The sequence below is a fragment of the Halomicrococcus gelatinilyticus genome (genome assembly GCA_024227995.1).
GTDB classification, from domain to species: domain Archaea; phylum Halobacteriota; class Halobacteria; order Halobacteriales; family Haladaptataceae; genus Halomicrococcus; species Halomicrococcus gelatinilyticus.
The window spans coordinates 2,802,477-2,855,878 of record CP100465.1; the positions used below are offsets into that span (position 1 = coordinate 2,802,477).

The 53,402-nt window shown below is 68.5% G+C and carries 61 protein-coding genes (2 of these 61 cut by a window edge); 26 read left to right on the forward strand and 35 right to left on the reverse strand.

Going from position 1 to position 53,402, the window contains the following annotated elements; all coding sequences use genetic code 11:
- The 3 genes from NKT36_RS14795 to NKT36_RS14805 all read right to left on the reverse strand — a co-directional run.
- Positions 1-463, reverse strand: the 5' end (the start) of a protein-coding gene (locus tag NKT36_RS14795) for a hypothetical protein (protein WP_327051829.1). It extends 1,406 nt beyond the left edge of the window; only the first 463 of its 1,869 coding nucleotides appear in the window; it begins with the start codon at positions 461-463; its stop codon lies beyond the left edge, outside the window.
- The gene (locus NKT36_RS14800) at positions 460-1,731 is read right to left on the reverse strand and encodes a Single-stranded DNA binding protein (protein ID WP_327051830.1); all 1,272 of its coding nucleotides are present in this window, start codon (positions 1,729-1,731) and stop codon (positions 460-462) included. The genes NKT36_RS14795 and NKT36_RS14800 overlap by 4 nt, the downstream gene beginning before the upstream one ends.
- A gap of 103 nt (positions 1,732-1,834) precedes the next feature.
- On the reverse strand, positions 1,835-3,181 hold the full coding sequence (locus NKT36_RS14805; RefSeq protein WP_327051831.1) for an aryl-sulfate sulfotransferase: 1,347 nt from the start codon (positions 3,179-3,181) through the stop codon (positions 1,835-1,837).
- A gap of 125 nt (positions 3,182-3,306) precedes the next feature.
- Between NKT36_RS14805 and NKT36_RS14810 the strand changes: the two genes are divergently transcribed.
- Positions 3,307-4,407: a pyridoxal phosphate-dependent aminotransferase gene (locus tag NKT36_RS14810; protein WP_327051832.1), complete on the forward strand. Its 1,101-nt coding sequence runs from the start codon at positions 3,307-3,309 to the stop codon at positions 4,405-4,407.
- Here NKT36_RS14810 and NKT36_RS14815 read toward each other — a convergent pair whose 3' ends face one another.
- The 9 genes from NKT36_RS14815 to NKT36_RS14855 all read right to left on the reverse strand — a co-directional run bounded on the left by NKT36_RS14815 (position 4,408) and on the right by NKT36_RS14855 (position 10,997).
- On the reverse strand, positions 4,408-4,755 hold the full coding sequence (locus tag NKT36_RS14815; RefSeq protein WP_327051833.1) for a hypothetical protein: 348 nt from the start codon (positions 4,753-4,755) through the stop codon (positions 4,408-4,410). It lies immediately after the preceding gene.
- The gene (locus tag NKT36_RS14820) at positions 4,752-7,118 is read right to left on the reverse strand and encodes a penicillin acylase family protein (protein WP_327051834.1); all 2,367 of its coding nucleotides are present in this window, start codon (positions 7,116-7,118) and stop codon (positions 4,752-4,754) included. The genes NKT36_RS14815 and NKT36_RS14820 overlap by 4 nt, the downstream gene beginning before the upstream one ends.
- A 118-nt stretch (positions 7,119-7,236) precedes the next feature.
- A complete protein-coding gene (locus NKT36_RS14825) occupies positions 7,237-7,596 on the reverse strand; it encodes a 2Fe-2S iron-sulfur cluster-binding protein (protein WP_407652220.1) in 360 nt (119 codons plus the stop codon).
- Positions 7,587-8,996: a selenium-binding family protein gene (locus tag NKT36_RS14830; protein WP_327051836.1), complete on the reverse strand. Its 1,410-nt coding sequence runs from the start codon at positions 8,994-8,996 to the stop codon at positions 7,587-7,589. Before NKT36_RS14830 ends, NKT36_RS14825 begins: the two co-directional genes overlap by 10 nt.
- Positions 8,997-9,171: 175 nt before the next feature.
- Positions 9,172-9,636, reverse strand: coding sequence for a nucleoside-diphosphate kinase (ndk, locus tag NKT36_RS14835; protein WP_327051837.1), 465 nt, complete (start codon positions 9,634-9,636; stop codon positions 9,172-9,174).
- The gene (locus NKT36_RS14840; protein ID WP_327051838.1) at positions 9,636-9,827 is read right to left on the reverse strand and encodes a 50S ribosomal protein L24e; all 192 of its coding nucleotides are present in this window, start codon (positions 9,825-9,827) and stop codon (positions 9,636-9,638) included. The genes ndk and NKT36_RS14840 overlap by 1 nt, the downstream gene beginning before the upstream one ends.
- Complete coding sequence (locus NKT36_RS14845; protein WP_327051839.1) at positions 9,827-10,054, reverse strand: 30S ribosomal protein S28e; 228 nt, start codon at positions 10,052-10,054, stop codon at positions 9,827-9,829. Before NKT36_RS14845 ends, NKT36_RS14840 begins: the two co-directional genes overlap by 1 nt.
- A gap of 11 nt (positions 10,055-10,065) precedes the next feature.
- On the reverse strand, positions 10,066-10,428 hold the full coding sequence (gene rpl7ae, locus NKT36_RS14850; RefSeq protein WP_327051840.1) for a 50S ribosomal protein L7Ae: 363 nt from the start codon (positions 10,426-10,428) through the stop codon (positions 10,066-10,068).
- A 365-nt stretch (positions 10,429-10,793) separates the two neighbouring features.
- Positions 10,794-10,997, reverse strand: a complete 204-nt coding sequence (locus NKT36_RS14855) for a hypothetical protein (protein ID WP_327051841.1) — start codon at positions 10,995-10,997, stop codon at positions 10,794-10,796.
- Between the two features lie 263 nt (positions 10,998-11,260).
- On the opposite strand from NKT36_RS14855, the gene tmcA reads away from it, so the two are divergent.
- From tmcA to NKT36_RS14870, 3 genes are read left to right on the forward strand one after another with little or no spacing between them, the layout of a single operon-like run.
- Complete coding sequence (gene tmcA, locus NKT36_RS14860) at positions 11,261-13,528, forward strand: tRNA(Met) cytidine acetyltransferase TmcA (RefSeq protein WP_327051842.1); 2,268 nt, start codon at positions 11,261-11,263, stop codon at positions 13,526-13,528.
- Positions 13,529-13,572: 44 nt separating this feature from the next.
- The gene (locus tag NKT36_RS14865; RefSeq protein ID WP_327051843.1) at positions 13,573-13,731 is read left to right on the forward strand and encodes a hypothetical protein; all 159 of its coding nucleotides are present in this window, start codon (positions 13,573-13,575) and stop codon (positions 13,729-13,731) included.
- Positions 13,732-13,771: 40 nt separating this feature from the next.
- Complete coding sequence (locus tag NKT36_RS14870; RefSeq protein WP_327051844.1) at positions 13,772-14,095, forward strand: DMT family transporter; 324 nt, start codon at positions 13,772-13,774, stop codon at positions 14,093-14,095.
- A 24-nt stretch (positions 14,096-14,119) separates the two neighbouring features.
- Here NKT36_RS14870 and NKT36_RS14875 read toward each other — a convergent pair whose 3' ends face one another.
- The 14 genes from NKT36_RS14875 to NKT36_RS14940 all read right to left on the reverse strand — a co-directional run bounded on the left by NKT36_RS14875 (position 14,120) and on the right by NKT36_RS14940 (position 28,281).
- Entirely contained in the window at positions 14,120-15,838 is a 1,719-nt protein-coding gene (locus tag NKT36_RS14875) for a glutamate--tRNA ligase (protein WP_327051845.1), read from the reverse strand.
- Positions 15,839-15,980: 142 nt separating this feature from the next.
- Positions 15,981-17,036, reverse strand: a complete 1,056-nt coding sequence (gene idsA3, locus NKT36_RS14880) for a geranylfarnesyl diphosphate synthase (RefSeq protein WP_327051846.1) — start codon at positions 17,034-17,036, stop codon at positions 15,981-15,983.
- A gap of 1 nt (position 17,037) precedes the next feature.
- Positions 17,038-18,384 carry a ribonuclease J gene (locus NKT36_RS14885; RefSeq protein WP_327051847.1) on the reverse strand — a complete coding sequence of 449 codons (1,347 nt, stop codon included), beginning with the start codon at positions 18,382-18,384 and terminating at the stop codon, positions 17,038-17,040.
- A gap of 722 nt (positions 18,385-19,106) precedes the next feature.
- Positions 19,107-20,186 carry a methionine synthase gene (locus NKT36_RS14890; RefSeq protein WP_327051848.1) on the reverse strand — a complete coding sequence of 360 codons (1,080 nt, stop codon included), beginning with the start codon at positions 20,184-20,186 and terminating at the stop codon, positions 19,107-19,109.
- Positions 20,183-21,178, reverse strand: coding sequence for a 5-methyltetrahydropteroyltriglutamate--homocysteine methyltransferase (locus NKT36_RS14895; RefSeq protein WP_327051849.1), 996 nt, complete (start codon positions 21,176-21,178; stop codon positions 20,183-20,185). The genes NKT36_RS14890 and NKT36_RS14895 overlap by 4 nt, the downstream gene beginning before the upstream one ends.
- Positions 21,179-21,343: 165 nt before the next feature.
- Positions 21,344-21,946, reverse strand: a complete 603-nt coding sequence (locus tag NKT36_RS14900) for a HemK2/MTQ2 family protein methyltransferase (RefSeq protein ID WP_327051850.1) — start codon at positions 21,944-21,946, stop codon at positions 21,344-21,346.
- Positions 21,943-23,136: a mechanosensitive ion channel family protein gene (locus NKT36_RS14905; RefSeq protein WP_327051851.1), complete on the reverse strand. Its 1,194-nt coding sequence runs from the start codon at positions 23,134-23,136 to the stop codon at positions 21,943-21,945. The genes NKT36_RS14900 and NKT36_RS14905 overlap by 4 nt, the downstream gene beginning before the upstream one ends.
- Entirely contained in the window at positions 23,133-24,032 is a 900-nt protein-coding gene (locus NKT36_RS14910; RefSeq protein ID WP_327051852.1) for a 16S ribosomal RNA methyltransferase A, read from the reverse strand. Before NKT36_RS14910 ends, NKT36_RS14905 begins: the two co-directional genes overlap by 4 nt.
- 101 nt (positions 24,033-24,133) lie before the next feature.
- Complete coding sequence (locus NKT36_RS14915) at positions 24,134-24,703, reverse strand: DUF655 domain-containing protein (RefSeq protein WP_327051853.1); 570 nt, start codon at positions 24,701-24,703, stop codon at positions 24,134-24,136.
- 66 nt (positions 24,704-24,769) lie between these two features.
- Positions 24,770-25,126: an RNA polymerase Rpb4 family protein gene (locus tag NKT36_RS14920; RefSeq protein ID WP_327051854.1), complete on the reverse strand. Its 357-nt coding sequence runs from the start codon at positions 25,124-25,126 to the stop codon at positions 24,770-24,772.
- A 4-nt stretch (positions 25,127-25,130) separates the two neighbouring features.
- The gene (locus tag NKT36_RS14925) at positions 25,131-25,421 is read right to left on the reverse strand and encodes a 50S ribosomal protein L21e (protein ID WP_327051855.1); all 291 of its coding nucleotides are present in this window, start codon (positions 25,419-25,421) and stop codon (positions 25,131-25,133) included.
- 54 nt (positions 25,422-25,475) lie between these two features.
- Positions 25,476-26,459: an aldo/keto reductase gene (locus NKT36_RS14930; RefSeq protein ID WP_327051856.1), complete on the reverse strand. Its 984-nt coding sequence runs from the start codon at positions 26,457-26,459 to the stop codon at positions 25,476-25,478.
- An 86-nt stretch (positions 26,460-26,545) separates the two neighbouring features.
- On the reverse strand, positions 26,546-27,547 hold the full coding sequence (locus tag NKT36_RS14935; protein WP_327051857.1) for a TIGR04024 family LLM class F420-dependent oxidoreductase: 1,002 nt from the start codon (positions 27,545-27,547) through the stop codon (positions 26,546-26,548).
- 101 nt (positions 27,548-27,648) lie between these two features.
- Positions 27,649-28,281, reverse strand: a complete 633-nt coding sequence (locus tag NKT36_RS14940) for a 2,5-diamino-6-(ribosylamino)-4(3H)-pyrimidinone 5'-phosphate reductase (RefSeq protein ID WP_327051858.1) — start codon at positions 28,279-28,281, stop codon at positions 27,649-27,651.
- A 293-nt stretch (positions 28,282-28,574) separates the two neighbouring features.
- Between NKT36_RS14940 and NKT36_RS14945 the strand changes: the two genes are divergently transcribed.
- Both NKT36_RS14945 and NKT36_RS14950 read left to right on the forward strand, forming a co-directional pair.
- A complete protein-coding gene (locus NKT36_RS14945) occupies positions 28,575-29,438 on the forward strand; it encodes a hypothetical protein (RefSeq protein WP_407652183.1) in 864 nt (287 codons plus the stop codon).
- A gap of 60 nt (positions 29,439-29,498) precedes the next feature.
- Positions 29,499-30,008, forward strand: a complete 510-nt coding sequence (locus tag NKT36_RS14950; protein WP_327051860.1) for a CinA family protein — start codon at positions 29,499-29,501, stop codon at positions 30,006-30,008.
- A gap of 19 nt (positions 30,009-30,027) precedes the next feature.
- Here NKT36_RS14950 and NKT36_RS14955 read toward each other — a convergent pair whose 3' ends face one another.
- Complete coding sequence (locus tag NKT36_RS14955) at positions 30,028-30,768, reverse strand: hypothetical protein (RefSeq protein ID WP_327051861.1); 741 nt, start codon at positions 30,766-30,768, stop codon at positions 30,028-30,030.
- Between the two features lie 168 nt (positions 30,769-30,936).
- Here NKT36_RS14955 and NKT36_RS14960 point away from each other — a divergent pair, with 168 nt between their 5' ends.
- The 4 genes from NKT36_RS14960 to NKT36_RS14975 all read left to right on the forward strand — a co-directional run bounded on the left by NKT36_RS14960 (position 30,937) and on the right by NKT36_RS14975 (position 34,423).
- Complete coding sequence (locus NKT36_RS14960) at positions 30,937-31,575, forward strand: 50S ribosomal protein L1 (protein WP_327051862.1); 639 nt, start codon at positions 30,937-30,939, stop codon at positions 31,573-31,575.
- 1 nt (position 31,576) lies between these two features.
- Entirely contained in the window at positions 31,577-32,614 is a 1,038-nt protein-coding gene (locus NKT36_RS14965; RefSeq protein WP_327051863.1) for a 50S ribosomal protein L10, read from the forward strand.
- A 15-nt stretch (positions 32,615-32,629) separates the two neighbouring features.
- Positions 32,630-32,968 carry a 50S ribosomal protein P1 gene (gene rpl12p, locus NKT36_RS14970; RefSeq protein ID WP_327051864.1) on the forward strand — a complete coding sequence of 113 codons (339 nt, stop codon included), beginning with the start codon at positions 32,630-32,632 and terminating at the stop codon, positions 32,966-32,968.
- Between the two features lie 213 nt (positions 32,969-33,181).
- Positions 33,182-34,423: a tripartite tricarboxylate transporter permease gene (locus tag NKT36_RS14975; RefSeq protein ID WP_327051865.1), complete on the forward strand. Its 1,242-nt coding sequence runs from the start codon at positions 33,182-33,184 to the stop codon at positions 34,421-34,423.
- An 18-nt stretch (positions 34,424-34,441) separates the two neighbouring features.
- On the opposite strand, the gene nreA is transcribed toward NKT36_RS14975, so the two are convergent.
- Positions 34,442-35,752: a DNA repair protein NreA gene (nreA, locus tag NKT36_RS14980; protein WP_327051866.1), complete on the reverse strand. Its 1,311-nt coding sequence runs from the start codon at positions 35,750-35,752 to the stop codon at positions 34,442-34,444.
- A 147-nt stretch (positions 35,753-35,899) separates the two neighbouring features.
- Here nreA and NKT36_RS14985 point away from each other — a divergent pair, with 147 nt between their 5' ends.
- From NKT36_RS14985 to NKT36_RS14995, 3 genes are all read left to right on the forward strand, one after another.
- Positions 35,900-36,292 (forward strand): OsmC family protein, encoded by a 393-nt coding sequence (locus NKT36_RS14985; RefSeq protein WP_327051867.1) that lies wholly within the window; start codon positions 35,900-35,902, stop codon positions 36,290-36,292.
- 102 nt (positions 36,293-36,394) lie between these two features.
- On the forward strand, positions 36,395-36,571 hold the full coding sequence (locus NKT36_RS14990) for an HVO_2753 family zinc finger protein (RefSeq protein WP_327051868.1): 177 nt from the start codon (positions 36,395-36,397) through the stop codon (positions 36,569-36,571).
- 2 nt (positions 36,572-36,573) lie between these two features.
- Positions 36,574-36,840, forward strand: a complete 267-nt coding sequence (locus NKT36_RS14995; RefSeq protein ID WP_327051869.1) for an elongation factor 1-beta — start codon at positions 36,574-36,576, stop codon at positions 36,838-36,840.
- A 149-nt stretch (positions 36,841-36,989) separates the two neighbouring features.
- On the opposite strand, the gene NKT36_RS15000 is transcribed toward NKT36_RS14995, so the two are convergent.
- Positions 36,990-38,159 carry a cystathionine gamma-synthase gene (locus NKT36_RS15000; protein ID WP_327051870.1) on the reverse strand — a complete coding sequence of 390 codons (1,170 nt, stop codon included), beginning with the start codon at positions 38,157-38,159 and terminating at the stop codon, positions 36,990-36,992.
- 90 nt (positions 38,160-38,249) lie between these two features.
- On the opposite strand from NKT36_RS15000, the gene NKT36_RS15005 reads away from it, so the two are divergent.
- Together NKT36_RS15005 and NKT36_RS15010 are read left to right on the forward strand one after the other, a co-directional pair.
- Positions 38,250-39,404 (forward strand): metal-dependent hydrolase family protein, encoded by a 1,155-nt coding sequence (locus NKT36_RS15005; RefSeq protein ID WP_327051871.1) that lies wholly within the window; start codon positions 38,250-38,252, stop codon positions 39,402-39,404.
- Between the two features lie 51 nt (positions 39,405-39,455).
- Entirely contained in the window at positions 39,456-40,640 is a 1,185-nt protein-coding gene (locus NKT36_RS15010; RefSeq protein WP_327051872.1) for a helix-turn-helix transcriptional regulator, read from the forward strand.
- A 445-nt stretch (positions 40,641-41,085) separates the two neighbouring features.
- Here NKT36_RS15010 and NKT36_RS15015 read toward each other — a convergent pair whose 3' ends face one another.
- Positions 41,086-41,766, reverse strand: coding sequence for an MBL fold metallo-hydrolase (locus tag NKT36_RS15015; protein ID WP_327051873.1), 681 nt, complete (start codon positions 41,764-41,766; stop codon positions 41,086-41,088).
- Between the two features lie 151 nt (positions 41,767-41,917).
- Here NKT36_RS15015 and NKT36_RS15020 point away from each other — a divergent pair, with 151 nt between their 5' ends.
- Together NKT36_RS15020 and NKT36_RS15025 are read left to right on the forward strand one after the other, a co-directional pair.
- Entirely contained in the window at positions 41,918-42,763 is an 846-nt protein-coding gene (locus NKT36_RS15020) for an aldo/keto reductase (RefSeq protein ID WP_327051874.1), read from the forward strand.
- A 345-nt stretch (positions 42,764-43,108) separates the two neighbouring features.
- Entirely contained in the window at positions 43,109-43,660 is a 552-nt protein-coding gene (locus NKT36_RS15025; protein WP_327051875.1) for a hypothetical protein, read from the forward strand.
- A gap of 57 nt (positions 43,661-43,717) precedes the next feature.
- Here NKT36_RS15025 and NKT36_RS15030 read toward each other — a convergent pair whose 3' ends face one another.
- A complete protein-coding gene (locus NKT36_RS15030) occupies positions 43,718-44,242 on the reverse strand; it encodes a GbsR/MarR family transcriptional regulator (protein ID WP_327051876.1) in 525 nt (174 codons plus the stop codon).
- 370 nt (positions 44,243-44,612) lie between these two features.
- Here NKT36_RS15030 and NKT36_RS15035 point away from each other — a divergent pair, with 370 nt between their 5' ends.
- The 3 genes from NKT36_RS15035 (at position 44,613) to NKT36_RS15045 (ending at position 45,624) form a co-directional block, all read left to right on the forward strand.
- Positions 44,613-44,747 carry a hypothetical protein gene (locus NKT36_RS15035; RefSeq protein ID WP_327051877.1) on the forward strand — a complete coding sequence of 45 codons (135 nt, stop codon included), beginning with the start codon at positions 44,613-44,615 and terminating at the stop codon, positions 44,745-44,747.
- Positions 44,744-44,980, forward strand: coding sequence for a hypothetical protein (locus tag NKT36_RS15040; RefSeq protein ID WP_327051878.1), 237 nt, complete (start codon positions 44,744-44,746; stop codon positions 44,978-44,980). Before NKT36_RS15035 ends, NKT36_RS15040 begins: the two co-directional genes overlap by 4 nt.
- A gap of 137 nt (positions 44,981-45,117) precedes the next feature.
- Complete coding sequence (locus NKT36_RS15045) at positions 45,118-45,624, forward strand: hypothetical protein (protein ID WP_327051879.1); 507 nt, start codon at positions 45,118-45,120, stop codon at positions 45,622-45,624.
- 235 nt (positions 45,625-45,859) lie between these two features.
- Here NKT36_RS15045 and NKT36_RS15050 read toward each other — a convergent pair whose 3' ends face one another.
- The gene (locus tag NKT36_RS15050; RefSeq protein ID WP_327051880.1) at positions 45,860-46,387 is read right to left on the reverse strand and encodes a GNAT family N-acetyltransferase; all 528 of its coding nucleotides are present in this window, start codon (positions 46,385-46,387) and stop codon (positions 45,860-45,862) included.
- 169 nt (positions 46,388-46,556) lie between these two features.
- Here NKT36_RS15050 and NKT36_RS15055 point away from each other — a divergent pair, with 169 nt between their 5' ends.
- The 3 genes from NKT36_RS15055 (at position 46,557) to NKT36_RS15065 (ending at position 48,222) form a co-directional block, all read left to right on the forward strand.
- Positions 46,557-46,931 (forward strand): hypothetical protein, encoded by a 375-nt coding sequence (locus NKT36_RS15055; RefSeq protein ID WP_327051881.1) that lies wholly within the window; start codon positions 46,557-46,559, stop codon positions 46,929-46,931.
- 3 nt (positions 46,932-46,934) lie between these two features.
- Positions 46,935-47,807 (forward strand): class I SAM-dependent methyltransferase, encoded by an 873-nt coding sequence (locus NKT36_RS15060; RefSeq protein ID WP_327051882.1) that lies wholly within the window; start codon positions 46,935-46,937, stop codon positions 47,805-47,807.
- 202 nt (positions 47,808-48,009) lie between these two features.
- Entirely contained in the window at positions 48,010-48,222 is a 213-nt protein-coding gene (locus NKT36_RS15065) for a hypothetical protein (protein WP_327051883.1), read from the forward strand.
- Between the two features lie 52 nt (positions 48,223-48,274).
- Here the strand turns inward: NKT36_RS15065 and NKT36_RS15070 are convergent, their stop codons facing one another.
- A complete protein-coding gene (locus tag NKT36_RS15070; RefSeq protein ID WP_327051884.1) occupies positions 48,275-48,859 on the reverse strand; it encodes a GNAT family N-acetyltransferase in 585 nt (194 codons plus the stop codon).
- Between the two features lie 260 nt (positions 48,860-49,119).
- Entirely contained in the window at positions 49,120-49,704 is a 585-nt protein-coding gene (locus NKT36_RS15075) for a methyl-accepting chemotaxis protein (protein WP_327051885.1), read from the reverse strand.
- 194 nt (positions 49,705-49,898) lie between these two features.
- Here NKT36_RS15075 and NKT36_RS15080 point away from each other — a divergent pair, with 194 nt between their 5' ends.
- Positions 49,899-50,978: a 2,3-butanediol dehydrogenase gene (locus tag NKT36_RS15080; protein WP_327051886.1), complete on the forward strand. Its 1,080-nt coding sequence runs from the start codon at positions 49,899-49,901 to the stop codon at positions 50,976-50,978.
- Between the two features lie 54 nt (positions 50,979-51,032).
- Here NKT36_RS15080 and NKT36_RS15085 read toward each other — a convergent pair whose 3' ends face one another.
- Positions 51,033-51,332, reverse strand: coding sequence for a hypothetical protein (locus tag NKT36_RS15085; protein ID WP_327051887.1), 300 nt, complete (start codon positions 51,330-51,332; stop codon positions 51,033-51,035).
- A 4-nt stretch (positions 51,333-51,336) separates the two neighbouring features.
- On the opposite strand from NKT36_RS15085, the gene NKT36_RS15090 reads away from it, so the two are divergent.
- Both NKT36_RS15090 and NKT36_RS15095 read left to right on the forward strand, forming a co-directional pair.
- Positions 51,337-52,332: an LLM class flavin-dependent oxidoreductase gene (locus NKT36_RS15090; protein ID WP_327051888.1), complete on the forward strand. Its 996-nt coding sequence runs from the start codon at positions 51,337-51,339 to the stop codon at positions 52,330-52,332.
- Positions 52,333-52,700: 368 nt separating this feature from the next.
- On the forward strand, positions 52,701-53,402 hold the 5' portion of the coding sequence (locus tag NKT36_RS15095; protein ID WP_327051889.1) for an ATP-grasp domain-containing protein. Its footprint extends 39 nt past the window's final position; 702 of the gene's 741 nt are visible here — the first part of the coding sequence; the start codon lies at positions 52,701-52,703; its stop codon lies beyond the right edge, outside the window.

Here is a 53,402-nt window from a genome sequence, read left to right on the forward strand (position 1 = left end):
TGCCGACGCGGGCGAGCGTCTGCTCGGCCGTCTGGACCGTCCACCGGTCGCGCGTCTCCGCGTCGACGGCGTTGATGCTCTCCGGCCGGATGGAGGTGTAGACGACGTCGGAGTCGTCGGGCTGGAACGTGCGCGCCTTGCCCGTCACGGCGACGAACGCCGGCGGGTCGGCGCGTTCGAGGAACGCCATCGCGTCGGGCTGGTACTGGCCGGCGTAGACGACGAACCCGCCGGTCGGGTCGACGACGCGGCCGCGCAGCACCTCGTCGCTCACCTGTTCCACCTCCGTGAGGACGCCGACGACGAACAGGCGGTTGATGCGCGCCCCGGTCGGCGTGACGACGTAGTTCGGGGCGCGCTCCTCGTCGCTGTCGGAGTGTTCGAGCGTGGCGTCGTCGTACTCCGCGGCGAAGACGCGCCACGCGACCTCGCGCCGGCCCGCGCCGCCCTGGTTGCTGCTCATGCGTCCACCTCCGAGAGGAGGGCGGTCGCACGGTCGGCCGGGTCGTCGTTTGTCGCCGCGAACTCGGTGGTCTCCAGGTTCGCGCCGTAGTCGTCGACCGAGAGGTTACCGCGGACGCGGTACTCGCGGCCGACGATGGACTCGCGGATGGTGTCGGCGACGACCTCCTGGTCCATCGCGTCGCGGGCCTGTTCGCGGGCCTTCTCCAGGCCGCCGCCGTACACCTCGGCGGTGAGTTCGTCGTCGAGGATGGCGGTGACGGTGCCCGTGCCGTCGTCGACGATGGCCTTCACGCGCAGGTCGTCCTGGCCGTCGACCGCGCCGTGACTGCGGCACTGGCCCTTCTGGATGACGCGCCCGCACTCGGGGCAGCGCTGGATGAGGCCGGAGCCGTCGCGGACGGCGACGACGCTGCCGACGACCTCCACGTCGAACATGCCGCCGGTCTCGACGGCCTCGCGGACGTCCATCCGCGTCGCCGTGTCGCTGACGTCCACCTCGCGGTCGAGCGGCGAGACGGTGGTGAACTCCGAGAAGTTGACCGACGGGACGCCGCGGAACTCGCGGACGTAGACGTTCTCGGCGTGGACCGTCGCGCCCTCGACGAGTTCGTCGCGGGCCTGCCAGTCGGTGAACGGCAGGCGCGCCGTCTCGTCGGCGACGACGCCGCTCTTGATCTCCGTCTCGCCGTCGCGGCCGTCGATGGTCTTCTCCTCCAGTTCGGCGACGACGACGTCGAGCGCGACGCCGCGGTCGCCTGGCCGGAGCTCCGAGAGGTCGGCGTCGCCGCCGACGTCGTACGGCACGTCGAGCGTCTCGTCCTCGCGGGCGACGTTCGTGCTCTCGCCGAGGTTGAGCTCCGGTTCGCCCTCCCACTCGCGGACGCCCGCGTTGCCGGCGGTGATGACCTCGCCGGCCTCCAGGCCGAAGTCGTTCCAGGCGGTGTAGGATATCTTCCCGGTCTCGTCGGCGAGTTCGCCCTCGAAGATGACCTGGTCGTCACCCTGGTAGCGGATGGAGCGCTTGCCGACCGTGAGCACCGTCGCGGTGACGGTGACGTTGCTCGACTCGGGCGTGACGTCGGCCACGTCGACGGTCGACGGTTCGCTGCCGCCGCCACCGCCGCTGCCGTACTTCCGCCGGAGGCTCTGTTTGGCCTCGTCCATCGGGACGCTGTACTCTACGAGGTTCTTCAGGTCGGATTTGACCTCCTCTTTGTCGACGCCGAGGTCGGAGGCGAGTGCCTCGGCATGGTCGTCGAGACTCATCACCCGGAGTTGGGATGGGATGGAATAAAAGTGTTCGTCGTTTCCCGAACGAAACCTGAAGGAGTCGAACTGCGCAGGTGTCCCGCTATCGTGCGGCGTCCCCTCAGCGTTCGATCCGTACCGGCCAGTCGAGGTCGACGCTCACCGACGACCACCGGAACTCGAGGACGACCCAGACGAGGACGGTGAGGACGGCGACGATGGCCGCGAGCAGTTCGCCGAACCCGGCCCACATCGGGACGACGAACGCGACGCCGCTCACCGTCTTGCGCGGGAGGACCGCGTTGGCCGCCCGCTTGTAGAGCCCCGGCTTGCCGACCGTGTCGGTGTCCGACGTGAGATTCGCCGCCACCGCGCTCGGACCGCCGGCGCTCTCGTCGCCCGTGCCGAGGCGTTCGGCCTCGTAGGAGGAGTAGAACGGGATGGACCAGACGACGTCGCCCTGCCTGTCCAGTTCGAACACGCGGTTCCCGTTCGAGTCGGAGACCAGCGTGTGGCCGTTCGGCAGGCGGTCGGCGTCGCGGGGCCACAGCATCTCCCGGTCGCTGTAGGCCCACGTTTTCACCCACTCGCCGTCCTCGCGCTGGTACTCGACGAGGCGGTCGTTCAGCGAGTCGGCGACGATGACCGCAGGACCGCCCTCGTCTGCCGGGATGTAGTCCGGGTTGTGCTGTTCGTAGAGGACGTCGTGGTTGCCCTCTGCGCCGAGCGTCCAGTCTTCCATCAGGCCGCTCTCGTTCAGGAAGACGACCTGGTCCTGGTTGCGCAGGCTGGTCATGTACCGGCCGTCGGGGAGGCGCTCGACGTCGTTCAGGTGCGCCCAGTCGACGGGATAGGGGCCGCCCTCGGTGATGGGGTAGTCGTCGAGGGCGTCCCAGCGCCACGTCGTCACGTCCGTCGTGGTGTTGACGACGTAGACGCCGTCGCGGTGGATGTCCGCGACGAGCAGACGGTCCTCGGAGAGGCGGTCGACGTCGTGCCAGTTCGCGCCGCGGTCCTGCGGGATGATGCGGGAGTGGAACCGGGTCAACTCGCCCGTCGTGAGGTTCACTCGCTCGACGAGCGAGAGGGTGCAGTCGGCGTCACAGGCACTCCCGCGCGCCCCCGTGAGCGCTCGCTCGGCGACGTACTCGACCGTCGCCGAGGTGTTCGGGACGGGGTCGACGTCCATGTACCCGCTGTGCGTGTCGTTGTAGTACAGCACCCGGCCGTCGGGCGAGAACGCGACGAGCGCGGCCGCGTCGCCGTTCATGCCGTGCCCCGCGACGACGGTGACGTTGTCACGCGGCGGGACGACCTGCTCGCGTTCGGAGAACGGGACGTCGGCCTGCTGGCGGTACGTGTCCATCTTCGACGCCGTCTCGGAGGTCGCGTACGCGTACCCCACCACCCCGGCACAGAGCAGCAGGACGGCGACGAAGAGACCGCGGTAGAGTCTGCGGGAGACCATCGTTCGCTGGAACAGAGGGGTGGCGCATAAAAGTCACTCATCCGTGACGCCTTCGGGTGCGAACGCGTCGGCGAGGGTCGCCTGCCGTGCGAAAGAAAGACTTGCCAGCGCCCGAAGGGACGGGTATGGACTACGAGACGCCGCTGTTCTTCCGCGTGATGGGCTACGCGAACGAGGCGGACCGCGACGTCGTCGACATGGTGAGCGGGAACCCCGACTGGGGGTCGCCGCCGGGCATCGCCGAGGGACTGCACGAGTACGCCGACCTCGGCGGGGCGGACTTCCAGTACGCGCCGAGCGAGGGCCTGGCCGAACTCCGGGTCGAGATCGCCGACCGCCGTGACGTCGACCCCGAGCAGGTGGTCGTGACCAACGGCGGCGGCGAGGCCAACTACCTCGCGATGGCCCGCGCGCTGGAGCGGGAGGCAGGCGACGAATTCGTGCTCACCGACCCCGTCTACCCCTACTACCCCGGCAAGACGAAGATGCTCGGCGGGACGGCGCGGTACGTCGCCGCCGAGCACGACGGGTCGCTCGACCCGGCGGCGGTGCGCGAGCAGGCGAGCGACGACACGGCAGCCATCGTCGTCAACACGCCGAACAACCCGACCGGCGCGGTGTACGACGAGGCGACGATGCGCGAACTCGTCGCCATCGCCGAGGAGCACGACGCGCTACTGGTCAGCGACGAGGTGTACGACCACTTCGACTTCTCCGGCGAGTTCACCTCCGCGCTGGCGTTCGACTCCGACCACCGCGTCGTCACCAACGCCTTCTCGAAGTCGCTGGCCATCACCGGGTTCCGCGTCGGCTACGCCGTCTTCCCGCCGGGCCTCGTCGACGTCGCCAAGACCCGCCACATGCTGACGAACGTCGCCACCACGCGACCGGGCCAGTACGCCGTCCTGCACGCGCTCCGCGAGACCGACCCCGACTACTACGTCGCCAACCGCGAGTTGCTCGAATCGCGCGTGGAGACGTTCACCGACGCGCTCGACGCGGCGGGCGCGGACTACACCAGCCCCGACGGCGCCTTCTACGTCATGGCACGGTTCGAGGGCTACCCGGGGACCCTGGCAAACGTCGAGAAACTCATCGACGAGGCCGGCGTCGCCGGCATGCCTGGCGAGGCGTTCGGCACCTCGCGCGAGGACTGGTTCCGGTTCGCGCTCGTGTCGCCGCGCGTCGAGGAGGCCGCCGAGCGCCTGGCCGTCTTCTTCGACTAGCTACTCGCCTGCCGGCGAATCCAGCGCCCGCGCCAGGCCGCCGAGCAGTCCGGCGACGACGGGGATTGCGACGCTCAGCGCGAGGATGCGTCCCATCGCGAGATAGCGCCCGAGGGTCCCGTTCGCGGCCAGCAGTCCCGCGAACGCCAGCCAGCCGAGGACGCCGAAGGCGAGACCGGCGAGGAGCCCCCGCCGCCAGTTCGCCGTCGGGAGGCTGACGAGCGCACCGCCGACGAGGAAGCCGAGCGGGTGGACGGTCGCGAGCGCGAGTCCAGCGACGGCGGCGACCGCGAACGCCGCCGCCCGCCGCCGCGGGTCCGCGCGGACGGCGTCCAGTCGCCCCGTCATCGCGTCCCCTCCTCGAAGGTGACGGTCGTCTCGCCCTGCAACTCCAGCGGCATCGGTCTGTACTCCACGTCGGCCCAGGCGCGCAACTGGTCGCGGTAGTGGTCGGAGAAGTAGTCGCCGGAGTTGCCGCCCGGCAGGACGGCCGCCGACTCGCCGTCCATCGGACAGACCATGCGCCAGCTGCTGCCGACGGCGTCCTCGACGCGGTAGTTGTCGACCGTGTGGCTCGACCCGTCGGTGGGCAGCGCGGGGTAGTTGAGAAAGGACTGGTCGAACGGATGCGTGATGGCGCTCGTGTCGTTGTAGTCGCCGTACGTCTCGTAGCCCTCCGACTCGACGGTCTCGACGGCCGTCCTGAGCGCGTCGACCATCGCCGTCGCGCGGTCGCCGTCGCCGAACCAGCGGCCGCCGTCGAGGTGCGCGACCACCCAGTCGCGGGGGTAGTACTCCTCGTCCAGTCCCGCCGCCTCGAAGGCGTCGCCGAGCGCCTCCTCGCGGAACGCGTCGAACCAGTGGACGAACAGGAGCGCGCCCCGCGAGTCCCGGTCCATCCGGCGGTCCCACGAGGAGAGCGTCTCGACGGCCGACCCCAGGCCGTCGGCGTCGCGCGCGGCGTCGACGAGTTCCGGGACGAGGTCGACCGCGCGGCCGTCCAGCGTGTCGGCCTGCATCTCCTTCACGAACGCAGGGTCGACGGGGTCGTCGCCGCTCACGCGCTCGTCGAGCAGCTCGTAGATGCGCCGCCCGCGGTAGGGACTGGCGTACGCTTCCGCGAGGTAGGGGTCGGCCGTCACGCGCTGGTTCGCGGTGGCGAGGTAGTCGGGGTTGCGGACGTGGGGCTTTGCCTCGAAGGGGACGAACCCCTCCCACGAGGAGACGCCGAACGGCTCGAACCCTCGCCACTCGCCCTCGCCGGCGGAGCCGTCGAAGATGCGGTCGCTGCGGACGCGCTCGCCGTCGACCCGGCGGATCGGGATGCGGCCGGTGACGTAGAAGAGCGTGTTGCCGTCCCGGTCGGCGTACACCAGGTTCTGGGTCGGCAGGTCGAAGTGTCGCGTCGCATCGAGCACGTCGTCCATCCCGTCGCTCGTCGCGTAGCGGTGGACGGCGAGCGTCGTCTCGGTCGCGGTGTGGCCGGTCCAGGCGACGCCCACCCGCTCGCCCTCGCGTTCGAGGTAGGGGCCGTGGACCGTCTTCTTCACCGTCACCTCGCGGTCCTCCCCGTCCGCGACCGCGACGGTCCGCCTCTCAGATTCGAACTCGCGCCACTCGCCGCGGTAGCGGTACCGGTCGCCGTCGGTCTCGTAGCGGTAGCAGTCGAGGACGTCCGCGCCGGTGTTGGTGAACCCCCACGCGCCGGCGTCGTTCTCGCCGATGACGACGAACGGGACGCCCGGGAACGTCACCCCGCGGACGTTCGCGTCTGGGTAGTCGAGGTGCATCTCGTACCAGACCGGCGGCGCCATCAGGGTGAGGTGGGGGTCGTTCGCGACGATGGGCTTGCCGCTCGCGGTGTGCTCGCCCGAGACGACCCAGCTGTTCGAGCCGACGCCGGGGTCGCGCTCGAAGCCGCCCAGCCAGTCGACGAGGCCCGTGCCGACGTCGTTCGGGGGGTTCGACGGGGTGGAACGGTCCCCGACGGTGCTACCGCCGTTGCCGCTGCCGTTTCCGTCGCGGACGATGGGGGCGTCGTGGTCGAGTCGTGCGGGGTACAGCTCCGCTGCAGCCTCCTCACCGAGCGTCTCGGCCGCCGTCGCGCGCCGCAGCGTCCGGAAGCTGCCGGTGAGGTCCCAGGAGATCTGCTTCTCCATCAACAGAGTGTCGGCGGGCGTCCACGGGGCGGGCTCGTACTCCAGCAGGCCGAACTCGACGGGAAGCGACTCGTTCTCCCGGCAGGCGTTCACGCCGTCGGCGAACGCCCGGACGACCGGGGCCGTGTCGGTGTCGGCCAGGTGTTCCCAGGTCGCCTCGGCTGCGCCGGCGAAGTCCATGCGGACGTGGAACTCGTCGGAGTCGAGCGCCGCGTCGCCGACGACCGCCGCAAGCTGGCCGCGCATGAGCCGCCGCTGCAGGTCGAGCTGGAAGAGCCGGTCGCGGGCCTGGGCGTACCCGACAGCGAAGTACGCTGCCCGCTCGTCGTCTGCGGAGACGTGCGGGACGCCGTGGTCGTCGTACCGCAGTTCGGCGGGGCCGTGGCGACTCTCGACCGTCCGGTCCGTGCGGTCGGTGGCGGACGCCCACGCCGACCCCGACAGCGGCGCGAACCGCCGGAGGTAGCTCCGGACCGGCGAGAGGGTGCTGCCGGCGGCGACGCCCCCGAGGATCGCGCCGACCAGCGCCCGTCGTTTGGTATCGATGGCCATACCTGGGCCTGTGCGGAGTCCGACGTAAAACCGTTGGAACCGCCGACGGGTTTGGTCGCGTTTCACCTCCGGGCGTGGCGGTCACCGCGGTCAGTCGCTCACCGACCCCGCCAGCGACTCACTTCCAGGGGTTGTCGACCAGGTCCGCGTGCACCGCCGTGCCCACCTCGACGCGACAGGACGAGTGCGGTTCGGCGACGCAGAGCAGGACGTACCCGTCCGCGCGGTGGCGCTCCTTCAGCGCCCGGGGCGGCCGTGCGTGGTCGAGGTCGCCCGCCAGCAGTCGCCCGGTACATGTCCCGCACGCGCCGGTGCGGCAGCCGAACGGCAGGCCGACGTCGGCCCGCTCGGCCGCTTCGAGCACCGTCTCGTCGTCGCGGGCGCGGACGGTTTCTTCGCGCCCGTCGCGCCAGACGAGGTCGACGCGGTGGGCGTCGCCGTCGACGCGGTGGGTGGCCTCGCCGTCGCTCACTGCCAGACGTCGCTGGTGCAGTCGCCGTCCGGCCAGCGAATCTCGTGGGCGCGGGCGGGGCCCTCGGGCATCTCGCCGAAGTCCACGAGGAAGTCCTCGTCCAGCGTCATCGTCCCCTTCCGCGGGTCGACGTCCGCCTTCAGCATCACCGAGCCGCGTTCGCCCTCCTCCGGGAAGAACTGGTTGTCCCACGTCGAGAACAGCGACGTGGTCCAGTAGAGGCGCTCGCCGTCGATGCTGAGCTGGAGCATCTGCGGGCCGGCGACGACGGGCCGGTCGTCCTCGCCGGTCGGGTGCCGCGGTCCGAACAGCCCGCCCGCCCACAGTCGGTCGGCCAGCCGCGGGTTCGACGGGTCGCTCACGTCGTACATCCGGACGTCGCCGTGCAGCCAGTTCGAGAAGAACAGGTACCGGTCGTCCATCGACACGAGGATGTCGGTCACGAGCCCCGGAACCGGCATGTCCCAGTCCTCGTGCTCGCGGCTCTCGACGTCGATGGCCTTCTCGGCGTGCCACTCGCCGTCGTCGCCCTCGTAGAAGTGGAAGATGTTCGACGACAGCGCCGCGCCGACGTACCCGTGGACGGATTCGGGGCTGTGGAGGAACCGGACTTCGAGCGGGATGAGTCCCTCCTCGCCGAGGTCGATGGACTGCTCGACGGTGCCGTTCTCCCAGTCCCAGACGTGGATGTGACGACCGTAGTTGCCCTTCTCGACGTCCTCCATGTCGAAGCCGGGATAGTACGTCTTCGGCGCGGCCCACTCGCTCGACACCATCACGTTGTGGCGTGGCTGGTACCAGTAGTCGTAGTTCATCTCGATCTCGCCCGGCGGGTCCCAGCGTCCCTCGATCTCGAAGTCGTCGTTCAGTTCGAGGAAGCCGCCCGGCAGGTCGCCGTCGGCGTCGCCGAGCATCGAGACGAGTATCTCGCCGTCCGGGATGCAGTGGACGGTGTGGGGCGCGCTCAGGTCGTACTCGTACACCTCCTCCGGCTCGATTACCTTCACTATCTCCGGGTTGCGCCGGTCCTTCGTGTCGATGACGTGGAGTCGCGAGGACCGCTGACCCGGGACGACGAGGTGGCGCCGCTCCAGCCCCTCGACGTGGCATGACGACGAGCAGGCGTTCCAGCCGAAGTGGTGCAGTTCGTCGCCCTTGTTCGGCATCTCGACGCGGTCGACCACCTCGCAGTAGGTGTCCGAGTCGGGGTCGACGTCGACGACGGAGAGGAAGTCCGGCGCGTCGACGTCCGTTCCCACGTACAGCGACGGGACGTAGGCGACGGTCTCGCGCTCGGCCTCCTCGATCGCGGCCTGCGGCGTCGCGTACCCCGGCCCCTCGACGTCGTGGTGATGTTCGTGATGTTCGTGTGCTGCTGCTTCGCCTGGTGATTCGGTATCGCTCATGGTCTCCCCCCGGGACGTGGTACGCTACCAATCACCGTGACCGGGAACGTACCGGCAATATTTTCCTGTTATTGGTGAGGCTCCCCTCGATGGACGGGCGGAATCGGACGGACGGCCGACGGAGACGTCGCTGTCGACCGTGATGACCGCAAAAACGATGAAAGCGCGAACTACCTTACTCGTACAGCCACTGCTCGTCGACGCGCTCGTAGTCGAGCAGTTCGTCGTCGTCGAAGAACAGCGCAATCTCGCGCTCGTTCGCGCCGGGGTCCTCGTGGTCGGAGCCGTGGATGACGTTCCGACCGAGGTCGAGGCCGTAGTCGCCGCGGATGGTGCCGGGCGCGGATTCGGCGGGGTCGGTCTCGCCCATCATCTTGCGGACCTGGCGGGTCGCGTCCTGGCCCTCCCAGACCATGGCGAAGACCGGACCGGACGTGATGAAGTCGACGAGGCCGTCGAAGAACGGCTTGTCCTCGTGCTCGCCGTAGTGCTCCTCGGCGAGGTCCTGGTCGATCTGCATGAACTTCCCGCCGACCATCTTGAGGCCGCGTTCCTCGAGGCGGGAGACGATCTCACCGATGAGACCGCGCTGGACGCCGTCGGGCTTGACCATGACGAAGGTGCGCTCGGCGTCCGCCATCACCGGCTCGCCTCCTCGCTGCTCTCCTCTTCGGTCCACTCCAGGTCGCGCGGCTCGCGACCCAGGTCGGCGTTCTTCTCGCACTTCGAGGAGCAGTAGTGGATGGTCGTTCCGTCCGTGCGGACGAACATCGTGCCCGTGCCGGGCTCGATGTCCTCGCCGCAGTAGTCACACTCTCGGGTCTGTGGCATTATTGTCCTCCGATGGAGTCGGCTTCGCGTGCAGTTTCGCGCAGCTGTAGCACGTCGCCCTCGCGGACGGGGCCGAGGCAGTTGCGCGTGATGATGCGCCCCTGGTTCTCGCCCGTTCGGATGCGGCACTTGACCTGCATGGCCTCGCCGTGCATCCCCGTCTTGCCGACGACTTCGATGACCTCGGCGGGCGTGGAGTCTTCCTCGTTGGTCTCTTCAGCACTCATCTTCGGTCACCTCAGCGAAGTTCCTCGACTTTGCTGGCGACGTCGTCGACGTCCTCGCTGGCCTCGCCAGCGTCGACGACCGCCGCGGCGGCGCTGCCGACTTCCAGTCCGGCGGCGTGACCCACGTCGTCCTGCGTGTCGACGAAGACGAACGGGATGCCCTTCTCGTCGGCCAGCTCGGGGAGGTGCATCACGATCTCCTCCGGCTGGACGTCCTCGGCGATGTAGACGAGGTCGGCGTTGCCACGCTCGACCGCCTTGGTCGTCTCGTTGGTTCCTTTCTTCACGGTACCGGTGTCTCGGGCGACCTCCAGCGCGTCGAGCGCGCTGTCCTGGAGGTCGGCTGGGACGTCGAAGTTTACGTAGACTGGCATGGTTGTTCACCTCCCCACGCGTCGGCTCAGGCTCCCCTGCCGTGCTAGTCCTGAGCGGCTAGGAGCATCATCAACCGCGCGCAGGTCGTACACATCAGTAGATGGTTCCCCCATAAAAGCGCTTTCAAATGGGCGACAGACTGCGAACGGACCACACACCGCTTCCGTCAGGAGGTCACGGCAGATTCCCTCCGCCGTCCCCTATACAAAAATACAGCTGGCCGCTGGACCACGCGTCGGCGGGCACACGCCGCTGGCGACAGGTCGCGAACCGTCCGTCCCCGTCGGCCGCTGGGACGCGAACGGCCCGTCGTTGCGACCGCGTCGGTCGTCAAGCCACTCCAGCGACCAGGCGTGGACGCCGACTACGTACTGGGGTCGTTACCGTAGTACAGCAGCAGCGCACCGACCCCCGCTACGATGGCGACGATCAACGTCCAGAGCGGCGACAGGATCGAGTTTGCGACGTCGGCGACGTCGAGGAGGTACAGCAGCCCCATGACGACGAACCCGGCCACCGCGAACCATCCTAGCGACCCGATCTGGTCTTCCTCTCGTTGCGTTTCCATCTCGGCCGTTCTGGTGCTCGGCCATGTGCGCAGGTCGGAGAGCGCTTTCGTTAACGGTTTAGGCTGAACTGGCAAGCAACCCCGGTTCAAGCCCTGCTAGAACGGTACGCGCCGAACGAAACGTCGGCTTACGCGTCGGTCGTCCGGAGACGGCGTGGCCCCATCCCGGACGGTCACCACGTTGGCGGCCTGCCGACGGTCGCTTCCGCAGTCCGTGTGCAGCAATGGAAACGCCCTTGCCGCGGTCGGCGCAACTCGGGGGTATGGACGTCGAGGAACTGGCGACCGCACTGCGCGAGGAGGCCCGGCGTGCGAACGAGCGGCGACTGCTCGTGCTCGCCGGGGACCGCGACGCGGGCGCGGCGGCCGCGCGGCGGGCGCTCGACGCCGCCGACGTGCCGCGTGCGGCGACGACGCAGGTCGCCCCCGTCCGAGTCCTCGACTGCGAGCGGGTCGCCCAGACCCGCGCCGGCGAACTCCTCGGCACGACGCGCGAGGCGGTCGTCTTCGACGCCCACGACGAACTCCACCCCAACGCGCTGGGCCGCGTGGTCGGCGCGGTCGACGGCGGCGGACTCTTCGCCCTGCTCGCGCCCGCGCTCGATACGTGGCCGGACCGCCGCGACGACTTCGACGCCACGCTCGCCGTCCCGCCGTTCGACGAGTCGGAGGTGACGGGTCACTTCCGCGAGCGGTTCGTCGAAACCGTCCGTACTCGCCCCGGCGTCGCCGTCGTCGACGTGGACGCCGGAACCGTCGAACGGGACGGCCTGACCCATCCCGCACCGCGTCTCCCCCGGGACGGCGTCTCCGTTCCCGACGACCTCTCCTTCCCCCGGGAGGCGTACGAGCGCTGTCTCACCGGCGACCAGGTCGACGCCGTCGCCGCGTTCGAAGCCCTCCAGGACGACGAAGACGATACCGCCGTGGTCGTCGAGGCCGACCGCGGCCGGGGGAAGTCCAGCGCCGCCGGCCTCGCGGCCGGCGCGCTCGCCGCCGACGGCCGCGACGTGCTCGTGACCGCGCCGGAGTTCCGGAGCGCCCGGGAGGCGTTCGCCCGGGCGCGCGAGCTGCTGGACGCACTCGGCGAAAGCGACGGCGGCGAGGAGTCCCCGAAACGCGTCGAGAGCACGTCGGGCGGCGTCGTCCGGTTCGCGAAGCCCACGACGGCCGCAGGGATGGTCGACGCAGGCCAGGCCGGCGACGCCGCACCGGACGTCGTCCTCGTCGACGAGGCGGCCGCCCTCTCGGTCGACCTGCTCGAACGCCTCCTCGCGTGTGCGCGCGTGGCGTTCACGACGACGGTCCACGGCTACGAGGGGGCCGGCCGCGGCTTCTCCGTGCGATTCCGCGACCGCCTCGACGACAGCGACCACGCGGTGACGGAGGTGGCGATGATCGAACCCATCCGGTACGCCGCGGGTGACCCCGTGGAGGTCTGGGCGTTCGACGCGCTGGCGCTCGACGCCCGCCCGGCCGTCGACCCGCTCGTCGCCGACGCCGCACCGGAAGAAGCAGCGTACCGCGCGGTCGACCCGGCGGACCTGCTCGCCGACGAGCACCTGCTGCGGGAGGTGTTCGGCCTGCTCGTGCTCGCCCACTACCGCACCGAACCGGCCGACCTGGCGCGCCTGCTCGACGCGCCGAACGTGACCGTGCGCGCGCTCACCTGGGACGGCCACGTCGTCAGCGTCGCACTGCTGGCGCGCGAGGGGAACCTCCCCGCGGACGTGCGCGAGCACATGTACGAGGGCGGCCGCGTCCGCGGCAACATGCTCCCGGACGTGCTGACCAGCCAGCTCCGCGACGAGGACGCGGGCGTCCCGGTCGGCCTGCGCGTGATGCGCATCGCCACCCACCACGCCGTCCGTTCGCGCGGTCTGGGCTCCCGCCTCCTCGCGGAGGTGCGCGCGGAGTTCGAAGACGAGGTGGACTGGCTCGGCACCGGCTTCGGCGCGACGCCCGAACTGCTGGACTTCTGGCGCGAGAACGGCTACAACGCCGTCCAGCTGTCCACCACGCGCAACGACGCCAGCGGCGAGTACTCCGCGCTCATGCTCGACCCCACCAGCGACGCGGGGCGACGGCTCCACGACCGCACCGCCCGGCGGTTCGCGGGCCGCATCGCGTCGGTGCTCTCGGACGCTCTCTCGGACCTCGACCCCGACGTCGCCCGCGCCACGCTGCGGGCCGTCGACGCGCCCGTCTCCCTCGACTGCTCAGACTGGGAGTGGCGCGTCGTCGCCGCCAGCGCGTACGGGCCGGGGCAGTTCGACCAGTCGCCCGCCCCGTTCCGCCGCGTCGCAGTGACGCACCTCGTGCACGCCGACGAAAATCCCCTGACGCCGCGTCACGAGCGCCTGCTGGTGCGGAAGGTCCTGCAGGCGCACGGCTGGCCGACGGTCGCCGACGAACTCGGCTTCCACTCGGCGGGGCAGGCGATGCGCGCGCTCGGCGATGCGTTCCGGCCGCTCGTGGACCGCTACGGCGACGAAGCCGCGCGGGAAGAACGGCGACGGTTCGAGGAGTAGCGAGCGGCGGTAGGACGAAGAGGGGCGAGCGCGTACCGCCGCCGATGGAGTGCTCCGAGGACGACTGCGACCGCGAGGCCGACGTCCGACTCCACGTCCCGTGGGCGGCGAACCGCCCCGTCTGCGCCGGCCACGCCCGCGCGCTGGTCCAGCAGGACGGCGTCGTCGCGGAACCGCTCGCGGACGCCGAGGAGTGGCGCTAGTTCGGAAGCTATAGCCCGCTGGTCGACCGACGGGTGAACGATGTCCTGGTACGTGCTGGCGCTCGCGGGACTGTTCGAGATCGCGTGGGCCATCGGCCTCGAGTACTCGGACGGACTGTCGAAGCCGCTGCCGACGGCGGGGACCGTCGTCGCACTCGTCGTGAGCATGCTCCTGCTGGCGAAGGCCGTCGAGGACCTGCCGGTGGGGACGGCCTACGCCGTCTGGACCGGCATCGGCGCCGTCGGCACCGCGTCGCTCGGTGTCGTCCTCTTCGACGAACCTGCCGACCTCTCGCGGGTCTTCTTCATCGGCGTCGTCGTGTTCGGTATCGCTGGGCTCCGCCTGACGTCCGGCGGGCACTGAGAGAAAGAAGGTCGTTCTACGGAACTACTCGTGGGCGAAGTAGGCGACGGACTCGTCGGCCTCGTGGCGGTCGACGCGGGCGAAGCCGACGCGCTCGAACTGGACGACGTCGTCGGGGTCCGTCTCGGCGAAGCCGGGTTCGGCGCGCCCCGCGACGTCGCCCGTCATCGTCCGTAGACGGACCGGGACGTTCGCGTCGGCGGACACCCAGTGGACGACCGGGACCCCCTCCTCGCGGACGGCGCTGATGTCGTCGCCCGTGTACTGGAGGGCGTCGCGGGTGTGCCGGAAGCAGCCCAGGCCCTTCAGCCAGACGCGGTCGTCGTGGTCCGGCACGTCGCCGGGCTCGACGAGGACCGCCTCGCCGGCCGGGACGTGGCGGGTGCCGCGGTCCTCGTGGTCGGGGTGGACCGCCGGTTCGGCGGCTTCGGGGTGGTCGCCGACCAGGGGGTACTCGACGCCGTCGCGGACGAAGAAACAGCGCGGCGCCGCGTCGTCGACGAGTTCGCGGTTGCTGGCGTAGATGGAGCTCATCGCGAGGTCGACGTTGCTCGTCGACGTGCCGAGTTCGGCCATCGACTCCGTGACGGCTTCGCCGCGGATGCCGCGTCGCTGCAGGCTCAGCAGCGTCGGCGCGCGCGGGTCGTCCCAGCCGTCGAGTTCGCCCTTGTCGATAAGTTCCTTGATCGTCGAGGTGGACATCTTCACGTCGTACTCGTCGACCTGGACGTGGCCCCAGTGAATGACCTCGGGGTACTCCCAGCCGAAGTAGTCGTAGACGAACCGCTGGCGCTTCGCGGAGTCCTGCAGGTCGATGCCGCGGATGATGTGGGTGACGCCCGTCAGGTGGTCGTCGACGCCGGACTGGAAGTCGAGCATGGGCCAGCAGCGATACTCCGCCGCCTCCGGGCGCGGGTGAGGCGTGTCGACCATCCGGAACGCCACCCAGTCGCGCAGCGCGGGGTTCTTGTGCTCGATGTCGGTCTTCACCCGCAGGACGACGTCGCCGGACTCGTACTCGCCGGCGACCATGTCCTCGAACTCCGCGAGCGTCGTCTCGGGGTCCTTGTCGCGGTGGGGGCAGGCCTCGGCGCTGTTCTTCAGTTCGGAGAACTCGTCGCCCGAGCACGTGCAGGTGTAGGCGCCGCCCTTCTCGATGAGCCGGCGGGCGTGCTCGTAGTAGGTTTCCAGGCGGTCGCTGGCCTTGATGACCTCGGCGGGCTCGAAGCCGAGGTACTCCACCTCGTCGAGGATCTCGTCGTACGCCCACGTGAGCGGCCGCTTCGTCTCGGGGTCGGTGTCGTCGAACCGGACGATGAACTCGCCGTCGTACTCGTCGGCGTAGGTGCCGACGACGGCGGGCATCCGGCCGTGGCCGATGTGCCACGGGCCGTTGGGGTTGGGCGCACAGCGCATCCGGATCTCGTCGAACTCCTCGGCGTTGGGCAGGTCTGGCAGGACCTGGTCGTCCTCCTCGTCCTCGCTGTCGAGTTCCTCCACGAGCTCCGGGTCGAGTTCGCCCAGGCGCTCGCGGCGCTCCTCGTGGTCGAGCTGGTTCACCTCGGCGACGACCTTGCCCGCGACGCCCGGCACCTCGTCGCCGTGCTCGCGGAACTCGGGGTTCTCGCCCATCAGCGAGCCCATGATGGCACCGACCTCGGCGTCGCTGTCGTGTTTCAGCGCGTTGAAGATGGCGTGCTTCTCCGCCTCCTCCTCGATCTGTGACCGTAGCTCGTCGTCCATTACCGGACCGTTCTCCCGGGACGGCTAAACTGGTTGGGATTTTCGGCGGCTGTGACGGCGGCTCCAGCGCCGTCGACGGCCGGTGACAATCCAGCCGCTCACGGGACGCGGTCGAGAGAAGTGGAGACGATCTGTCGACGGCTCAGTAGCCGCGTTCGATGAGGTAGTCCGCGATCTGCCGGAGCATGTCGCTGGCCTCGTTGTCCGGGAGCACGTCGAGGTGGTCCTTGCCGCGCTCGACGAGCGTCTCGGCCTTCTCGCGGGCGTAGTCGATGCTCCCCGCGTCCTGGAGTTTCGCGACCGCGTCGTCGATCTCGTCCTCGGTTACCGCGTCGACGTCGTCGGTCTCGACGAGCGAGTCCACGTCGACGCCGTGCTTGCGAGCGTGGAGCGTGATGATGGTCTGTTTGTTCTCCACCAGGTCGCTCCCGCGCTGCTTGCCGAGTTTCTCGCTCGGCACCGTCAGGTCGAGCACGTCGTCCTGGATCTGGAACGCGCGTCCGACGTCGATGCCGTACCGGTAGAGCGCCTCCGTCGTCTCGTCGTCGGCGCCGAGGAGGACGGCGGGCATCGTCGACGCCGCGCCGTAGAGCACGGCCGTCTTGTTCTTGATCATCTCCAGGTACTCGTCGGGGTTCACGTCCGGGCGTTCCTCGAACGCGACGTCGAGAGACTGGCCCTCGCAGATGCGAGTACAGGTGGTCGCGAGCACGTCGAGAGCCTCCACGCTGCGGGCGGGCTTGGCGTCGGTGTCGAGCAGAATCTCGAACGCCTTCGAGTAGAGCGTGTCGCCCGCGAGGATGGCCGTCTCGGTGTCGTAGGCGCGGTGGACGGCGGGGACGCCGCGACGCAGGTCGTCGTCGTCCATGATGTCGTCGTGGATGAGCGTGAACGACTGGATGGTCTCGATGCTGACCGCGGCGGCCATGATGTCCACCTCGGTGCCGTCGAGCGCGGGGAACTTGCGGTACGCCTCCGAGTAGGGTTCGACGTCCGCGAGCGCCTCCGCGACGAGCAGGAGGACAGTGGGTCGCAGGCGCTTGCCGCCGGCGTCGAGCAGGTACCGCGAGGCCTCGTAGAGGCGCTCCGGTTCCGTGATCGGCAGGTCCTCCTCGATGGCCTCGTTGACCAACTCGCGACGCTCCCTGACCGCCTCCGTGACGATTTGCTCCCGTGACTCCGTGCTCGCGTCAGTCATGTTATTCGACCAGCTGGATGAGGTTGCCGTTTCGGGTGACGTGGAGGTCCCGCCCGAGGTCGTAGCCCTGGCTCTCGCACAGGTCGACGTACGGCGAGAAGCCCTTCATGTCCTGGTGGGCCGGGATGACGTGCTGGGGCTGGAGCGCCTGCAGCATCTCGTAGTGCCCCTCCTCGCGGAGGTGACCGGAGACGTGCACGTCGTCGTAGATGCGCGCGCCCTGCATCTTCAGGAGGCGCTCGGACTGGTAGCGCTGGCCCTCGTTCGTCGGCTCCGGGATGACGCGGGCGGAGAAGACGACCTTGTCGCCGTTGTCCAGTTCGTACGGCGTCTCGCCGCGGCCCATCCGGGTGAGCATCGCGCGCGGCTCGCCCTGGTGGCCGGTCACGATGGGCAGGTAGTTCTCCTTGCCCTCCTTCATGATGCGCTTGAACGTCCGGTCGACGGACTTTCGGTGGCCGAACATGCCCATGTCCTCGGGGAAGTCGACGAAGTCGAGTCGTTCGGCGGTCCCCGAGTACTTCTCCATCGAGCGGCCGAGCAGGACCGGCGTCCGGCCGATGTCCTGGGCGTACTCGACGAGGCTCTTCACGCGGGCGATGTGGCTGGAGAACGTGGTCGCGACGATGCCGCCGTCGTAGTCCTCCATGCTGTAGATGACGTCCTTGACGTGCCGGCGCGCGACCGACTCGCTGGGCGTGCGGCCCTTGCGGCCCGCGTTCGTACAGTCCTCGATGTAACAGAGGACGCCGTTGCCCTCGCGACCGATCTCGCGGAAGCGCTTCATGTCGATGGGGTCGCCGAGCACCGGCGTGTGGTCCATGCGCTTGTCGAGGCCGTAGACGATGGACCCCTCGGGCGTGTGGACCACGGGGTTGATCGCGTCGATGATGGAGTGGGTGACGTTGACGAACTCCAGTTCGACCTGATCGCCGATCTGGGTCGTCTCGCCGGCGTCCATCTTCACGAGGTCGTTCTCGACGCCGAACTTCTCCTCGCTCTGGATCTGCTGTTTCACCAGTTCGATGGTGAACGGGGTCGCCATGATCGGCGCGTTGTACCGGTGCGCCAGCTTGCTGATGGCCCCGATGTGATCGAGGTGGCCGTGCGTCGGCACGATGGCCTTCACGTCGCCTTCGAGATCGGACATGACCCGGTCGTCCGGGATAGCGCCCATGTCGATCAGGTCCAGACTGTGCAGCTTCTCGGTCTCGACGTTGTCGTGAAGCAGAACCTTCGAGAGGTTCAGCCCCATGTCGAAGATGACGACGTCGTCACCGGCGCGAACGGCAGTCATCTGCCGTCCGACTTCTTCGTAGCCGCCAATGGTTGCGATTTCGATTTCCATAGTTGCTTTCCTCGAGCACTAAACACCACGTGGAACGTGGCAGTTGCGTTGCTCACTGAAATGCCCGCGAGCCGCGAGCGTCGAACCCCGGCGTCTTGCAGCACGTCGATTCGACACCCGCGGGACGCGTCCGAGCGCCCGCGAGATGCCTCAGTCTGGTCCCATCTACGCCCCCGGGTAATAAAAACTGCGGGGTATCGAACGCGCAACCGATCTCGTCCACGGAGCGAACGGCGACGCCGACCGTCGCCCCCGACGAACGGCGACTCCTGTCAGCACCGAACGGCTCGGAGAGGACGTCTGAGACACAGCAACGTCGGTATGATTTCTCGGAATTCGTCGACAACGACAGCTGACGTCGGCCTAAATTCCACCCGTCACCGACGTTCGACAACAGTTTCGTGCGTTGAGTTAACGCGACTTCACGAGGTCAACTTCGAACGACACCGACATGGAAGACGGCGGCACCCCGAAGCGGACAGTCCCGACGAACGAGTTACGAAACGAGGTTCGCACAGCCCCCGACCCGGGACGCGGAATCGAACAACCACTGTCGGTCGTGGTCCCGAACGACGGTGCCGGACGAAGGTTCAAGTACGGAGCCGGAACCAGGGACGGTCGTGACGTGACCGCGGCCGGAACGCGAACGCAGGAGCGCGGCCCACGGCGTTCCGGACCAGGAGAACGTGGGCCGCCTGTTCGCACCCTTCGGTAGGCGTCGCTCAGTCGTCGGCGGTCGCGGGCGAACCGCCGACATCGATCTCGCCCTCGTCCAGCTCTTCCTCTATCTCGCGGGCAGCCTGGACCATGTTCTCCATCTTTCCGTACGCGACGTCGCGCGGGAGGAGCTTCACGCCGCAGTCCGGACTCACCGTCAGGCGCTCCGGCGGGACGACCTCCAGCCCCTTCCGGATGTTGTCCTTGATCTCTTCGACGCTCTCGACCTCGGCGACGTGGACGTCCGTGACGCCGAGCGCGAGGTTCTTCGTGAACTCGTCCTCTTTGAACACGTCGAGCTGGTCGTAGTCGCCGTTGGCGAGTTCGACGTCGAACTCGTCGACGGGGTAGTCGAGCATCTCGGGGTAGATGCGCGAGTAGTCGCCGTAGCAGACGTGGAGGCCGAGGTAGACGTCGTCCGGGATGCCGTCAGCGATGCGTTCCAGGCACTCGCCGACGATGGCGTGGTCGTCGGGCGTCGTCGCGAGCGCGGGTTCGTCGATCTGGACGTACCGCGCGCCGGCGTCGACCAGCTTCTCGATCTCCTCGTTGACGAGGTCGGCGAGGTCGTACGCCAGCGACTCCTCGTCGTCGTACGCCTCGTTGAAGCTCCAGCTCGCCAGCGTGTACGGGCCCGTGATGGGGACCTTCACCGGCCGGTCGGCGACGTCGCTGGTGAACTCGTACTCGTCGACAAGCCACGTGTCCTCGTACTCCACCTCGTCGACGACCGACGGTTTGTCGAAGTAGTTGTGGCCCCAGACCTTGACGGGGCCGTTGAACTCGTAACCCTCGATGCGGTGGGCGAAGAACTCCACCATCTCGTTGCGCCGCATCTCGCCGTCGACGACGACGTCGAGTCCGGACCGCTCGTGTTCCTCGGTGATGAGGCGCGAGGCGTCGTCCTGTGCCTCCTGCCACGCGTCCTCGTCGAAGTCGGCGTCGTCGTCCTCGTACAGTTCGCGACAGCGGTCGACCCACTTCGGCTTCGGGTAGCTGCCGACGACGGTCGTCATGACGAAGTGGTCGTTGTCGTGGTCGTCCGGGCGGAACTGCTCGCGGGACGTGATGGACTCGTCGCTCATGCTTCCACCTCCTGGATCTGGGCGGCCTCGCCGAGCGCCGCGAGTTTCTCCTCGAACTTCGCGTACGGCAGGTAGAACAGTTCGGTGTTGGCGGTGAGATAGACGGTGTCGAACTCGTTGACCGGCGTCTGCTCCTCGAACCAGTCGACGCGCTCGGCGATGGTCTCCGGCGACTCGACGAGCGTGTTCTGGCCGTCGACGAGGCCGAGCGCCACGGAGTCTTTCGTCCCGAACTCGTTGACGTTGTGGATCGCTCCCTCGTGGTCGGTGACGAGGTCGTAGCCCACGGCGTCGATGTCGGCGTCGAGCAGGTGTGCGTGCACCTTCTCCGAGAGCGACCCCCAGTAGCTCTGGACGACGACGTCGGCGTCCGCCGCGTCGGCGACGGCGTCGATGGCCTCGCTCGCGCGGGCGTCCTCGCCGTCCTCCGGCGGTGCCGTCACGAGCGAGGGTTCGAGCAGGAACAGCGTCTCGACGTCCGGGAACGCCTCGACCTCGCCGGCGAGGAACTCGCCGACGGCCGCGAGGAACTCCTCGTCGTCGCCGTAGTACTCGTCGGTGGCGAGGTCGGCCAGCGAGTAGGGGCCGGGGAGGACGGCTTGCAGCGAGTCGGTGTGCTCGGCGGCGGCGGTCAGTTCGGCTGCGACGTCGCCGTCGAAGGCGAGATCGTCGACGACGACCGGGTCGCGATAGAAGTTGTTGTTGTCGTAGTAGCGGACGATGCCCTGCGTCTCCACGCTGTCGTGGACGGCGAGCGGATGCGCGAGCATGTCGTCCCAGCGGAGCTGGCCCTCGACGATCCGGTCGAGGCCGGCCTCCTGCTGGCGTTCGATGACCTCCGTCCGCGCCTCGTCGTAGACGGCGGTCAGTTCCTCGTCCTCGTCCCCCGAGATGAGGTCGCCCTTCTGGTGTCCTTTGAGGTCCGAGAGGTCGTCTTTCGCCCAGTCCGGGAGCGGATACACGCCCGGTGTCGTAGCGACGCGCTCTGTCATCGTACTCCGGACTACGCAATGCCGGTGCTTAATATTTTCCACTCGTAATAATTACCTACGCTCATGAGGTGTGGTGCCATACCTCTCGCCCCTGTCGTTACGTAGTCGTTCGCACGGATGACTCGACGGTCGTTGTCGGCGGCGGTCGTCCGACTGCTGCATCGCTCACTGCACCAGTTTCAGCACCGTCAGCGTCTCGAACGGGAACGACTCGTCGCGTAGCGCCACGGCACTGAACCCGTTCGCGGCGGCCCGGTCGACGACGGCGTCGACGTCGGTGAGGCTGCTGACGAGCAGGAACACCCGGCCGTCCGGGGCGAGCACGCGACCGACCACGTCGAGGAACGGCTCGATGACCTCGCGCCCGGACTCGCCGCCGGAGAGCGCGCGTTCCATCCAGTCGACGGCGTCGTCGTCCTCGTCGGCCGCCAGGTTCTCGTGTTCCGGCAGGTACGGCGGGTTGAACAGGACGGCGTCGAATGTCCCGTCCCGGAAGGGGGTTACGAGGTCGGCCCGGACGGCCTCGACGCCGCGTTCGCGCGCCTGCTCGCACGCGTGAGGATTCACGTCTGACCCCACGACGCTCGCACCGGTCTCGGCAGCCACAGTCTCGGCGACGTACCCCGACCCCGTCCCCACCTCGAGCACGCGCTCGTCCGCGCCGACGTGGTCGACCGCGGTTTCTGCGAGGAGATGGGAGTCCTCGGCGGGCTGGTACACCGCCGTCTCCGCGTCCGCGACGTCCCGGAGGTCGGCGAGGTCCGTCATCGGTCGTCACCCTCGCTGCCGCCGTCCGTGGTCGTCTCGACGTTCGCGGGCTGGCCGCCCGCGACCCGGACGCCGGTCTGGTCGGTCCGTGCGTCGAGCACCCGCTGGGGGAACGGTATCTCGACGCCCTCCTCGTCGAAGGCCTCCTTGACCGCGTTGATGACGGCAGTCTGCGCGCGCCACTTGCGGCGCGCGCTCGGCTTGTCGATCCAGAACCGCAGGCCGAGCACGACGGACGAGTCGCCGAACTCCTTCGTCACCACCTTGGGCTCTGGCACTGACATCACGTCGTCCACGTCGCGCATCGCCTCGACGGCGATCTTGGACGCACGTTCGACGTCCGCGTCGTAGTCGACGCCGACGTCGACCTCCAGGCGGATGCGTCCCTTCCGCGAGCGGTTGACGATGGTGCTCCCGCTGACGACGTCGTTCGGGTACATCACGAACTCCCCGTCGAAGGTCTGTATGCGCGTGTTGACGATGGAGATGTCGGTGACGATGCCCTCGTGGTCCTCGATCTCGACCCAGTCGCCCACCTCGAACGGCCGGGAGAACATCAGCACGAACCCGGCGAGCAGCGAGCCGAGCGTCTGGCGGGCCGCCATCCCGACGATGATGCCGAGGAACCCCGCACCGACCAGCAGACCGCTCAGGTCGACCTGCCATATCGCGAGGACGACGGTGATGGCGACGACGTACGCCGTTATCTGGGCGACGCGGTAGACCACCTCCGTCTGGTGTTCCGAGATGGTGTCCTTGTTCTCGGCGAAGCGGTCGATGGCCCGCTGAAGGAACTCGGTCGCGACGTACGTCATCGCGAACGTCACCAGCGAGAGCAACAGCAGGACGCCGTCGAGGGGGTCGAGCCTCGTCCGTTCGAGCAGCGAGTTCGCCGCCGGTTCGGCGTCCCAGAGGATTATCAGCGCCACGAACGCCGTCACGCCGACACCCAGCATCACGGTGGCGAGGGTCACGTCGCCGAACGCCGGCGTCGTCCGCTCGCGCAACGCCCCCGCGCGTTGGCTCGCGAACAGGTAGGCGCTAGCGACGGCGAGCAGTAGCGCCGCCGTGATGGCCAGGCGCGCCTCCAGCGATTCGAACTGCTGGAGGAGGTCGATCGCCTGGCTCGTCGTCTGCTCCACGCCGCTCGTCGTGCCGTTCGTGGCGTTCTGGGTCGTCGTCCCGTTCACGACGGGTCACCCCGCCCGTGTTCCACGGCGACCCGGGCGAGGGCGGCGAACTGTTCGGGCGTCACCTTCCCCGCTCGCTTGCGGAGGAAGTCCTCGCCCAGCGTCTCGCGGAGCGGTCCGTCCTCTGCGGCCGCCGCCTCGACGGCGTCGACGACCGCGTCCGGGTCGTCCAGTTCCGAGATATGTGCAGTGTTGCGGATGGCGTTCCGGAGAGTCTTGCGTCGCTGGGTGAAGATGGCCTTCACGAACCGGAGGAAGAACGCCTCGTCGGGGACCTCGTAGTCGGGATCGCGCGGCGTCGTCCGGACGACCGCGCTCTCGACGTCCGGTTGCGGCGAGAACGCCTCCGGGGGAACCGTCTCGACGACCTCGACGTCGGCGTAGTGGCCCGCTGTCACCGAGAGGCGGCCGTAGTCGTCCTCGCCAGGCCCGGCGGCCATCCGCTCGGCGAACTCCTGCTGGAACATGAGCACCATCGGGATACCGCGCGGCAGCAAGCGGAAGGTTATTTCGCTGGAGATCCCGTAAGGGAGGTTCGAGACGGACGCCGTGACGTCGGGCAGGTCGACGTCGAGCGCGTCCCCTTCGAGTATCGTCAGGCGACCCGCCTCGACGTCGTCGGCGAACTCCCGGCGCAGGAACGCCGCCAGGTCCGGGTCGCGCTCGACGACCGTCACCTCGTCGGCGACCGCCAGCAGGCGGTCGGTGAGCGCGCCGGTGCCGCCGCCGACCTCGAGGACGTGCCCGCGGTCCATCTCGGCGGCGTACTCCGGCAGGCGGTCGAGCACCCGGTCGTCCACGAGGAAGTGCTGGTCGCGGTTCGGGTCGCCCCGAACGCCGGCGCGCCGAACGAGCGCGTCCGGGTCCCTGATCTCCTCGCGTGGCGTCCGTTCCATCGTTAGTCCCGGCTACCAGTCGCACTGGCGTAAAGCCAACGGGTTCGTCCGACGGCCGCGACCGGTCGAAAAGAGGCGAGAGCGTTCCTCGCGGCGGTGGCTTACTCCCGCCGGGCGAACGTCCGGTACTTCAGGTCGTCCTCGCGGACCTCCTCGATGATCCGCTCGACGAGCACCCCTTCCGGGTCGTGGAGACCGGCGACGCGTTCCTCGAGGTCGTCGAAGCTGTCGAACGGCTGGCGCTTGCGCTGTTCGAGGATGTTGTTCCGCAGCTTCTTGCCGATGCCCGGCAGGAGGTTCAACTGGTGGAGCCGGAGGGTGATCGGCTGGGCGTCGTTGTAGAAGTCGACGAACCGCTGCTGGTTGCTGTCGACGACGTCTTTTACCGCGTGTTCGAGTTCGGACTGGGCGTTGCCGGACAGGTCCTCGTACTCGATGTGGTGGACCTCCTCGACGTCGTCGCGTTCCGACGGCGGGTTCACGACGACGCGGTCGCCGATGCCGGCGCTCGCGTCCGCGTCGAACGTCAGTTCGAGCAGTTCGAACTCCGAGACTGTCAGCGCGTACCCCAGCGGCGGCTTCTGGTACTGCGGCCGTTCGTCTTCTGCCCTGCCGTGTGGCAGGAAGTCGAGCACCACCGCGACCTCGGAATCGCTCTCTGATTCGGTCATTGCTGTAGATAACGGCGACGAGTCACTTAAAGAATCGGTCAGATCGACCGCGAGACGGGCGCGCGGTCAGTCGTACTTCGCGACGACGTTCAGGATGTCGTCCAGTTCGTCGCCCGAGAGCGTGAACCGCTCTTGGGCGTACACCGCGCGCAGTTCGTCGCGGTCCTTCGGTAGGAGGTCGGCGATCTTGTACGCCGTCGGTTCGTCGACCTTCTCCAGTTCGAGCAGGTCCTCGACGAGCTCGACCGACTCCTCGGGGTCGAGCAGCGCGAACCGGTTGACGTGGTCGATCGCCCGCGCGAGGTTGTACGGCATCTCGCGGTCCTCGTCGAGCGCGCGATCGGTCTCGATGTCCGCGAGCAGTTCCTTCGCCTCGGCGGTGGTCAGGTATTCCTCGTCGACCTTCTCCTTGAAGATCGTCATGCGTCTACTCCTGGAGGCGGAGGTGTGCGGGCTTGACGATGAGCGTCTTGTCCTTGCCCTGGTCGTTGATGGCGACCTGGTAGGCGGTTCCCTGCTCGCCGACGACCTCGCCGGTACGACCGTCGAAGCGCGGGTGGAAGCGACCGTCGGGGACGCTCGGGTCGATCTTCAGGTGGACCTTCTGGCCGACCTCGTACTCCTGGACGGCGCGCTGGGGCGGGGAGGTACCCCGCTCGCGGGGGTTGTTCGACAGTTTCTCGCGGGTAGTGTGGTAGGGTCCTTGCGAACTCGGCATAGTCGTACGTCCGTCTTGTTCGGTGACCCTCATAAATGGTGCGTTCCGCGTCGCTCACCAGCGGTGGTGGACGGCGTCGCGAACGTGCTCGTCGTAGACCTCGCGAACCCCGGCCATCTGCTCGTCGGTCGGGGACGGCAGGTCCGCAGCGTCGACGTTCTCGCGGACGTGCTCGGGGCTGGTCGACCCCGGGATGACCGTCGAGACGGCTTCGAACGAGAGTATCCAGCGCAGCGCGAACTGCGCCATCGTCGCCTCCTCCGGGACGTACGACCGCAGCGCCTCGACGGCGTCCAGCCCCCGCTCGTAGGGGACGCCGGCGAACGTCTCGCCCACGTCGAACGCCTCGCCCTCGCGGTTGAAGTTCCGGTGGTCGTTCTCGGGGAACTCCGTGTCGCGCGAGAGCGCACCCGTCAGCAGCCCTGACGCGAGGGGAACGCGGACGATGACGCCGACGTCGCGCCGTTTCGCCTCGCGGAAGAACAGTTCCGCCGGGCGCTGTCGGAAGGGGTTGAAGATGATCTGGACGGTCTCGACGCCGGGGTACTCGATTGCCTTCAGCCCCTCCTCGACGCGCTCGACGCTGACGCCGTAGGCGTCGACCCGCCCCTCGGATTCGAGGTCGGCCAGCGCGTCGAACGTCGACGGCCGGTAGTAGACGTCCGTCGGCGGGCAGTGCAGTTGCAGCAGGTCCAGCGACTCCGCGTCGAGGTTCTCGCGGCTCCGGTCGACGAACCGCCGCAGGTTCTCCCCGGTGTACCCCGCTGGCTCGTGGGGGTCGAGCCGTCGTCCGGCCTTCGTCGCGACGACCGGCGTCTCCTCGCGCTCGGCGAGCACCTCGCCGATGAGACGTTCGCTGCGCCCGTCGCCGTACACGTCGGCAGTGTCGAGGAAGTTCACGCCCGCGTCGAGCGCCGCCTCGATGGCCGCGCGCCCTTCATCCTCCGAGACGTCGCCCCAGTCGGAGCCGACCTCCCAGGTGCCGAGGCCGACCTCGGTCACGTCGTAGCCGGTCGTTCCGAGTTCGCGTCGGTCCATGTGGCGACGTTCACTGCCGAGTCATTTCGGTGTTGTCAATTCGCGGTCGGACCGCAGGATGAAGACGGCGCTTCGTCGTCGCCCCGTCAGGGTGCGAGCGCGTCGAGCGTCTCGCGGACCTGGTCGAGGGTGGCGCCGCGCGGGAAGCTGACCGCGACGCGGTCGACGCCCTCGACGTCGAGGAACTTCTGCAGTTCCTCGCGGGCGCGTTCGGGCGTCCCGGCCGCCCCGAGTTCGTCGAGCAGTTCGTCGGAGACCAGTTCGGTCGCGCGCTCCTTCTCGCCGCTGCCCCAGGCGGCCGCTATCTCGTTCGCGGTCTCCTCGTACCCCTGGCGGGCGAGCGAGTCGCGGTAGTAGGTCCCCATGCCGCCGACGTAGAAGGCGGCGTGCTGGCGGGCGAGGTCGCGGGCCTGCTCGCCGTCGTCCAGCGCACAGCAGGTCAGCGACAGCGTCACCCGCGGGTCGTCGGGGTCGCGGCCGCCGAGTTCCGCGCCGCGGCGCAGGTCCTCCAGGCGGTCGCGCATCCCGTCCGGCGTGAACAGCGTGGCGTGCCAGCCGTCGGCGAACCGGCCGGCGAGCTCGACCGACTTCGGCCCCATCCCGGCGGCGTCGATGCCCGGCGGGTCCTCGGGCGGGTCGCAGCGCAGACGGAAGCCGCCGACCGTGAACACGTCGCCGGCGTAGTCGACCTGCTCGCCCGAGAGCACCTTCTTCACGATGTCGATGGTCTCGCGGGTGGTCCGCAGCGGCTGGTCGAACTCTGCCCCGTGCCAGCCCTCGACGACCGCCGGGCCGCTCGGGCCGAGGCCGACGCGCAGGCGGCCGTCGGAGACCTCCTGGAGGGTCGCGGCGGTCTGGCCGATGAGCGCCGGCGAGCGCGAGTAGACGTTCAGGATGCTGGGGCCGATACCGATCTCGTCGGTCCCCTGGGCCATCGCGGTCAGCGCAGTCACGGCGTCCCGTCCCCACGTCTCGGGGAGCCAGACGCGCTCGTAGTCGAGGTCCTCTGCGCGCTGGGCGAGGTCGACGAGCGTGTCGACGCTCGGCTGTGCGGAAACCGGAAGGTGAACAGTTCTGTCTGCAGGCATTCGTCAGCGAACTCGTGTGCGTGACACCGTATCAGTGTCGGTGTTGGTTCGGCGATACGTCGGCGGGTGGTCGGCGACGCGCCGTCGCCGTGACGGTCTCGTCAGTCCACGTCGTACTGCAGGAGGACGCCGTCGTCGACCCGCTCGACGCTCGCCAGCGACAGGTCGGCGAACGCCTCGCGGTCGACGAACCCCTCGCCGTCGGCCAGCGTCGGGGCGTCGCGGCCGCCGACGACCAGCGACCCGACGAACACCCGGAGGTCGTCGACCAGTCCGGCGTCGAACAGCGAGAAGATGAGTTCACCGCCGCCCTCGACCATCACCTGGTCGACGCCGCGGGCCTCCAGCGTCGCGAACGCCGCTTCGAGGTCGACCCGCGTCTCGCCGGCGACGACGACCTCCGCGCCGGCCGCCTCCAGCGCCCGGACGCGCTCGTCCGGCGCGCGCTCGGCGACGAAGACGACCGTCGGCGCGCGGTCGTCGACCACCGCGGCGTCGGTGGGTGTCCGCGCGCGCGAGTCCGCGACGACCCGCAGGGGGTTCGGGCCGCCGTCGGCGGTGAGAGACGGGTCGTCGGCGAGCACGGTGCCGACGCCGACGGCGATGACGTCGCTCTCGACGCGAAGGTCGTCCACGCGCGCGAAGTCCTCGGGGCCGCTGATGGCGACCTGCTCGCGCCGGCGGGTGGATAGCTTCCCGTCGACGCTCGTCGCTGCGTTGACGACCACGTGCATGCGCCCGGATAGAGCGCGACCCGGAAAACCGCTTTCGGTGGCCCGCGATTGCGCGTCCAGCACCTGTCGTCGGTTCCCTGCGGACGAATAGGCCCGGTCCAGCGGTGTGCGCTGGCGTCCTGCCCGACGCGACGGACGCGAACGGACGCGAACGGACGCATACCTATACGTGTCCGTGGATGGTGGCCTCGGTGCATGAAGACTCTCCTCGGCGACCGACATGGACCAGGACCCGGTCGACCGGCGACGGTACCGGGATACTGCGAACTGGACCTGGGCTGCGGAGCGGGGTGGTGACCGTGTCTCGGAAGCCACTGCCGCGACCGTACGTGCTCGCGTCGCTCGCGACGCTCGCGCTGACGGTCGTCGCGACCGTCGTCGGGCTGTTCGTCCCCGAGTTCTACCGCGACGACCCGGTGCTCCTTCCGCAGGTCTACGGACAGGACCTGCTGACCCTCCTCGTGGGCGTGCCGACCCTCGCCGTCTCGCTGTACTACGCCCACCGGGGGTCGCTGCGCGGGTACGTCGTCTGGCTGGGGGTGACCGGCTACCTCCTGTACACCTACGCCTCGTACGCCTTCATGGCGGCGTTCAACGAGCTGTACCTCGTCTACACGACGCTGCTCTGGCTGACGCTGTTCACGTTCGTGGGCGGGATGGTTCGTCTCGACGCTGCGGCGCTGAAGCGGGAACACGGCGACGCGTCCGTCTGGCCGTACGTCGGATTCCAGTTGCTCGTCGTCCTCCTGGTCTCGCTGCTGTGGCTCTCGGAGATACTGCCGGCGACGCTCGCCGGGACGACGCCGGCGAGCATCGCCGACCCGGGGTTGCCGACGTCCGTCATCTACTCGCTGGACCTCGGCGTCGTCGTCCCTGCGTTCGCGCTGGCGTCCTACTGGCTCTGGCAGCGCCGGTCGTGGGGCTACGCGTTCGCCGCCGTCCTCCTCGTGAAGATCGCCACCCTCGGGGGCGCCGTGCTGGCGATGATCGTCTACATGGTCCGCGACGGCCAGACCGTAGCGCTGCCACAGATCGTCATCTTCGCCGCGCTGACGCTCGCCGGCGTGGGCCTGATGGTCCGGTTCCTCCTGACGCTCAGCCCCGGTGCCGAGCCGACCCGGTCGCGGTCGGATGCCGACAGCGAGTTCCGGGCGTGACCGGCGACGCCGTTCGGCAGGACCCCCACTTTCATGCTGACGGCGCGCGCACGCCCACGCATGCGAGACTACGCCGACGACCCGCCGGTCGAACGACGGGTGGGCGACGCGCTCCGCGACGCCGACGCCACCGTCGCGACGGCCGAGTCCTGTACGGGCGGCCTCATCGGGTCGCTGCTGACGGACGTCCCCGGGTCGAGCGACTACTTCGACCGCTCGGTCGTCACCTACTCCTACGCGGCGAAGATGGAACACGTCGGCGTCACCCGCGAGACGCTCGACGAGCACGGCGCGGTCAGCGAACCCGTCGCCCGCCAGATGGCGCGCGGCGTCCGCGACGTGGCCGGGACGACGTGGGGCGTCGCGACCACCGGCATCGCCGGGCCGACCGGCGGCACGGAGGCGAAGCCCGTCGGCACCGTCTTCGTCGGCGTCGCGCACGCCGGCGAGTGGGGCAGCGGCGACTCCTGGGCAGCCGTCGAGCGCTACGAGTTCGACGGCAGTCGGACGGAGATCAAAGAGCGGATCGCCCGGCGGGCGCTCGCTGACCTGCTGGACGCGCTGGAGTGACCTGCCAGCGAGCGACTGGCTACCCCACGAGCAACAGCGCGCTGTAGCCCGCAGCACCGACCGCGAACGACCAGAACCGGCTCTCGCGCTCCGCCGGGAGCTCCTCCTTGATGACGTTGAGGACGACCGACCCGGCGAGGAAGGCGAACAGGGAGTTCACGGCGAGTTCGCCAACGGTGGTCACGCTCCCCACGGCCCAGCCGGCGAGGACGCCCGCGGCGAGCACCCAGCGTCCGTAGCGGTCGTACGCCTCGTGGTGGTGGTCCCGGAGGCCGACGTCGTTGACGAGGAAGTGGGCGGCCATCGCGGCCGCGAAGAAGAGGAGGCTCCTGACGCCGGGCTGTTCGCGGTGGACGAGGAGGTAACCGACGAGCGCGTTGTACGCGGCGAACGACCCGACGTGGACCCAGAAGACGCCGGCGCTGGTTTTTGTCCTCGCGCCGGCTACCTCGTCGCCGGACGTTGACCGCTGCGACCGCCGGGCGAACGCCTCGACGCCGTAGAAGAACGCGAACCCGAGGAGCGCAACCAGGTAGGCGTGGTACTCCAGGAAGCCGAGGACGCGGTTTCCGACCTCCTCGAGGACCGCGCCGCGACGGTGGAGTTCGGGGAGGATATGCACGAAGACGTAGGCGACCGACGCGCCGCCGGCCATCGAGAGCCAGACGCTCCGGGGAACGACGGTCAGCGAGCGGAGTCGCGCGACGAAGACGTGGACGGCGGCGAGCACCGCGGCCAGGGCCGCGACGAGCAGCGACACGTCCGAACCTCCCACGTCGGGCGGAAAACGTCTACTGGCCCGTGACCGTCTCTCGAAGTGGGTCCAGTTCGACGGGTTTAAGTTCGAGATGGGTCAATTTCCGGTGAGACAGGCATTGCCTGTTTCACTGACCCGTAGGAGCATTCCTGCGTACTACGGAGGTGAACGATGGCAGATAGTGAAATAGAGGAAGCAGTCTCTCGCGCACTCGAGGACTCACCGGGGCGGAACTTCCGCGAAACGGTGGACCTCGCGATTAACCTGCGCGATCTCGATCTGAACGACCCGTCGAACCGGGTCGACGAAAGTATAGTACTCCCGTCTGGCACCGGCCAGGAGACCCAGATTGTCGTGTTCGCAGAGGGCGAGACGGCCCTGCGAGCCGAGGACGTCGCGGACGAGGTCCTCGACGGCGACGACCTGGAGGACCTGGGCGACGACGACGACGAGGCCAAGGACCTCGCCAGCGCAACCGACTTCTTCATCGCAGAGGCGTCGATGATGCAAGACATCGGTCGCTACCTCGGTACGGTCCTCGGTCCCCGGGGCAAGATGCCCGAACCGCTTCAGCCGGACGACGACGTCGTCGAAGTCGTCAACCGGATGAAGAACACGGTCCAGCTACGGAGCGGTGACCGCCGCACGTTCCACACGCGCGTCGGGGCAGAGGACATGTCGGCCGACGAGATCGCCGACAACATCGACGTCATCCTCCGCCGTCTCCACACGGACCTCGAGAAGGGCCCACTCAACGTCGACTCGGTGTACGTGAAGACGACGATGGGTCCCGCGGTGGAGGTGGCCTGATATGTCCGCAGAAGCCGAACGCAAGACCGAGACCATCCCCGAGTGGAAGGAGGAGGAGGTCGGCGAACTGACCGACTTCGTCGAGCGCTACGGTAGCGTCGGCGTCGTCAGCGTCGCCGGCATCCCGAGCAAGCAGCTCCAGACGATGCGGCGCAACCTGCACGGCAGTGCCGAGCTCCGCATCAGCCGGAACACGCTGCTCGAGCGAGCGCTCGACGCCGTCGACAAGGACGTCGAGGAACTCGCCGATTACATCGAGGGACAGGTCGGCCTCATCGGGACGAACGACAACCCGTTCGGGCTGTACAAGCAGCTCGAGGCGTCCAAGAGCCCGGCACCCATCTCGGCCGGCGAGGTCGCCCCGAACGACATCGTCATCCCCGAGGGCGACACCGGCGTCGACCCGGGACCGTTCGTCGGCGAACTCCAGCAGGTCGGTGCTGCCGCTCGCATCCAGGACGGGTCCATCCAGGTGACCGAGGACAGCGTGGTCGCGGAGGAAGGCGACGAAGTCTCCGCCGACCTCGCCAACGTCCTCAGTGAACTCGGCATGGAGCCCAAGGAGGTCGGTCTCGACCTCAGCGCCGTCTTCTCCGACGGCGTCCTGTTCGAGGCGGACGAACTCGCCATCGACGTCGACGCCTACCGCAGCGACGTCGAGACGGCGGCGGCCCGCGCTCGGAACCTCGCGCTCAACGCGACGTACCCGACCGCGCAGACCACGCCCGCACTGGTCGCCAAGGCCGAGGGCGAGGCCAAGAGCCTCGGCCTCCAGGCCGCCATCGAGAGCCCGGACGTCGCGCCGGACCTCGTGAGCAAGGCGGACGCCCAGGTGCGCGCGCTGGCTGCCCAGATCGAGGACGAGGACGCGCTCCCCGAGGAGCTTCGCGGCGTCGAGGCTCCCGCTGCGGGCGGCGCGGCCGAAGAGGACACCGAAGACGAATCGAGCGACGAAGAAACCGAGGCCGAACCCGAACCCGAGGACGACGATGACGACGACGACGCCGCAGGCGAAGGGCTCGGCCAGATGTTCGGATAACGGAGGACTACAACAATGGAATACGTTTACGCTGCACTCATCCTGAACGAATCGGGCGAAGAGATCAACGAAGAGAACCTCACCAACGTGCTCGACGCGTCGGGCGTCGACGTCGAGGAGTCCCGCGTCAAGGCGCTCGTCGCCGCGCTCGAGGACGTCGACATCGACGAGGCCGTCGAGCAGGCAGCTGCGGTCCCCGCCGGTGGCGCGGCCGCCGGTGGCGCCGCGGAAGGTGGCGCCGAAGAGGCTGCCGAAGAGGAAGAGGCCGCCGAAGAAGAAGAGGCCGCCGAAGAAGAAGAGGAAGACGAGGACGAGGAGGCCAGCGGCGAGGGCCTCGGCGAACTCTTCGGCTAACGCCACGACGACCAGATCCGATTTTCTTTCGCGTGCAACCTGTCACATAGCCGTCGCGGCGGCCGACTGCGCCCACGCCGGCAGCGAGCCGTTCCGCGACGGACCTGCGTTCTTTCGTTCACTAGCTCCGGCGCAACCGAGTGCCGCGCGGTCGGACTCGCCGACCGTCCACTCACGAACGTTTAAACCTGAAGCCGGGACCACTCCGGCCCGATGGAGGCGTTCGGCACGCGACTGGTGTTCGCACCGGCGATCACGGCGACGGCGCTCGGGTTCGTGGTCGGGGGCATCGCGCTCGGGACGACGAGCGGGCTGGTCCCCGGCGTCCACGTCAACAACCTCGCGCTGTTGCTGGCGTCCGTCGCGCCCGCGATTCCCGGGCCGCCGCGACTGGTCGGCGCGGCCATCCTCGCCGCCGGCGTCGCCCACTCCTTCCTCGACGTGGTGCCCGCACTCGCGCTCGGCGTTCCCGACCCCGCGATGGCGGCCACGGCGCTCCCCGGCCATCGACTGGTCATCGAGGGACGTGGCCGCGAAGCGGTGCGCCTCTCCGCGCTGGGAAGCGGCCTCGCGGTGCTGTTCGCCGTCCCGCTGGCCGTGCCGGTGACGGGAGCCATGACGACCGCCTATCCGACCATCAGCACCCACCTGCCGCTGGTCCTGGCTGCGGTCGTCGTCGCCCTCCTCGCCACGGAACCGACGTGGCGGGGGCGTCTCGGCGGTGCGGTGGCGTTCGCCGCCAGCACCGCGCTCGGCTGGGCCACGCTCGACCTCTCGCCCGCTGCGCCGCTGTCAGGCGGTGACGTGCTCGCGCCGTTGTTCGCGGGGCTGTTCGGTGCGCCGGTGCTCGTCGAGGCCGTCGGCGGTGCGGGGGTGCCCGAACAGGCCGACCCCGCGGTCGCCGCGTCGCACGCGACCGTCGCCGCGACCGCGCTGGCCGGCACGGTCGCCGGCGCGGTCGTCGGCTACCTCCCGGGCATCTCCTCCGCCATCGCGGCCGTGTTCGCGCTGGCGCTCGTGCCCGGCCGGACGGGGTCGCGCGGGTTCGTCGTGGCGACCAGCGGCGTCAACACGGCCAACACCATCTTCGCCCTCTTCGCGCTCGTCTCGCTGGGGTCGCCCCGGACGGGCGTGATGGTCGCGCTGCAGGAGGCGAACGCGCCCGTGGTCCTCCCCCTGTTGCTCGCCAGCGCCGGCCTCGCGGGCGCGGTCGGGTTCGCGCTCGTCCTCCTCGTGGGCGACCGCTACCTCCGGACGGTCGGTCGGGTGGACAACACGCGCCTGTCGCTCGGGGTGCTGGCGCTGCTCGCGGTCGTCTCCTTCCTTTTCGCCGGCCCGGTCGGCGTGGGCGTCTTTCTCGCCAGCGGAATCGTCGGGCTGGTACCGGCGCAGGTCGGCTGTCGGCGGGTGCACCTGATGGGCGTGCTCATCGGCCCGCTGATGCTGGGGGTGTAAGCACGGGGAACGGAACGACTACCCGAAGTCCGAGAGCCGCACCTGCAGCCCCGAGACCATCTCGGACTTCCGGCGCAGAGCGGCGATGGAGACGGGTAGCTGTGGGACGATGGAGCGGACGGCGGCGTGGAACGACTCGGCCTCGCCGTACTCGCCCGCGAGCGCCTCGCGGCTCTCGGGTGCCTCGCCGGTGGCACCGCCGGGGACGCCGTCGAAGGCGTTGCGGACGCTCTCGCGGACCTGCCAGACGCCCACCGGGGCCCAGTAGTCGTCGCTGACCTCGCGGAGGACGAGCGCCTTCGCCTGCCGGCCCTCGTCGGCGAGATGTTCGAGGACGCCGAGCCGGGCGGCGTAGTACGCGCCCGCGGTCTCGTCGACGTAGCCAGTGCGACCCTCGTACCCCTCGTGGGCGCTGGCCAGCCAGACGTCGTCGTCGGGATTCGGGTTCCAGATGCTCCCGGGCGCCTTCATCTCGACGAGTTCGAACTCCCACTGACCGGGCGCGAGTACGACCCAGTAGCGGTTGCCCATGTACTCGTTCACCCAGACCTGCGTCTGGTCGATGCTCGGAGCGTCCCGTATCTGGCCGCGGAGGTACTGCCCCACCGTGTCGTCGACCGCCGTGATGGACCACCGCGTCGGGACGAGCCGGCGGTTGTCGCCGCGGCCGAGCGCGCCAGCCGAGAGGATTGTGTTGATGTCGTAGACGTCGTACCCGCGCCGGTAGAGGTAGTTCATCGCGCCCTGGGCCTGCCAGTCGTCGTCCTCCAGGGTCTTCTTCACCGGTCGGGGGACGTGGGGGTTCTCCGCGAGCTGGGCCGAGTCGGCGCGTGCGGAGGGGCCGGTCGGCGTCGCCACGTCGTCGACGTCCAGATCGAGGTCGAGCGACTCCGAGAGGCCGATCTCCACGTCGACGGGACGGTCGGCGATGGCGATCTCGCGCTGGACGCCGACGAAGCCGTCCCAGACGTCGTTCACGTCGACCTTGGCGGAGCGGTTGGAGTTGAGCAGCCCCGTCCGGTACTGGAGGACGTTGTCGATGTCGAGCCCGCGCCGGTACCAGTCGCCGCTGGTCGCGAAGTCGCTGGCGTTCTCCTCGGCGCCGACCGGCGAGAGGATGCCGGTAGAGACGTTCGGGTACGACGACCGGCCGACGAACACCGAGGGGGAGGTACTGCCGAACAGGGTGTCGCCCTGGGCGACCTCCTCGAAGCGGTCCTGGAAGTCGTCGACGTAGTCCAGTATCTCGTAGGACTTCTCCTCGGCGAGGCGGCGGCGTCGCTCGCCGTCGTCGGGTTGCAGCCCGTCGATGTACTCGTCCAGCCGCATTCGACGGGGGTTGGCACGCGACCGGCTTGAACGTTCGGTCCGACCGCGTCGGCCGTACCTCGTTCCGTGCGAGCGCCAGTACCCGCCCGTTCTGCCCGCTTCTCGTTCGGAAAAACTTAGAGGGTCGCGAGTGTCGTAGCGAACGCAATGCCAGAAGTCACTACTACGTCCGAAGCAGGTTACAGCTCCGAGAACGAGGCCCGCAACTTCTCGCTCACCATCGACGCGACGGGCGAGGACGCCCCCGACACGCTGGAAGCGCTGCTGGCCGCGTACGGGTCCTGCTACGTCCCCGCCCTGCGCGTCGGCGGCGAGCAGCGCGGCGCTGGCGACCTCGGCCGGATCGAGATCGAGGCTTCGGCCGATCTCAACGACGACGACAAGCTCGACGCCGTTCACTTCGACGTCGCGTGGGAGGCCGACGTCGACGACGAGACCGTCGACGAGATCGTCGAGCGCGCCCACGAGCTCTGCAAGGTCGGCGACGCCGTCAAGGAGAGCCTGGTCGCGGACGTCTCCGTCGAGACGGACGCCTTCTAGAGGACGATTCACCCTCTCGCCGTCGGCGGATTCGGGGGAACCGTCGACGGCGGCCGGGTGCAAAGGGAAGCGTATAAAAGTCGCGCGCGGGAAGGGGAAGGTATGAGTCAGTCGCAGAAGCAGGCGCGCAAATGCGTCTCCTGTGGGATCAACATCTCCGGCACGAACGCCGCGTCGTTCAAGTGCCCCGACTGCGGGCAGGACATCTACCGCTGTGCCAAGTGCCGCAAGCAGAGCAACCTCTACGAGTGCCCCGACTGTGGGTTCATGGGTCCGTAACGATGGGGAAAGTAGCTGCCAAGATCAAGGTCATGCCGAACAGTCCCGAGGTCGACCTGGACGGTCTCCAGGACCGCCTCGAGAACGCGCTCCCCGAGGGCGCCAAGATCAACGGCTTCGAGCGTGACGAGGTCGCGTTCGGTCTCGTCGCCCTCCTGCCGACGGTCATCGTCCCCGACGACACCGGTGGCACCGAGGCCGTCGAGGAGAACTTCTCGAACGTCGACGACGTCGAGAGCGTCGAAGTCGAGAACGTCGGCCGCATATAACCACTGCCGTCTTTTCGCGTTTCGACTAGTGACGTCGTCCGGTAGCAGCGGGTGTCCTGTCCGATACGCTCGCAGCTGGTCGGCCGGATTCCGTCCGCGAACCGTGACCTGAAAAGAGTCGGCAAGCGCAGTCGAGGGGAGCCGTCCCGTCAGTCCAGCGCGGCGTCGAACGCCTGCTGGAGGTCGGCTTTGAGGTCCTCGACGTTCTCGATGCCGACGCTGGCGCGGATGAGGCCGTCACGGAGGCCGGCCGCCAGGCGCTCCTCCTTCGGGATGGCGGCGTGGGTCATCGTCGCCGGTTGCTCGATGAGGCTCTCGACGCCGCCGAGGCTCTCGGCGAGCGTGAACACCTCGGTCTCGCTCACGACGTCGGCGGTCTCGTCGAGGCTGGCGTCGAGTTCGAAGCTGACCATCCCGCCGAAGTCGTCCATCTGCTCGGCGGCGAGGTCGTGGTCGGGGTGGGAGTCGAGGCCGGGGTAGTAGACGCGGTCGACGCGGTCGTGGGCGTCGAGCCAGTCGGCGATGGCGCGGGCGTTCTCGCAGTGGCGGTCCATCCGCACGGGGAGGGTCTTCGTCCCGCGGAGGACGAGGAAGCAGTCGTGGGGGCCGGGCGTCGCGCCGACGCTGTTCTGGTAGAAGCCGATGCGCTCGTCGAGGTCGGGGTCGTCGGTGACGAGCGCGCCGCCGACGACGTCCGAGTGGCCGCCGAGGTACTTCGTCAGCGAGTGGGAGACGATATCGGCGCCGAGTTCGAGCGGGCGCTGGAGGTACGGCGTGGCGAACGTGTTGTCGACGGCGCACAGGGCGTCCGCGTCGTCGGCGATGTCGGCCATCGCGGCGACGTCGACGACGTTGAGCAGCGGGTTCGTCGGCGTCTCGACCCACAGCAGTTCGGTCTCCGCGCGGACCGCGTCGCTGACGGCGTCGGGGTCGGTCATGTCCACGAAGCTGAACTCCAGGTCGTAGTCCGCGTACACCTGCGTGAAGATGCGGTGGGTGCCGCCGTAGACGTCCTCGCTGGCGACGACGTGGTCGCCCGAGGAGAGCAGGTTCAGGACGGTGTTGATGGAGCCCATCCCGCTGGCGAAGGCGCGGCCGAACTCGCCCCCTTCGAGGCTCGCGAGGTTCGCCTCCAGGTCGGAGCGGGTGGGGTTGCCGGTGCGGGAGTACTCGTAGCCGCGGTGGTCGCCCGGGGCGTCCTGGACGTACGTCGAGTTGGCGTGGATGGGCGTCATCAGCGCGCCCGTCTCCTCGTCCGGTTCCTGGCCGGCGTGGATGGATCGCGTCTCGAAGCGGAACTCCTCGTGGTCGTCGGTCATGCGCGAGGGGACGGAGGCCGGGCAGGTTACTCTTGTCCTTCGTCTGCCGGGACCCGGAGCTTTACCTCGCCGGTCGTTCACGTGGGTGACATGCTCGTACTTCGCGGCGCGGACGTGGTCGACGTCGACGGCGTCCGACAGGCGGACGTGGCGGTAGAGGGCGAGGAGATAGTGGCTGTCGGCGACGCACCTGACGACCCGGACGAGGAGATCGACGCGACCGGCCAGTACGTCGCGCCGGGACTGATCGACGCGCACGTCCACCTGATGATGGACGGCCGCCCCGACCCGAGTTCGGCGACCGACGAGAGCGAGACGATGCTGGCCTACCGCGCCGCTGCGAACCTCGAGGACGCGCTCGACGCGGGCGTGACCACCGTCCGCGACCTCGGCGCGCCGTCGACGCTCGCGCTCGACGCCGCCGATGCGGTCGAGACGGGCGTCCTGGAGGGGCCGCGCGTGCTCGCCTGCGGCGAGAACGTCACCATGACCGGCGGGCACGGCCACTGGTTCGGTCGCGAGGCAGACGGGCAGGCGGCGGTGAAGCAGGCCGCCCGCGAGCAGCTCAAGCGCGGTGCGGACGTCGTCAAGTGCATGGCGACCGGCGGCGTGCTGACCGAGGGCGCGCTCACCGGCGCGCCCGAACTCGACGAGGCGGAACTGACCGCGCTCGTCGACGCAGCCAGCGCGAAGCGCGTGCCGACGGCCGCGCACGCCCACGGTGCCGCCGGCATCAAGAACGCCGTCAGGGCCGGCATCTCCAGCGTGGAGCACGCTACCTTCATGGACCGCGAGGCGGCCGAACTGATGGCCGAGGAGGGAACCTACTGGGTGCCGACCGCGAAGGCGCTCCACGGAATCATCGAGGCCGGGACCGACGCTGGCATCCCGGCGTGGGCCGTCGAGAAGGCAGAGGAAGCGGCCGAGGCGTTCGCGGACTCCTTCGAGCACGCGCGCGACGCCGGCGTCCCCATCGCGATGGGAACCGACGCCGGGACGCCGTTCAACTTCCACGCCGACATCCCCGAAGAGCTACAGTTGATGGTCGAGTACGGCCTCTCGCCAGAGCGCGCGCTGGCCGCCGCGACCGTCGACGCAGCGGACCTGCTGGGACTCGACGACGTCGGCCGCGTCACCGAGGGGTACCGCGCCGACCTGGTCGTGCTCGACGCGAACCCACTCGACGACGTGGCGGCGTGGGGATCGCCAGCACGCGTCGTGGTGCGAGGGAGCGTGTATCGCTGACGCCGGCACGTCACAAGGTCTTTTATATCCAGGCATGGACCAAGTACGTACATGAGACGGCTGCTGGCTGTCGGCCTCATCGTCGTGTTGCTTGCGGGGTCGTTCCCGGCGTCGGGAGTGACCCAGACGGACACGACGGCGACGGCGGCGCCGCAGACTATCGCGAGCGCCCAGGAGTTCGACTCGGTAGAATTTCAGATTCTCGTCCACGAGGACGGCTCCGCCACGTGGACGTTCCGCTACGAGCGCACGCTGGACAACGAGACCGAGCGCCAGCAGTTCCGGGAGTTCGCCCGGAAGTTCGAGAACGAGAGCACGCCGCTGTACACGAACTTCCAGAAGAACGCCATCGCCCTCACCGAGGACGCGAGCACCAAGACCGAGCGCGTGATGAAGGCCGAGGATTTCTCGCGCAACGCCACCCTCGGCGGCGTCGGACTGCAGAAGAACCTCGGCGTCGTCGAGATGTCGTTCACCTGGACCTCGTTCGCCTCGATGGGGGACAACAACACGCTCGTCATCGGCGACGCGTTCCGGGACGGCCTCTACCTCGGGGAGAACCAGACGCTCGTCGTCGAGACGCAGAGCGACATGCCGATCGTCGCCGCCAAGCCGACGGAGGGTCGGGCAATGACGGGCGACTCGCTCGCCGACAGCGAGGCCGTCTCGTGGTCCGGCGAGCGGAAGTTCAACGACCAGCGGCCGATGGTCGAGTTCGACGCCCCGAACCAGACCGTCACCTCCGTCACCGAGACCACGAGCCCGCCCGGCGGTGACGGTCCCGGCGAGAACAGCGAGGAACCGGCGTCGGAGTCGCCGATGATGCTGATGCTCGCTGCCCTCGTCGTCATCGTCGGTCTCGCCGCGGCGTTCGCGTGGCGGCAGGGCGGCCTCGGGTCGCTGCCGAACGGCGACGGCGGCCGACCCGACGCCGGTCCCGGCGGTGCGGCGACCGAATCCGAGGACGTCGCCGACAACGACACCGAGCCAGCCGTCAGCGACGAGGAACTGCTGACCGACGAGGCGCGGGTGAAGAAGCTCCTCCACGAGAACGGCGGCCGCATGAAGCAGGTGAACATCGTCGACGAGACCGGCTGGTCGAAGTCCAAGGTCAGCATGCTCCTCTCGGAGATGGAGGACCAGGGCGACATCAGCAAGCTCCGCGTCGGCCGCGAGAACATCATCAGCCTCGACGGCCACGAACCCGACGCGGCGGGGTCGCCGCTGGACGAGTAGTCCCGGTCGCAACCGGCCTTTTCGGGAGCCTGGTTTTATTACGTTCGTCGGCGCGCGACCGTCGGACTCGAGATGGATGGAGCCCCCCGGCCGGGCACGGTCGAAGGACCTCCTGGACGGCTCGTCACGTCCCTCGGCCTCGTCCGGCGTCGAGGTGGTCGTCGCGTCCTGCCTGTCCCTGGAACCGTCCCTGTCGACGTGGGCGCGCTATCTCGTGGGCATGGCAACGGTCGTCTACGAACGGCCGGACGGGACGAGAACGGTGGAGGCGGACACCGGACGTATCTCCGGGGCGAACGTGCTGGAGAATCACGGTTTATTCGCTCAGCCACCGCCGGAGACCTCTCCAGTTCGGCCCGAAGCGCCTCTGGAACCGGATTCCGAAGCCCCTGCGTCAGCACCGCGTCGACAGGGCAGACCCCGACTGTGTGTCGGCGGTGAGGACTCACTCCACAGCCTGCACCAGACGGACGGGGCCGGCGTCGAGCGGTGGTCCGTGCCCCGGGCAGACCCACTCGACGCGGGGCATCCTGTCGAGCAACGTCCTGATGCTCTCCTCGACCTGCCGGGCGTCGTAGCTCGTTATGCGGCCGGTGGGCTGCAGGTCGCCTCCTTTCGCGTAGGCGAGGTCGCCGAGGAAGGCGACGTCGAGACCCTCGTGGACGTAGGCGACGTGCCCGGGCGTGTGACCAGGCGTGTGGTACGCGCGGAACCCGCCGAGGTCGTCGCCGTCCCGGATACGCCGGACGGGGAGGTCGGGGAGGGCCAGGCGCCGGTAGTACAGTCGGTGGAGAGCTTCGAGGCCGTTCCGGGCGGTCCACGGCGGGCGGCGCTCCCCGGCGACGTACGGTGCGTCCTCGCGGTGGACGAAGACGGGGGCGTCGAGATCCGGCGTCAGTCCCGCGAGCGTCCCGACGTGGTCGGCGTCGTAGTGGGTCAACAGCACCCGGTCGACGTCAGCCGGTCCGAACCCCGCCTCGTCGAGGCCCGCCCGGACCGTCGCCTCGTCGCCGGGCCACCCGGCGTCCACGAGCGTACAGGTGCCGTCGTCGACCACGTACACGTTCGGCATGTCCCGGGTCCGGCAGTCGACGTGCCAGACCCCGTCAGCGAACTGCGTTGCCATCGGTGAGGCTTCGGACCCCCGGACCGTATTCCTTCCGGCTGGCTAACACGTCGGTCGGCAGCGGTGAACGCCGCCGTACCGGAGTCACTCCGTTCGCTCGACCGCCAAGCCTCGCAGTGAAATTTATGACCGTTCATCTATATCTGACGACATGAGCGAACGGGTGGAGTACGTCGACGCGGGCGACGTCCTGATTCCGAAACTCGGCCTCGGGACCTGGCAGAACACCGGGGAAAGCTGTACGGAGACGGTCCGCACGGCGCTGGACCGGGGGTACCGCCACGTCGACACGGCCGAGGCGTACGACAACCAGGCGGCGGTGGGCGAAGGCATCGCCCGGTCCGACGTCTACCGCGACGAGGTGTTCCTCACCACGAAGGTGTGGCGCTCGAACCTCCGCCACCAGGACGTCCTGGACTCCGTCCACGAGAGCCTCGACGAACTCGGCGTCGAGTACGTCGATTTGCTGTTGATCCACTGGCCGCACCCCCGAGTCCCGGTCGAGGAGACGCTCGACGCGATGGCCGAACTCCGCGAGTCAGGGGCCGTCGAGCACGTCGGCGTCAGCAACTTCACGCGCTCGCAGCTCCAGACGGCACGGCAGGTCGCCGACGTTCCCGTCGTCGCCGACCAGGTGCTCTACCATCCGTACAAGGACCAGTCGAACCTCCAGCGGTACTGTGCGGGGAACGACGTCGCGCTCACCGCCTACAGCCCGCTGGCGCGGGGAGAGGTCCTTTCGGATGCGGTCCTCGAACGCATCGGCGAACGCCACGACAGGAGCGCCGCACAGGTGGCGCTCCGCTGGCTCGTCCAGCAGGAGAACGTGGTCGCCATCCCGAAGTCCAGCAGCCGCGAGCACCTGGAGGAGAACCTCGCCGTCTTCGAGTTCTCGCTCACCGACGCGGAGATGGCGCGCATCAGCGACCACGGTGGCCCGCTGGGGGTTCGCCTCCGCAACCGCCTCCCCTCGCTCGTGCGTCATCTCCCGCTCTGAGAGTCGACACCTGTGCGGCTATCCGGACATCCGCGACCGCCGAACGGGACCCAGACATCGTCAGCCTCCTCGTCGAGACGGACGGGTCGCTCCCCGACGAGGACGCCGCTCGACTCGTCCTCGACCAGGGCAGCAACCCGATGCGGGACTGGACGTCGACACGGACTCGCTCACCGGCCGCTCCATCGAGATGTCGTCGGTGGTCGAACCGGCGGCCGAGGAACTCGGTGAGCCGGCGGACGGCGGTTCCAGCGCCAAGTCCGCGCCAGCGTTCTACCAGTGGGGAGTGCGACGTCGGGCGGCGATTGAAGAAGGTATTTAGTCGCTGCAGAGCGTTGTCCGGTAATGGCACAGTACGAGGCGTTCGATCCAGCTGTCGAGGTCCACGGCCAGACGATTCTCACCGTGATCGACGACGCCCTCGCGCGCTTCTCCGAGGAGTACCGGCGGCGCGCGCGCGAGGCGCTGGCCGAGAACGGGGTGGAAGACCCCGCCCCGGACGAGTGGTATCCACAGCAGGCGTGGTTGGACACGTTCGAGACGATCGCCGACCAGTTGGAGCCGCACATCCTGGACCGGCTGGGGGAACAGATCCCCGACGTCGCGGACTGGCCTGCCGGCGTCTCGAGCGTCGCCGACGGACTACGGTCCATCGACGAGGCCTACCAGCGCAACCACCGTGGCGACGACATCGGCTTCTACCACTTCGAGGCGCTCGACGACCGGACCGGCGAGATGACCTGCAAGACGCCGTATCCGTGCCCCTTCGACCGCGGGCTGATACGGGCGCTCGCCCAGCAGTACGCGCCCGTCGAGTCGTTCGTGTTCGTCGAGGAGGTCGGTGACGAGTGTCGTCGTGAGGGCGCCGACACGTGCACGTACGCCGTTTCGTGGTGACGACGCTTTCTGGATACCGCTGTCTGGTCGGGGTTCGGCCGCTGCCGGAACAGGACGCTACTCCTCGCGGTCGTACTGCTCGATCGCTTCGATCAGCTCGTCCGGCGAGTGGTCCATCGCCAGTTCGAGCAGCGTCTGTAACTGGTCGTACGTGGCCGCCAGTTCTTCGACGCGTTCTCGGTCCGCCTGCGTTGCCAGGGTGGGAAGTTCGTCGAGGCGCTCCCGCGCACGGTCGAACGTCCGCTGTGACCCCTGCATCTCGCGGTGGACGTACTGCTGGAACACGTCCTGGACGACGAACCAGAGGTCTGTTTCGGGGACGAACTGCACGCGACGCCCGCCGCCTTCCGACGAGCGTCGGCGGACCATCCCGACCCGCGTGAGCTTCCGCGTGACGTTGCTGATGGTGGATTTCGCGTAGCCCGTCTCTTCGACGAGCTCGGGAATCGAAAGGGGGGCGTCGGAGAAGTAGAGGACACCGTACACCCGGCCAGCGCTGCGACTCAACCCGTAGACCTCCGCGGACCGCTCTATCGATTCGATGACGTCCTCTCGGACGCCCTCGAGCTCGTCGTCACTCATCGCTAGATGCATCCGGACTCCGGCGTTTAATCCGCTTTTCGGTCATGTTGCCAACAGCGTGTCGTAAGTATTAAATCGATTGGTCCGTTCGTTCGGATTGAGCCGAACAAACTGAAAACCGGTTCGGACTCGCGCGCATCCGGTCCCAGACCGGACGTGACGCCGCGGACATCCCGCTTCGGCCCTCCATCGACGATACGCTTCGCCATCGCGTGCGCTCGACCTTTCGACCCCCTTCTCCGAACTATCGGTCTCGCGAACGTATGCTCACGGGGTACTGCTCGAACTGGGGGTGGTACTACGACCACCGTCGTCGCGTTCGGTCTCGCGTTCCGGTACGTGAGCATCGAGGAACTGGGCGGTGTCTGAGATGGCCACCGAGACGGAGACCGACTACGACACCGGGACCGAATCCGGCACGCGCATCCTCACCAACGAGACCCGGGAGCGACTCCCCGGGCGTTGGCTGTCCGTCGTAGCGGGCGCACTCCTCGTCTCCTCTTGATTCCGCTGCGGGTGATGATGTTCCTCTCGTTCGCGGTCGACGCCAATACGTTCTTCGCGTTCGACGGACTCACGCCCCCACGACGCTGCGACCTTCGCCGGCGCGGCGCATATGCCCTCAGTCTGGTACAGCGTCCAGGTGGCGACCATCGCGGCCGATACGGGAGCGGTCCCGTCGTGACCGACGGTCGCGTCGTCGTCCAGACCGAGGCGGAACTGCTCGCGTTCGCCTGACAGGCCAGTCGTCCGGACCCCCTGGACGCAGACTCCATCGACCCCGACAGTACGTGTACGTTCCCCTGGCGAGCACTCGTGAGTCTATATATCGGCGGATGGGAAGGATTATCCGACGGTGTTCCGGGGCGTCTAACGTGTCCAACGTGCCCTCCAGACGAACGTTCCTCGGACTGATAGCGGCCAGTGGCGTCGGTTCCCTTGCGGGGTGCAGCAACGTGCTCGACTCGGGGAACGCCCCGGGAGACTCGACGACGTCCACCGACGGGTCGACGCCCACGGACGGTTCGGGGAAGCCCGCACACACCGTGACCGTGTACCTCGTCGACGAGGAGGTTCCCCGCGACGTCACCGTCACCGTCGAGGAGAGCGACGGGACGGTCGTCTTCGAGCGCAGTTACGCCCTCTCCGAGGACAACGAGTCACACGAGGACGCGACGTTCCCGGCATCGTCCGACCCTCACACCGTCGTCGTGTCCGTCGACGACGCAGAGTTCGAACGCCCCTGGCCGGGGAGGGTCCCCGCGGACGACCAGTGCCACGAGGGCAACTGGGAAGGCGTCGAGGTGTGGATCCGGGGCGGACCGGACGAGTCACCGAGCGTCCGACTGAAGGACAACTGCCAGCACGTCACGCTCGACTGACGACGGGCCCCGCGAAGCGGACGAACAGCCCCCGCGAACGCGACGGTCTCTCGTTGATGGTCCCCGAGAGCGCCAGGTCCCCTCGACGGAATCGGGATTCCCGTGGCCCCTGTGTCGTTCCCCAATCGGGACGGGAGTTCGTCTGCTCCGAGCGCCGGGAAGGACCTGCACGCGCGGAAGGACCTGCACGAATCGCATCACGTTGCACGATTCGCATCACGTTGCACGAATCGCGTCACGCGTCCGGGCGCCACTCCGCTTCGAGGAGTCCGTAGACGTGCAGGTCGAGTTCGCGTCCGCCGTGGAACACGTGATTCCGGAACGTTCCCTCGCGGGTGAAGCCGAGTTTCTCGACGAGGGCGCGGGAAGCCTCGTTGGACTCGAACACCCGCGCGGTGACCTTCGTTATCGGGCGGTAGTCGAACCCGTAGTCGACGACGAGTTCGCACGCTTCAGTCGCGAATCCCCGTCCCTGTGCGTCGGGCGCGACGTAGCACGTGAGTTCGGCGTTCCCCCAGGTCTCGTCGACGTCGACCAGCCGAACCCGCCCGACCGGCTCCTCGTCCCGGCAGATCAGGAACGCGGTCCCGCCGTTCTGCTCCTCGAACCGCTCCTCGACTTCCGCTCGACTCCGGGGGCCCGGGGCGCCGAACCCCTGCCACAGCTCCGGGTCGTTTATCATCTCGTGGAGGAAGTCGACGTCCTCGCGCTCGACCGTCCGGAGGGTAATTGCGTCGCCCTCGAGGTACGCCGCACCTGGCATGTACCGTTCCTGACTCTCGTCGACGAAATAGTCTTGGGTTCGACAGTACCGGTCACGATGTCGCTACCGGATGCCACGTTGGCGATCGCCGGCACCGTCGTGGGCCGGCGGACGGTGACGCCACGTCAGGGGTCCACTTATTTGTAGCTCGGCAGTGACAACGGGAACCGTGATTCGCCGACTCCTGCACGGTCTCGGGTACGTCATCGCGCCCGTCCTCTTCGTCGGCACCGACACTCCGTCGGCGGTCGTCGAACGACTCCGGTTCGCGTACCGGCTCGTCGGGGTACGGATAGTCGAGACCCCGCGCGTCGATGCGGTCGAGCGGACGATATTCCTGTGCCCGTACCGCGACCTCGGAACCTCCCGGTTCGGCGAGAAGTGGGTCTGTCACGACGTCCTCGACCGCGTCGACGACGGCTACGTCACGTACCTCCGCCGCCACAAGAACATCGACTACCAGCGACCGCGGGGCTGTGGCGACCTGTCCTACTGCGGCGAGTCGGAGTACTGCTACTCCGACGTGTCGGAACTGGAGCAGTAGCGGATGACCGCAGACCGACTCCGCACCCGGATCACCGAGCAGTTCTCCCGTCGCGGACAGCGGGCAGACATCTGGCGTCTCTTCGCCCTCGTCCTCGACACGAACGCGTTCCTCAACCTCGGCTACTCCGAGTGGTACCAGCCACACGTCGTCGGCGACAGCCAGCGACGCCTCGCAACCGCCGTCGGTCGGCGACTCGCGGCGCGGCTACCCACGACGGAGGGCGTTCGCCTCCTCGACGTCGGATGCGGACGCGGCGGCCCCACCGTCCACCTCGCCGAGCGATTCGGGTTCGCCGCCAGGGGCGTCGACCTCGTCCCGTACAACGTCGCCCGCGCCAGGGAGAACGCCCGGGAACGCGACGCCGACGCGGCGTTCCTCGTCGCCGACGCGACCCGGCTGCCGTTCGCGTCCGGGTCGCTCCCGGCCTGCGTCGGCATCGACGCGTTCGTCTACATCCCGGACCGCGAGGCCGTCTTCGCGGCCATCGCCGACGCGCTGGAACCGGGCGGCGTCCTCGCGTTCTCCGACCTCCTGGCGCGAGCGGACGCGGACGAGACGGAGCGACGGGCGGTCACGAGGTTCGCGGAGGCGTGGGACATGCCGGCGCTGGGGAGTCGGCCGGAGTACGAGGCGGCGCTCACCGACGCGGGACTGGACGTGATCGCTGTCGAGGACATCTCACCCCACAGCGTCGGTCGCTTCCGGAAGTGGACGACGCTCTACGACCGGCTCCACGACAGCCCGGTCGGTCGCCTCGTCGACCGGCTGGTGGCGAGACGGGGCGCCGACCCGGCCGCGGTCACCGAACAGATTCGACGCGCGCACGAGGCCCTGCCGTCGCTTCGCCACGTCTGCTTCGTCGCGGAGAAGTGAACCGCCGCCGGCGACTCCCGACAGGTTCGTGCCGGTTCGGCCACCGCGGTCGGCAGCGACGTGGGCAGGTCCGGACTCGCGCTGCGATGCGAACGCAGGTGCAAACGGCGGCCCGGAGGCAGGCTCAGGTGCGTCCTGAACCGCGGACGGGAACGGTACGCGCCGAAACCTTTTCATTCAGGCCGTCCAGGCCGATATGGCCATGCCGACTACCGAACGGGACCCCATCACTCGAATCGGTCGTACGCTCGCGGTAGCCATTCTCGTGTATCTCGTAATGTTGGTGATGGGAGTCGTCATAGCAAGTCTCGGGCTGAGCATCCACCCCTTCCTCGCCGTGCTCCTCGGGCTCGGTGTCGTCTACGTCGGGCTGTCGCTCTACTACTACCGTCACCCGGAAGTGGTCGACCGGTAGATGCCGTTTACCGGCCGGACGGTCGACCCGTTGCCGTGGTGAGGAGGGGCGGCTAGTCGTCCGACACCGCTCGCTGGTACTGCTCCCGGGTGACGGTGTACCGGTGGTGGTCGGCGATCTCGTCGCCGAGCGGCGTCCAGTTCCGCAGGACGCCGTCGTACTGCCCGCCGACGGTCTCGACGAACGTCTCGACGGCCCGCTTCGACCGCTCGTTCCCGTCCTCGTATCCGATGGCCACCAGGTCGAGGTCGAGGCGGTCGAACGCGAGTTCGGTCAACGCCAGCGCACACTCGCCCGCGTAGCCGTTCCCCCAGTACGGCTTCGCGAGAATGGTTCCCAGCCGCCCCGTCCGGCGGTCCCACTCCAGGAACAGGCCCGCATAGCCCGCGAGGTCGCCGTCGGTCGTCGTGACGGCGTACTGGGCGGCGTCGTCGTCCACCCAGGCGCTCTCGGCTTTGTCCAGCCGGTCCTGAGCCTCCTTGACCGACGCGTACGGTTCCTGCGGAACGTACTCGAACACGTCCGCAACGCCATCCTGGCCCTCGGCGAAGCGGTCGTACAGGTCGAACACGTCCACGTTCGCCTCGCACAACTTCGTGAGCGTCAGCGAGTCCGTTTCGACGGTCTCGGGGAACATGATTGTCACCACGAAACAGACGACCAAAACGATTGGCGGTGGACCGCGCCACGGATCCGGACCGGTCGTACGGTCCAGCGACTCGCCCGTCGAGGTCGACGACTGCGCGGCGAGCGACAACCGCTGGGCGGGGTCTGGAGAGAGGACACGTTCGATGAGTGAATCCGTCGCGTCGCGGGAGACGTCGACTCCCGCCCAACGGCCCGACCGGGTCCGGCCCGCGTCCAGACGTGGCGTGGCCGTCCGTCCGCGAGTGTGACTCAACCGTGGCTCGATGGCTCGTCCGACGAACTGGCCTCGTCCGTCGCGTCGGTCTGAAGCGCGTCGACCCGTTCCCGGATCTGCTGGAGGTTCGTCGTCGCGCCCTGGCTCGTTCCGATGGCGAGGCTGACGCTCTCGTTGACGTTCTCGAGCGTGTCGGCTGCCCGGTCGGTCTCCGACTCGACGGTCGTGACGAATTCCTCGATCTCTTCGGTCTGGTCGTGTGTCTTCTCTGCGAGTTGTTTCACTTCGTCGGCAACGACGGCGAACCCATCACCCGATTCACCGGCCCGTGCGGCTTCTATCGAGGCATTGAGCGCGAGGACGTTCGTCTGTTCGGCCACCTCGTCGATGAGAGCCGCGATCTCGGAGATACGTTCGACCGTCTCGGTGAGGTCTGCGAGGCTCTGTCTGGACTCGCTCGCCCCGATCGCGATCTCTTCGATCGTCTCTTCGGTCGCCTGCGCTTTCTCGTGGCCGTCGTCTGCGAGCGTGGCTATCTCTTCGATCGCGGCGCTGGCGTCCGGCACCGACTCGGTCGTTGGGCTGTCTGTGGCTTCGCCCTCTGTTGGCTGGTCGGACATCGTTGTTTCCTGCTCCGTTCAGGCCCGCCGGTCTATCTTCTGACACCGGCCGTCGATCCTGGAAGGGAACGCCTGTTCGAAAATTACAATGTTCGGACATAAAACTACTCCCGTGCAGGGAAGAATCGCTCTTGGCCGCCCTCTACTCGGTCAGAGCAGCAGTTATCTATGATTGACGACGAGTATAGACTGCGATGCAAGCAGCGACATATCACGGTCGAAAGGACATCCGCGTCGAGGAGGTAGCAGAAGGGACGGTCGGCGCGGACGAGGTCCGGATCGACGTCGACGCCTGCGGTATCTGTGGGTCGGACCTCCACGAGTACACCGCCGGTCCGATCTTCGTTCCGGAGAGCGACCCCCACCCCATCTCCGAGGAGGCGGCACCGATACGGATGGGCCACGAGTACAGCGGCACCATCGCGGAGGTCGGCGACGCCGTGACGGACCTCGCCGTCGGTGACGCCGTCGCAGTCAACCCCATCCTCTCCTGCGGGGAGTGCCGGCAGTGTCGCGAGGGGAACTACCACATCTGTGATTCGGTCGGGTTCATCGGACTCTCCGGCGGGAGCGGTGGGTTCGCCGAGAGCGCGGTCGTCGACGCGGAACACGCCGTCCCGCTCGGTGAAGACGTCCCCGTGGAACACGGCGCGCTGGTCGAGCCACTCAGCGTGGCCCTGCACGCAGTGCGACGGTCCGGACTCCAGGCGGGCGACGCCGTCGCCGTGTTCGGGAGTGGTCCTATCGGCCTCGCGGTGATCCAGTGTGCTCGCGTGGCTGGTGCGGGGACGATTTTCGTCTCCGAACCGCGCGACGCCAGGCGCGAACGCGCGGCGGACTGCGGCGCGACCGAACTCGTCGACCCGTCGACGACCGACCCCGTCGAGTACGTCCACTCGCACACGGACGGCGGGGCCGACGTCGCCTTCGAGGTCGCCGGCGTCGAACCCTCGTTCAATGCGGCCGTCGAGAGCACGGCTCCGGGCGGCCGGACGACCATCGTGAGCATCTGGGAGGAGGAGGTCAGCACGCATCCGAACGCCCTCGTCCTCGGTGAACGGACCGTGACCGGGACGCTCGCCTATCTCGGTGGCCCGCGGTCCGGCGAAGAGTACGGCATGGTGATCGACATGCTCGCCGACGGCCGCCTCGACCCGGACCCGTTCATCACCGGTCGGATCGGCCTCGACGAGATCGTCGCCAACGGGTTCGACCGGCTCATCGACCCCGAGAGCGACCACGTCAAGATCCTCGTCAAACCCGACATGGAGTGAAACGACTGCCCGACGGACCGCAGCAGGGACGCCGTCGGGACGGCCTGCATCCGGTCACACCATCGCCTTACTCCGAACGTTCGTCGTTCCCGGAAGTCCCGGGCGAACCGCGACGTGGTCGGCGTACACCCTGACGAGCGTCTGCCCGCCGACGGGCGGATGCACGACCGGAATCGAGCGCTGGCCCACGTCGACACGCGCTGACGATGGGACGAGACGTTCGAGCTGGCGACCGCGAAGCGCTGCTGCATCCTGGTTGGACTGACTGCGAACGTCGTCACATCGCGCGACCGAGAGAGCGTGCTCGATATCTCGAGAATCGGTGGGGTTTAGGATGCCGTGGATGGATGGCATCCGTATGAATCCTGGACTCCTGTTACCAGATGTCACTGGCGTCGACCGGACAACGCTCGCGGTCCGTGCGGAGGAGCAGGGCTACGAGTCGGTCTGGCTCGGCGAGCTCTGGGGTACGAGTGCGCCGGTCCAGCTCGCTGAGATCGCCGACCGAACGGACCAGGTCACGATCGGTACCGCCATCGTGAACGTGTTCTCGCGGACGCCCGCGACGCTCGCGATGACCGCGAAGAGCCTGGACGCCTCGTCCGACGGGCGATTCGTCCTCGGCGTCGGCACCAGCACGGTGACGGCGATCGAGAACCTCCACGGGATGGCGTTCGACCGGCCCGTGCGGCGCGCCCACGAGACGATCGAGTTGACGAAGCGGTTCCTCGGCCAGGACGGCGGGAGCGGCGACCACCGCGTCACGTACGATGGCGAGATCTTCCAGGTCGCGGACTTCCCGGCACTGGACGTGGACGTCCCGATCTACCACGCCGCGCTCGGCAAGGCGAACCGCCGGGTCGTCGCACGGCTCTGCGATGGGTGGATTCCCCACAACGTCCCGTTCTCGGCGCTCGACGAGGCGTTCGCCTACGTCGCCGACCACGCCGAGAGAGCGGACCGGGACCCCGACGACGTCACGGTGGCGCCGTACGTCCCGGCGGCGGTCGCAGACGACCCGGACGCCGCTCGCGACGCGATTCGCGGTCACGTCGCCTATTACGTCGGCAGTGGCGAGGGGTATCGGAACGCGGTCGCGTCACGGTTCCCCGCTGCGGCCGACCGGGTCGCCGAAGCGTGGCAGTCGGGCGACCGTCAGGAGGCTGCCGACGCCGTGACCGACGAGATGGTCGCCGACCTCGGCGTTGCAGGCGCGCCCGCCGAGGCGCGCGAGCAACTCCAGGCCCTGGTCGAGGACACGGTCGTCGACCGTCCCATCGTCACGATTCCGCAGCAAGCCGCCGACGACGTCGCCGAGGCGACGATCGAAGCGCTGGCACCCGCGAATCTGTAACTGCCAGCGCAGCGGCCGAGCCACAGATCGAGACGATCCGCGGCTGCGAGTGGGACCGCTCTGTCGGCACCGTCGCCGAGCGTGAGACCTGGCATCGAAGCGGTCACCGTCCGTCGATCGCCGCGAGCTACTCGGGCCGCCAGGCGGCTGCCGTCTCGCGCGACCGCTGCTCCGGGTCGAAGAGCCAGTCGTCGCACGTCCACCCGAGGTGGACCGGGAGCGACATGCGTCTCCGGCCGTCGAACCGGTGGATCGACCGCGTCCCCGACTGCCGTGTGCTACCGCACTCCCGGATAATCTACGCGTGGTGGCAGGCGTTCGAATCGGCCGACCAAAGCCCTATTCCACTCGGGCTCCTCTGTCCGACGATGGGAGTGGATGCCGAGAACCGTATTGGCCTCCTCTGCGACGACGACCAGCCGGTGTTCACGACGGTCGCCGAGCGTCTTCGAGACGCTGGCCATGCGGTCCAGTTCCTCGATCCCCGAGCTGCCCTCTCGACCAGCGATATCGACGACCTGTCCCTGCTGGTCAACAAGCAGGTGTTTCCACACGTGTTCCCCGCGCTCAGGCACGCTCGGCGGACGGGAACGTGCTTGTGGAACGATCTCCCTGCTACGATCGCGTTCGGTTCCCGGCTGATCGGCCTCGCTGCGCTCGAGGCAGTCGGGTTTCGAACACCTCCGGTACGGTTCGATGAACCCGACGGTGAGTACGTAGCGAAAGACTACTTCATCTGGAACAGCGACCCCGAACTCAACGGTGACGGGGATTTCTACCAGGAGCTCATCCCGACGGAGCCGGTCGATTACAAGTACTACGCCGTCCACGACGGAAGTCGCGTCCAGACGGCGGGGCGACGCGTGACCTCGAAGCTGTACGGGCCGAAACGCTTTCTCAGTCGGGCACAGGATAGACCGGGACTCACCTCCAGACTACGCCACCTCGTCGAACGTGCCGACCTCCGAGGCGTCGGAGTGGACTTCGTCAAAGACGACCAGGACCGGTTCTGGGCCGTCGATATAAATCTCGCAGCAGGCTACCGGAACACCGGACTGGAATCCGCACTG

Excerpts from the sequence above, each read along its gene's own strand:
- NKT36_RS14940 (WP_327051858.1), bottom strand. The coding sequence starts at position 28,281 with ATGCACGTGGTCGTCAACGCAGCGACGAGCGTCGACGGGAAGCTATCC.
- NKT36_RS14800 (WP_327051830.1), bottom strand. The coding sequence starts at position 1,731 with ATGAGTCTCGACGACCATGCCGAGGCACTCGCCTCCGACCTCGGCGTC.
- nreA (WP_327051866.1), bottom strand. The coding sequence starts at position 35,752 with ATGCGGCTGGACGAGTACATCGACGGGCTGCAACCCGACGACGGCGAG.
- NKT36_RS14890 (WP_327051848.1), bottom strand. The coding sequence starts at position 20,186 with ATGAGCGACGAGTCCATCACGTCCCGCGAGCAGTTCCGCCCGGACGAC.
- NKT36_RS14845 (WP_327051839.1), bottom strand. The coding sequence starts at position 10,054 with ATGAGTGCTGAAGAGACCAACGAGGAAGACTCCACGCCCGCCGAGGTC.
- NKT36_RS14925 (WP_327051855.1), bottom strand. The coding sequence starts at position 25,421 with ATGCCGAGTTCGCAAGGACCCTACCACACTACCCGCGAGAAACTGTCG.
- NKT36_RS14965 (WP_327051863.1), top strand. The coding sequence starts at position 31,577 with ATGTCCGCAGAAGCCGAACGCAAGACCGAGACCATCCCCGAGTGGAAG.
- NKT36_RS14805 (WP_327051831.1), bottom strand. The coding sequence starts at position 3,181 with ATGGTCTCCCGCAGACTCTACCGCGGTCTCTTCGTCGCCGTCCTGCTG.
- NKT36_RS14895 (WP_327051849.1), bottom strand. The coding sequence starts at position 21,178 with ATGACAGAGCGCGTCGCTACGACACCGGGCGTGTATCCGCTCCCGGAC.
- NKT36_RS14930 (WP_327051856.1), bottom strand. The coding sequence starts at position 26,459 with ATGGACCGACGCGAACTCGGAACGACCGGCTACGACGTGACCGAGGTC.
- NKT36_RS14935 (WP_327051857.1), bottom strand. The coding sequence starts at position 27,547 with ATGCCTGCAGACAGAACTGTTCACCTTCCGGTTTCCGCACAGCCGAGC.
- NKT36_RS14870 (WP_327051844.1), top strand. The coding sequence starts at position 13,772 with ATGTCCTGGTACGTGCTGGCGCTCGCGGGACTGTTCGAGATCGCGTGG.
- idsA3 (WP_327051846.1), bottom strand. The coding sequence starts at position 17,036 with ATGACTGACGCGAGCACGGAGTCACGGGAGCAAATCGTCACGGAGGCG.
- tmcA (WP_327051842.1), top strand. The coding sequence starts at position 11,261 with ATGGACGTCGAGGAACTGGCGACCGCACTGCGCGAGGAGGCCCGGCGT.
- NKT36_RS15005 (WP_327051871.1), top strand. The coding sequence starts at position 38,250 with ATGCTCGTACTTCGCGGCGCGGACGTGGTCGACGTCGACGGCGTCCGA.
- NKT36_RS15035 (WP_327051877.1), top strand. The coding sequence starts at position 44,613 with ATGGCCACCGAGACGGAGACCGACTACGACACCGGGACCGAATCCGGC.
- NKT36_RS14810 (WP_327051832.1), top strand. The coding sequence starts at position 3,307 with ATGGACTACGAGACGCCGCTGTTCTTCCGCGTGATGGGCTACGCGAAC.
- NKT36_RS14975 (WP_327051865.1), top strand. The coding sequence starts at position 33,182 with ATGGAGGCGTTCGGCACGCGACTGGTGTTCGCACCGGCGATCACGGCG.
- NKT36_RS14900 (WP_327051850.1), bottom strand. The coding sequence starts at position 21,946 with ATGACGGACCTCGCCGACCTCCGGGACGTCGCGGACGCGGAGACGGCG.
- NKT36_RS15025 (WP_327051875.1), top strand. The coding sequence starts at position 43,109 with ATGGCACAGTACGAGGCGTTCGATCCAGCTGTCGAGGTCCACGGCCAG.
- NKT36_RS14865 (WP_327051843.1), top strand. The coding sequence starts at position 13,573 with ATGGAGTGCTCCGAGGACGACTGCGACCGCGAGGCCGACGTCCGACTC.
- NKT36_RS14885 (WP_327051847.1), bottom strand. The coding sequence starts at position 18,384 with ATGGAAATCGAAATCGCAACCATTGGCGGCTACGAAGAAGTCGGACGG.
- NKT36_RS15020 (WP_327051874.1), top strand. The coding sequence starts at position 41,918 with ATGAGCGAACGGGTGGAGTACGTCGACGCGGGCGACGTCCTGATTCCG.
- NKT36_RS14830 (WP_327051836.1), bottom strand. The coding sequence starts at position 8,996 with ATGAGCGATACCGAATCACCAGGCGAAGCAGCAGCACACGAACATCAC.
- rpl7ae (WP_327051840.1), bottom strand. The coding sequence starts at position 10,428 with ATGCCAGTCTACGTAAACTTCGACGTCCCAGCCGACCTCCAGGACAGC.
- NKT36_RS15080 (WP_327051886.1), top strand. The coding sequence starts at position 49,899 with ATGCAAGCAGCGACATATCACGGTCGAAAGGACATCCGCGTCGAGGAG.
- NKT36_RS15015 (WP_327051873.1), bottom strand. The coding sequence starts at position 41,766 with ATGGCAACGCAGTTCGCTGACGGGGTCTGGCACGTCGACTGCCGGACC.
- NKT36_RS14915 (WP_327051853.1), bottom strand. The coding sequence starts at position 24,703 with ATGACCGAATCAGAGAGCGATTCCGAGGTCGCGGTGGTGCTCGACTTC.
- NKT36_RS15030 (WP_327051876.1), bottom strand. The coding sequence starts at position 44,242 with ATGAGTGACGACGAGCTCGAGGGCGTCCGAGAGGACGTCATCGAATCG.
- NKT36_RS14815 (WP_327051833.1), bottom strand. The coding sequence starts at position 4,755 with ATGACGGGGCGACTGGACGCCGTCCGCGCGGACCCGCGGCGGCGGGCG.
- NKT36_RS14995 (WP_327051869.1), top strand. The coding sequence starts at position 36,574 with ATGGGGAAAGTAGCTGCCAAGATCAAGGTCATGCCGAACAGTCCCGAG.
- NKT36_RS15065 (WP_327051883.1), top strand. The coding sequence starts at position 48,010 with ATGCCGACTACCGAACGGGACCCCATCACTCGAATCGGTCGTACGCTC.
- NKT36_RS15090 (WP_327051888.1), top strand. The coding sequence starts at position 51,337 with ATGAATCCTGGACTCCTGTTACCAGATGTCACTGGCGTCGACCGGACA.
- NKT36_RS14960 (WP_327051862.1), top strand. The coding sequence starts at position 30,937 with ATGGCAGATAGTGAAATAGAGGAAGCAGTCTCTCGCGCACTCGAGGAC.
- NKT36_RS14990 (WP_327051868.1), top strand. The coding sequence starts at position 36,395 with ATGAGTCAGTCGCAGAAGCAGGCGCGCAAATGCGTCTCCTGTGGGATC.
- NKT36_RS14910 (WP_327051852.1), bottom strand. The coding sequence starts at position 24,032 with ATGGAACGGACGCCACGCGAGGAGATCAGGGACCCGGACGCGCTCGTT.
- NKT36_RS14855 (WP_327051841.1), bottom strand. The coding sequence starts at position 10,997 with ATGGAAACGCAACGAGAGGAAGACCAGATCGGGTCGCTAGGATGGTTC.
- NKT36_RS15050 (WP_327051880.1), bottom strand. The coding sequence starts at position 46,387 with ATGCCAGGTGCGGCGTACCTCGAGGGCGACGCAATTACCCTCCGGACG.
- NKT36_RS14840 (WP_327051838.1), bottom strand. The coding sequence starts at position 9,827 with ATGCCACAGACCCGAGAGTGTGACTACTGCGGCGAGGACATCGAGCCC.
- ndk (WP_327051837.1), bottom strand. The coding sequence starts at position 9,636 with ATGGCGGACGCCGAGCGCACCTTCGTCATGGTCAAGCCCGACGGCGTC.
- NKT36_RS15070 (WP_327051884.1), bottom strand. The coding sequence starts at position 48,859 with ATGTTCCCCGAGACCGTCGAAACGGACTCGCTGACGCTCACGAAGTTG.
- NKT36_RS15060 (WP_327051882.1), top strand. The coding sequence starts at position 46,935 with ATGACCGCAGACCGACTCCGCACCCGGATCACCGAGCAGTTCTCCCGT.
- NKT36_RS15000 (WP_327051870.1), bottom strand. The coding sequence starts at position 38,159 with ATGACCGACGACCACGAGGAGTTCCGCTTCGAGACGCGATCCATCCAC.
- NKT36_RS14950 (WP_327051860.1), top strand. The coding sequence starts at position 29,499 with ATGCGAGACTACGCCGACGACCCGCCGGTCGAACGACGGGTGGGCGAC.
- NKT36_RS15075 (WP_327051885.1), bottom strand. The coding sequence starts at position 49,704 with ATGTCCGACCAGCCAACAGAGGGCGAAGCCACAGACAGCCCAACGACC.
- NKT36_RS14985 (WP_327051867.1), top strand. The coding sequence starts at position 35,900 with ATGCCAGAAGTCACTACTACGTCCGAAGCAGGTTACAGCTCCGAGAAC.
- NKT36_RS15010 (WP_327051872.1), top strand. The coding sequence starts at position 39,456 with ATGAGACGGCTGCTGGCTGTCGGCCTCATCGTCGTGTTGCTTGCGGGG.
- NKT36_RS14820 (WP_327051834.1), bottom strand. The coding sequence starts at position 7,118 with ATGGCCATCGATACCAAACGACGGGCGCTGGTCGGCGCGATCCTCGGG.
- NKT36_RS14875 (WP_327051845.1), bottom strand. The coding sequence starts at position 15,838 with ATGGACGACGAGCTACGGTCACAGATCGAGGAGGAGGCGGAGAAGCAC.
- NKT36_RS14920 (WP_327051854.1), bottom strand. The coding sequence starts at position 25,126 with ATGACGATCTTCAAGGAGAAGGTCGACGAGGAATACCTGACCACCGCC.
- NKT36_RS15085 (WP_327051887.1), bottom strand. The coding sequence starts at position 51,332 with ATGCCATCCATCCACGGCATCCTAAACCCCACCGATTCTCGAGATATC.
- rpl12p (WP_327051864.1), top strand. The coding sequence starts at position 32,630 with ATGGAATACGTTTACGCTGCACTCATCCTGAACGAATCGGGCGAAGAG.